The sequence below is a fragment of the Bacteroides sp. OM05-10AA genome (genome assembly GCF_003439055.1).
Lineage (GTDB): Bacteria > Bacteroidota > Bacteroidia > Bacteroidales > Bacteroidaceae > Bacteroides > Bacteroides intestinigallinarum.
In genome coordinates, this window is record NZ_QSUR01000023.1 from 57,672 (window position 1) to 115,342 (window position 57,671).

The 57,671-nt window shown below is 38.6% G+C and carries 38 protein-coding genes (2 of these 38 cut by a window edge); 21 read left to right on the forward strand and 17 right to left on the reverse strand.

What is annotated here, in order from left to right; genetic code table 11:
- Positions 1-589: the 3' portion of an SbcC/MukB-like Walker B domain-containing protein gene (locus tag DXB58_RS17685; RefSeq protein ID WP_122137708.1), read on the forward strand. It extends 2,279 nt beyond the left edge of the window; the window shows 589 of its 2,868 coding nt (coding positions 2,280-2,868); its start codon lies off the left edge, out of view; its stop codon occupies positions 587-589.
- 45 nt (positions 590-634) lie between these two features.
- Here the strand turns inward: DXB58_RS17685 and DXB58_RS17690 are convergent, their stop codons facing one another.
- The 5 genes from DXB58_RS17690 to DXB58_RS17710 all read right to left on the reverse strand — a co-directional run bounded on the left by DXB58_RS17690 (position 635) and on the right by DXB58_RS17710 (position 4,808).
- The gene (locus DXB58_RS17690) at positions 635-1,210 is read right to left on the reverse strand and encodes a hypothetical protein (protein WP_122137709.1); all 576 of its coding nucleotides are present in this window, start codon (positions 1,208-1,210) and stop codon (positions 635-637) included.
- Between the two features lie 5 nt (positions 1,211-1,215).
- Positions 1,216-1,728: an RNA polymerase sigma factor gene (locus DXB58_RS17695; protein ID WP_004297355.1), complete on the reverse strand. Its 513-nt coding sequence runs from the start codon at positions 1,726-1,728 to the stop codon at positions 1,216-1,218.
- Between the two features lie 68 nt (positions 1,729-1,796).
- Positions 1,797-2,705 (reverse strand): vitamin B12 dependent-methionine synthase activation domain-containing protein, encoded by a 909-nt coding sequence (locus DXB58_RS17700; RefSeq protein WP_122137710.1) that lies wholly within the window; start codon positions 2,703-2,705, stop codon positions 1,797-1,799.
- 25 nt (positions 2,706-2,730) lie between these two features.
- A complete protein-coding gene (locus DXB58_RS17705) occupies positions 2,731-4,068 on the reverse strand; it encodes a dihydroorotase (protein WP_122137711.1) in 1,338 nt (445 codons plus the stop codon).
- The gene (locus DXB58_RS17710) at positions 4,065-4,808 is read right to left on the reverse strand and encodes a polyprenol monophosphomannose synthase (RefSeq protein ID WP_122137712.1); all 744 of its coding nucleotides are present in this window, start codon (positions 4,806-4,808) and stop codon (positions 4,065-4,067) included. The genes DXB58_RS17705 and DXB58_RS17710 overlap by 4 nt, the downstream gene beginning before the upstream one ends.
- A 314-nt stretch (positions 4,809-5,122) precedes the next feature.
- Between DXB58_RS17710 and mfd the strand changes: the two genes are divergently transcribed.
- The 3 genes from mfd (at position 5,123) to DXB58_RS17730 (ending at position 9,095) form a co-directional block, all read left to right on the forward strand.
- On the forward strand, positions 5,123-8,485 hold the full coding sequence (gene mfd / locus DXB58_RS17720) for a transcription-repair coupling factor (protein WP_122137714.1): 3,363 nt from the start codon (positions 5,123-5,125) through the stop codon (positions 8,483-8,485).
- A gap of 110 nt (positions 8,486-8,595) precedes the next feature.
- Entirely contained in the window at positions 8,596-8,811 is a 216-nt protein-coding gene (locus tag DXB58_RS17725) for a hypothetical protein (RefSeq protein WP_122137715.1), read from the forward strand.
- The gene (locus DXB58_RS17730) at positions 8,799-9,095 is read left to right on the forward strand and encodes a type II toxin-antitoxin system RelE/ParE family toxin (RefSeq protein ID WP_004297362.1); all 297 of its coding nucleotides are present in this window, start codon (positions 8,799-8,801) and stop codon (positions 9,093-9,095) included. Before DXB58_RS17725 ends, DXB58_RS17730 begins: the two co-directional genes overlap by 13 nt.
- A gap of 4 nt (positions 9,096-9,099) precedes the next feature.
- Here the strand turns inward: DXB58_RS17730 and DXB58_RS17735 are convergent, their stop codons facing one another.
- From DXB58_RS17735 to DXB58_RS17785, 11 genes are all read right to left on the reverse strand, one after another.
- Positions 9,100-10,959 carry a YgiQ family radical SAM protein gene (locus DXB58_RS17735; protein ID WP_122137716.1) on the reverse strand — a complete coding sequence of 620 codons (1,860 nt, stop codon included), beginning with the start codon at positions 10,957-10,959 and terminating at the stop codon, positions 9,100-9,102.
- Between the two features lie 104 nt (positions 10,960-11,063).
- Positions 11,064-11,288, reverse strand: coding sequence for a sulfurtransferase TusA family protein (locus DXB58_RS17740; protein ID WP_122137717.1), 225 nt, complete (start codon positions 11,286-11,288; stop codon positions 11,064-11,066).
- Positions 11,288-11,605, reverse strand: coding sequence for a hypothetical protein (locus DXB58_RS17745; RefSeq protein ID WP_004297365.1), 318 nt, complete (start codon positions 11,603-11,605; stop codon positions 11,288-11,290). The genes DXB58_RS17740 and DXB58_RS17745 overlap by 1 nt, the downstream gene beginning before the upstream one ends.
- Before the next feature lie 80 nt (positions 11,606-11,685).
- Positions 11,686-14,595: a xanthan lyase gene (locus tag DXB58_RS17750; protein ID WP_122137718.1), complete on the reverse strand. Its 2,910-nt coding sequence runs from the start codon at positions 14,593-14,595 to the stop codon at positions 11,686-11,688.
- 194 nt (positions 14,596-14,789) lie between these two features.
- Complete coding sequence (locus DXB58_RS17755; RefSeq protein ID WP_122137719.1) at positions 14,790-16,781, reverse strand: glucosamine-6-phosphate deaminase; 1,992 nt, start codon at positions 16,779-16,781, stop codon at positions 14,790-14,792.
- Positions 16,782-16,929: 148 nt separating this feature from the next.
- The gene (locus DXB58_RS17760) at positions 16,930-17,706 is read right to left on the reverse strand and encodes an amidohydrolase (RefSeq protein ID WP_074637368.1); all 777 of its coding nucleotides are present in this window, start codon (positions 17,704-17,706) and stop codon (positions 16,930-16,932) included.
- Between the two features lie 105 nt (positions 17,707-17,811).
- A complete protein-coding gene (locus tag DXB58_RS17765; protein ID WP_122137720.1) occupies positions 17,812-18,366 on the reverse strand; it encodes a 1-acyl-sn-glycerol-3-phosphate acyltransferase in 555 nt (184 codons plus the stop codon).
- Between the two features lie 8 nt (positions 18,367-18,374).
- Positions 18,375-18,644: a hypothetical protein gene (locus DXB58_RS17770; protein WP_120079222.1), complete on the reverse strand. Its 270-nt coding sequence runs from the start codon at positions 18,642-18,644 to the stop codon at positions 18,375-18,377.
- A 207-nt stretch (positions 18,645-18,851) separates the two neighbouring features.
- Positions 18,852-20,594 carry a family 43 glycosylhydrolase gene (locus DXB58_RS17775; protein WP_122137721.1) on the reverse strand — a complete coding sequence of 581 codons (1,743 nt, stop codon included), beginning with the start codon at positions 20,592-20,594 and terminating at the stop codon, positions 18,852-18,854.
- A gap of 58 nt (positions 20,595-20,652) precedes the next feature.
- A complete protein-coding gene (locus DXB58_RS17780) occupies positions 20,653-22,134 on the reverse strand; it encodes a family 43 glycosylhydrolase (RefSeq protein WP_122137722.1) in 1,482 nt (493 codons plus the stop codon).
- 11 nt (positions 22,135-22,145) lie between these two features.
- Positions 22,146-23,660 carry a carbohydrate binding domain-containing protein gene (locus tag DXB58_RS17785; protein WP_122137748.1) on the reverse strand — a complete coding sequence of 505 codons (1,515 nt, stop codon included), beginning with the start codon at positions 23,658-23,660 and terminating at the stop codon, positions 22,146-22,148.
- 301 nt (positions 23,661-23,961) lie between these two features.
- On the opposite strand from DXB58_RS17785, the gene DXB58_RS17790 reads away from it, so the two are divergent.
- From DXB58_RS17790 to DXB58_RS17855, 14 genes are all read left to right on the forward strand, one after another.
- Positions 23,962-28,044: a two-component regulator propeller domain-containing protein gene (locus tag DXB58_RS17790; protein WP_122137723.1), complete on the forward strand. Its 4,083-nt coding sequence runs from the start codon at positions 23,962-23,964 to the stop codon at positions 28,042-28,044.
- Between the two features lie 286 nt (positions 28,045-28,330).
- A complete protein-coding gene (locus DXB58_RS17795) occupies positions 28,331-29,611 on the forward strand; it encodes a hypothetical protein (RefSeq protein ID WP_122137724.1) in 1,281 nt (426 codons plus the stop codon).
- 13 nt (positions 29,612-29,624) lie between these two features.
- Entirely contained in the window at positions 29,625-32,483 is a 2,859-nt protein-coding gene (locus DXB58_RS17800) for an MG2 domain-containing protein (RefSeq protein ID WP_122137725.1), read from the forward strand.
- Between the two features lie 250 nt (positions 32,484-32,733).
- Entirely contained in the window at positions 32,734-35,718 is a 2,985-nt protein-coding gene (locus DXB58_RS17805) for a SusC/RagA family TonB-linked outer membrane protein (protein ID WP_122137726.1), read from the forward strand.
- A 19-nt stretch (positions 35,719-35,737) separates the two neighbouring features.
- A complete protein-coding gene (locus DXB58_RS17810; protein ID WP_122137727.1) occupies positions 35,738-37,324 on the forward strand; it encodes a RagB/SusD family nutrient uptake outer membrane protein in 1,587 nt (528 codons plus the stop codon).
- Positions 37,325-37,341: 17 nt separating this feature from the next.
- Complete coding sequence (locus tag DXB58_RS17815; protein ID WP_122137749.1) at positions 37,342-38,208, forward strand: hypothetical protein; 867 nt, start codon at positions 37,342-37,344, stop codon at positions 38,206-38,208.
- A complete protein-coding gene (locus DXB58_RS17820) occupies positions 38,198-39,271 on the forward strand; it encodes a DUF5007 domain-containing protein (RefSeq protein ID WP_122137728.1) in 1,074 nt (357 codons plus the stop codon). Before DXB58_RS17815 ends, DXB58_RS17820 begins: the two co-directional genes overlap by 11 nt.
- A gap of 18 nt (positions 39,272-39,289) precedes the next feature.
- Positions 39,290-42,511 (forward strand): SusC/RagA family TonB-linked outer membrane protein, encoded by a 3,222-nt coding sequence (locus DXB58_RS17825; RefSeq protein ID WP_122137729.1) that lies wholly within the window; start codon positions 39,290-39,292, stop codon positions 42,509-42,511.
- Between the two features lie 23 nt (positions 42,512-42,534).
- The gene (locus tag DXB58_RS17830; protein ID WP_122137730.1) at positions 42,535-44,061 is read left to right on the forward strand and encodes a RagB/SusD family nutrient uptake outer membrane protein; all 1,527 of its coding nucleotides are present in this window, start codon (positions 42,535-42,537) and stop codon (positions 44,059-44,061) included.
- A 36-nt stretch (positions 44,062-44,097) separates the two neighbouring features.
- Positions 44,098-44,865, forward strand: coding sequence for a fasciclin domain-containing protein (locus DXB58_RS17835; RefSeq protein WP_122137731.1), 768 nt, complete (start codon positions 44,098-44,100; stop codon positions 44,863-44,865).
- Positions 44,865-46,718: a DUF5008 domain-containing protein gene (locus DXB58_RS17840; protein ID WP_122137732.1), complete on the forward strand. Its 1,854-nt coding sequence runs from the start codon at positions 44,865-44,867 to the stop codon at positions 46,716-46,718. The genes DXB58_RS17835 and DXB58_RS17840 overlap by 1 nt, the downstream gene beginning before the upstream one ends.
- Positions 46,715-48,700 carry a LamG-like jellyroll fold domain-containing protein gene (locus tag DXB58_RS17845; RefSeq protein WP_233527318.1) on the forward strand — a complete coding sequence of 662 codons (1,986 nt, stop codon included), beginning with the start codon at positions 46,715-46,717 and terminating at the stop codon, positions 48,698-48,700. The genes DXB58_RS17840 and DXB58_RS17845 overlap by 4 nt, the downstream gene beginning before the upstream one ends.
- Positions 48,701-48,719: 19 nt before the next feature.
- A complete protein-coding gene (locus tag DXB58_RS17850) occupies positions 48,720-51,212 on the forward strand; it encodes a M60 family peptidase N-terminal accessory domain-containing protein (protein WP_122137733.1) in 2,493 nt (830 codons plus the stop codon).
- Between the two features lie 5 nt (positions 51,213-51,217).
- Positions 51,218-53,389 (forward strand): alkaline phosphatase family protein, encoded by a 2,172-nt coding sequence (locus DXB58_RS17855; protein ID WP_122137751.1) that lies wholly within the window; start codon positions 51,218-51,220, stop codon positions 53,387-53,389.
- A gap of 561 nt (positions 53,390-53,950) precedes the next feature.
- Here DXB58_RS17855 and DXB58_RS17865 read toward each other — a convergent pair.
- Positions 53,951-54,589 (reverse strand): HU family DNA-binding protein, encoded by a 639-nt coding sequence (locus tag DXB58_RS17865; protein ID WP_122137734.1) that lies wholly within the window; start codon positions 54,587-54,589, stop codon positions 53,951-53,953.
- 324 nt (positions 54,590-54,913) lie between these two features.
- Here DXB58_RS17865 and DXB58_RS17870 point away from each other — a divergent pair, with 324 nt between their 5' ends.
- The 3 genes from DXB58_RS17870 to DXB58_RS17885 all read left to right on the forward strand — a co-directional run.
- Positions 54,914-56,212 (forward strand): VapE domain-containing protein, encoded by a 1,299-nt coding sequence (locus DXB58_RS17870; protein WP_122137735.1) that lies wholly within the window; start codon positions 54,914-54,916, stop codon positions 56,210-56,212.
- Positions 56,213-56,440: 228 nt separating this feature from the next.
- Entirely contained in the window at positions 56,441-57,055 is a 615-nt protein-coding gene (locus DXB58_RS17875) for a hypothetical protein (protein WP_122137736.1), read from the forward strand.
- Between the two features lie 555 nt (positions 57,056-57,610).
- Positions 57,611-57,671 carry the start of a hypothetical protein gene (locus DXB58_RS17885; RefSeq protein ID WP_122137738.1) on the forward strand. 566 nt of this gene lie beyond the right edge of the window, so only the first 61 of its 627 coding nucleotides appear in the window; the start codon lies at positions 57,611-57,613; its stop codon lies off the right edge, out of view.

The following is a 57,671-nucleotide window of genomic DNA, read 5'->3' on the forward strand; positions in this document are numbered from 1 at the left end:
TATGGAAGCCCGCCTGCTACAACAAGCAAAGAATAAACTGACTGTGGAACAGATTGCGAAGGAACTGGCAGAGAAACAAACTGTTGCCGAACGTTGGGCAAAATTGAATAAACTGATTGGCAGTGCGGATGGAGCGAAATTTAAAGTGATTGCTCAAAGTTATACTTTGAATTTGTTGTTGCTTCATGCCAATAAACATTTATCCTATCTCTCTAAACGCTATAAGCTGCAACAGGTACCCGATACGTTGGCACTTCAGGTAATAGATTGCGATATGTGTGATGAAATACGGACCGTGTACTCTCTTTCAGGAGGTGAATCGTTCCTGATTTCTTTGGCACTGGCTTTAGGTTTGTCTTCCTTGTCAAGTAATAATCTGAAAGTTGAATCTCTTTTTATTGATGAAGGTTTCGGCTCTTTGGATGCGGAAAGTTTGCGTACAGCGATGGAAGCATTGGAACAATTACAGATGCAGGGGCGGAAAATAGGAGTAATCTCTCATGTGCAGGAGATGAGTGAACGGATTTCTGTTCAGGTGCAGGTACATAAGAAAGTGAATGGAAAAAGTGTGCTTACCGTGGTGGGGTAAGCACACTCCTTACTACTTAGTATGAATTATTCAGGTTGGATTCTTTTACATTAATTCGTTCAGTTCGTTTAAATTCTTTTTGATTTCGTGGATACGATTTAAGAACTTCTTGCGGTAAATCCATAAGATCAATCCCAGTCCTCCGCCCCATAACAGGATGAAGAAAGCAATCATGCCCATTCCATATTGCCACACTTGCCAGTAGATAAATGAAAGTATAGCCAGGACCAGGAGAAAGGCAATAGCAATCAATCGTTCCCTGATGGTCCATCGATGGATACGGTTCACGCGGCTGATTACTTCTACCAAAGGCATCTCGTCTATTTGTGTCCGTTGGAGGAAACGGGTGGTGACGATATCCCAGCAAAGGGCAGGAATCCATGCGAAAATGATAATGATATAGATCGGGTTCAATCTGTTGTGCAACAGTACCTCCGCTAAAAATAAGATCAGTATCGGCAGAGAAATCAGAATAAGCTTGATGTTCAGTCTGGCAATGGCATGGATACCTTTGTCCGCGTGCCTTATCAGCTTTTCAAGCTCTTCTTCTTTGATGAACTCTTTGTCTTTCAAGTGTTCATCCAGGGCATTCCAAGATTTTTTCAGTTCTTCCAGTTCCATATATCTTATTCCTCCTTTTTCATTCTTTTAAGTTTGTCTTTGATGCGACTTAGTTTGGTCGCTACATTGGTAACCGTCAGTCCGGTGATTTCTGCTATTTCCTCGTAACTTTTGTCTTCGAGATAAAGCAGGATAATTGATTTGTCGAGTTGTCCCAGTTGGTTAATCATCTGATAGAGCTGTTTCAGCATTTCGTTGATCGGGTCGTGTGCTTCTATGGCCCAGTCAGTATCTCTGGTGAGGCTGACTATTTCCGGCACATTCTTTTCTTTACGATAGAAGCTGATACAGGTGTTGAGGGCAATACGGTAAATCCAAGTGGAAACCTTACATTCTTTTCTGAATTTGGGATAGGCTTTCCAAAGGTTCAATACCACATCCTGATACAGATCATTGAGAGGAGCATTGGGATTGGCATACAGATAGCATACCTTGTAGATCACCCGTTCATATTCGCGGATCACCGATAAAAACTCTTGCTCAATAGGGGCGCTAACCTCTGCTGTTTGTTCTCTCATGGAATCTATGATTACTTTTCTGGTTAGTTAGTCGTGAGAAAAGGAGAAAAATCACAGGAGAATAAGGGCTATTGGAGATTAGCTGCCAGAAACTTACACATTTCTTCGATACTTTTTCCCCGACGGCGGGCATAATCTTCCAATTGGTCTTCTCCAATCTTTCCGACGGAGAAGTATTCGGAAGCCGGGTGTGAGAACATAAGCCCGCAAACAGAAGCGTGCGGGTACATAGCTCCGTTTTCGGTCAGCGAAATGCCTATCTGCTTCATGTCCAACAGTTCATCCAACAGGAAGTTGACAGATTGATCCGGTAAAGACGGGTAGCCGACAGCAGGGCGAATGCCTTGATAGTTTTCGACCAGTAAGTCCGCTATGCCTAAATTCTCGTCTTTGGCATATCCCCACGCTTCTTTGCGCACATATTCATGCATCTTTTCTGTTGCTGCTTCTGCCAGTCGGTCGGAGAGGGTTTGGACAAGCAGGTGTTTATAAGGGTCCTGTTCGTACAATCCTTCCATGTCTGCATCAATGGAAGAGGCAAAAGCACCGATGGTATCCGGGATGCCGGAAGAGATCGGGCGGATAAAGTCACTTAGACAAAGAAAAGGACTACCGTCTCTTTTCGGCGTTTGCTGGCGCAGTAAAGGAAAAGTGATGAACCGGTCTTTTTCTTTCTCAATAATCAGGTTATCCCCGTCAGAGTTTGCCTTGCAAAGCTTGAAGATGGTCTTTACTTCATAATCCCGGTCGAGCAGATCGAGCATCCGGTTGGCCTCTTTGAATAGCTGCATTGCTTCGGAAGCCTTATTACGCTCTTCTTCCGGGAAAGTTGTCAGCCACGAAGCACGGCAGGCATCACATCCATGAATGTTGGCGATGGCTGCAAAACGTGGCTGGAACCCCCATGCGTGGAAAAAGTAAATCCAGTTGATGTAGGGAGTGACTGTATGTATTTTATAAGACAAAATGGTACTCATAGGCTTGTTGAAGGCGAGCTGCTGTTTATCTGAATCTTAATTCCTGTCCGCAATAAGTCTCGTCTATTTCTCCGTTGTTATATAACAGATGTCCGTTTACAAATGTTTTCTCTACTTTCCAGTCGAATGTGTGTCCCTCTAATGGGCTCCATTTACATTTGCTTAGAATACAATCGGTTGTTACAGTCCATTCGCTTCCGGGACGGACTAATACCAGGTCAGCCTGATAGCCTTTGCGAATGAATCCTCTGTTTTGTATCTCATACATCTGCGCAGGAGCATGAGCCATCTTTTCTACTACTTTTTCGATAGTAAACACTCCTTTTTCTGTCAACTCCAACATGCTGACGAGTGAGAACTGAATCATCGGCATTCCGGACATTGCTTTTAAGGCACCGCCTTCTTTTTCGCTAAGTAAATGTGGGGCATGATCTGTGGCAATAGCATCAATCATACCGCTATTGACAGCCTCTTGCAAAGCTTTCCGGTCTTGCGCTGTCTTAATGGCAGGGTTGCATTTGATGCGGGCACCCAGTGTCTGATAGTCCTCTTCCGTAAAGAGCAGATGAGAAACACAGGCTTCTGCCGTGATCTTTTTTTGTACCAAAGGTACGTTAGAAAACAGGCTCAACTCTTTAGCTGTGGAAATATGCATGATGTGCAGGCGGGCGTTTGTCTCACGTGCCAACTGCACTGCCAGTTCGGATGAACGATAGCAAGCTTCTTCCGAACGAAGGAGCGGATGAAGAGCCAAAGGTACATCGTCTCCGTATTCTTTCTTATATTTATCCGTATTTTCTTTGATAATTCCCTGATCTTCACAATGAGCAGCGATGAGCAGATCGGTTCCACCGAATATATTACGCAGACTGGCCATCCGGTCTACCAGCATATTGCCGGTGCTTGACCCCATAAATAACTTCACTCCACAAACCCGGTGTTTATCCAGTTGTGCAAACTGGGTATAGTTATTATTCGTTGCTCCGAAGTAGCAGGAATAGTTGACTGCTGACTTTTCACCCAACAGAACAAATTTTTCCTCCAAAGCCTCCAATGTAGTAGTTTGCGGATTGGTATTGGGCATATCCATGATAGAGGTGACACCTCCTGCTGCCGCAGCACGACTTTCTGTGGTGATATCTGCCTTATGAGTCAGTCCGGGATCGCGGAAATGCACATGTTCGTCGATGGCACCCGGCAAAAGATAACACCCGGTTGCGTCTATAATCTCGTCGCAGGGGGCAGTTGCGTTTTCTTCACCAACCAATATTTCGGCTATCTTTTCATTCTCGATTACTACTGAACCCAGAACTTTTCTTCCTTCGTTGACAATAACGGCGTTTTGAATCAGTGTACGTTTCATTTCTTTTGTGGGAATTTATGGAACCAACTATTTACTTTTAATTTTATCACACCAAATATGGCTTCTCCAAAGATGCTGCTATTCATTTTAGAAGTCCCTAATTCACGATTAATGAAGATAACGGGAACCTCGATAATTTTGAAACCACACTTGTAAGCAGTGAATTTCATTTCAATCTGAAAGGCATATCCTTTAAAGCGAATATGATCTAAATCGATCGTTTCCAATACCTGACGGCGGTAGCAAACAAATCCGGCAGTGGTGTCATGTACAGGTATTCCGGTGATAAACCGCACATATTTAGAGGCGAAGTATGACATCAATACCCGTCCCATCGGCCAATTCACTACATTCACTCCGCTGACATAACGGGAACCGATAGATACATCTCCTCCTTGTTTCGAACAAGCCTGATACAAACGGGGTAAATCATTCGGATTATGACTGAAGTCTGCATCCATTTCAAAAATATACTCGTATGCGTGTTCCAGTGCCCATTTAAATCCGGTAATGTAGGCAGTACCCAGTCCTAGTTTTCCTTTACGTTCTATCATAAAAAGCTGTTCGGGAAATTCTTGTTGCAGTTTTCTTACGATGGCTGCTGTCCCGTCCGGAGAGCCGTCTTCTATGACCAGAATATGGAATACTTGGGGAAGGCCGAAAACGGCACGGATGATATTTTCTATGTTCTCCCGTTCATTATAGGTGGGGATAATTACAATGCTATCCGATGTCTGCATATAGATACTATAAAATTTAGAAACAAAAGTAGTTCTTTTTCCTTTAGTTATAGCTGAACTAAGGAAAATTTAACGTGTTTCATGCCCCATTCGGAATAAGACGGCATGTTGTCTGAACTAAGCCCGCACCTCGCTTGGGGTTAGCCCACGCCTTAGCAGTGCTCATCCCACGGCTCACGGACGTTTATCCCACGGCTTAACGGCACTCGCCCCACATCTAAGTAATGTCCGGCAGATACCTTATTATAATACTTCTGTTCTTTGGGTGCATACTCCCAATCTTTTTTGTAATTTTGCGGGGAAATTTTATAGGTATGACAATAACTGAGTTGCAACAACAATATGCTGCCCATCCCAATATGGCAGTAATGAAGCGCTTGTTGAAGGACACTTCCGTTCAGACTGTTTTTTGCGGAGGACTGTGTGCATCTGCCGCTTCTCTTTTTTCTTCTGTACTGGTGCAAGAGGGTGGTTGCCCGTTTGTATTTATTTTAGGTGATCTTGAAGAAGCCGGATATTTCTATCACGACTTGACGCAGATATTGGGTACGGAAAGAGTATTGTTCTTTCCATCTTCATTCCGTCGCTCCATCAAGTATGGACAAAAAGATGCGGCCAATGAGATTTTGCGCACAGAAGTACTTAGCCGCTTGCAAAAGGGGGAAGAGGGATTATGTATCGTTACGTACCCGGATGCATTGGCGGAGAAAGTGGTGTCGCGCAAGGAATTGAGTAATAAAACGCTGAAGTTGAATGTAGGAGAGAAAGTGGATACCACTTTCATCACCGATGTGTTGCATAGTTATGGTTTTGAATATGTAGACTACGTATATGAACCGGGACAATATGCTGTTCGCGGTAGTATTATCGACGTTTTCTCTTTTGCTTCGGAATATCCTTATCGCATCGATTTCTTTGGTGATGAAGTGGAAAGTGTTCGTACCTTTGAAGTGGAATCTCAATTATCCCGTGAGAAGAAAGATGGAGTGTCTATTGTTCCCGATTTGGCGGTGACAGGTGATGTAACGACTTCTTTTCTGGATTTCATCCCGAAAGAGACTACTTTGGCAATGCGTGATTTTCTTTGGTTGCGCGAGCGAATCCAGGTGGTACACGATGAGGCGCTGACTCCACAGGCAATAGCCGTTCAGGAGGCCGAAGAGAATGGTGGCATTACATTGGAAGGGAAATTGATAGACGGCAGTGAGTTTACTGTACGGGCACTCGATTTCCGCCGGTTGGAATTTGGTAATAAACCGACCGGAACACCCAATGCCAGCGTTACTTTCAATACATCTGCCCAGCCTATCTTTCATAAGAATTTCGATCTGGTAGCTTCTTCTTTCAAGGATTATCTGGAAAAGGGCTATTCGCTATCTATCTGCAGTGACAGCATGAAGCAAACAGATCGTATCAAAGCTATTTTTGAAGATCGGGGTGATCAGATTAATTTTACTCCTGTAGAACGTACCATTCACGAAGGTTTTGTAGATAACACACTGCGGCTCTGTATCTTCACAGATCATCAGTTGTTTGATCGTTTTCATAAATATAATCTGAAAAGTGATAAAGCCCGTTCGGGAAAAGTGGCACTATCCTTGAAAGAACTGAATCAGTTCACTCCGGGAGACTATGTGGTGCATACGGATCATGGTATCGGACGTTTTTCCGGCTTGGTACGTATTCCGAATGGTGATACTACGCAAGAGGTTTTGAAACTGGTGTTTCAAAATGAAGATGTGGTGTTCGTCTCTATTCATTCCCTGCATAAGGTTTCCAAATATAAAGGTAAAGAAGGAGAGGCTCCCCGGCTTAACAAATTAGGTACAGGTGCATGGGAGAAACTGAAAGAACGTACGAAGAGTAAAATCAAGGACATTGCCCGCGATTTGATAAAATTGTATTCGCAGCGTCGTCAGGAAAAAGGTTTCTCTTACAGTCCCGATAGTTTCTTGCAGCGTGAGCTGGAAGCATCCTTTATTTATGAAGATACACCGGATCAGAGCAAGGCGACGATTGATGTCAAGGCAGATATGGAAAGTGACCGTCCGATGGATCGTCTGGTCTGCGGAGATGTAGGATTTGGAAAAACCGAGATAGCGATACGTGCGGCTTTCAAAGCCGTTGCCGATAATAAACAAGTAGCCGTTCTGGTTCCGACAACAGTACTTGCTTACCAGCATTTTCAGACTTTCCGTGAGCGTTTGAAAGGATTACCGTGCCGGGTGGAATATTTAAGCCGCGCACGTACTGCCGCACAGACCAAAGCTGTATTGAAGGGATTGAAAGATGGAGATGTCGGTATTCTGATAGGTACCCACCGTATCTTGGGAAAAGATGTCCAGTTTAAAGACTTGGGATTGTTGATTGTGGACGAAGAACAGAAATTTGGAGTCTCTGTCAAAGAAAAGCTGCGTCAGTTGAAAGTGAATGTGGATACACTGACTATGACTGCTACTCCAATTCCCCGTACCCTTCAATTTTCATTGATGGGTGCACGCGACTTGAGTGTGATTTCTACTCCGCCACCCAACCGCTATCCGATTCAGACCGAAGTGCATACTTTTAATGACGAGGTGATAACGGATGCCATCAATTTTGAGATGAGCCGCAACGGTCAAGTCTTCTTTGTCAATAACCGGATTGCGAACTTGCCGGAATTGAAAGCGATGATCGAACGTCATATCCCGGATTGTCGTGTAGCAATTGGACATGGACAGATGGAACCGACAGAGTTGGAGAAGATTATTCTGGATTTTGTCAACTACGACTATGATGTACTCTTGGCAACTACAATCATCGAAAGTGGTATTGATATTCCGAATGCCAACACTATCATTATCAATCAGGCGCAAAACTTTGGATTGAGTGATCTCCATCAGATGCGTGGACGGGTAGGACGTAGTAATAAGAAAGCTTTTTGTTATCTGCTGGCTCCTCCGTTAGGTAGTTTGACAGCCGAAGGAAGACGACGTCTTCAAGCAATTGAAAACTTTAGTGATTTGGGAAGTGGTATTCATATCGCCATGCAGGATTTGGATATTCGTGGAGCTGGAAATCTGCTTGGAGCCGAACAAAGCGGATTTGTTGCTGATTTGGGATATGAGACATATCAGAAAATTCTTACTGAAGCTGTCCATGAGTTAAAGACAGACGAGTTTGCTGAACTGTATGCGGATGAAATCAAGGGCGAAGGACAAATTAGTGGAGAAGAGTTTGTAGACGAGTGTCAGGTAGAAAGCGACCTCGAACTATTGTTACCTGCCAACTACGTAACAGGCAGCAGCGAACGTATGTTGCTCTATCGTGAACTGGATGGACTGACATTGGACAAAGATGTGGAAGCTTTCCGTGCTCGTCTGGAAGACCGCTTCGGACCGGTTCCCCGGGAAACGGAAGAACTACTCCGTATTGTGCCTCTACGCCGTCTTGCAGCCCGTTTGGGTGCAGAGAAAATCTTCCTGAAAGGTGGGCGGATGACCTTGTTCTTTGTTTCCAATCCGGATAGTCCGTTCTATCAAAGTAAGGCTTTTGGTAAAGTGATAGACTATATGATGAAATATACCCGTCGTTGTGATTTGCGTGAACAGAACGGCAGACGGAGTATGCTGATTAAGGATGTTACTAATGTGGAAACGGCAGTCAGTGTGTTGCAGGAGATTGTGGCTTTGCAATGATAAGTGGACTCTGATAATTTATGTTTTTTAATGAGATTCAAAAGAATAAGTTTGTTTTATTACATAAGTCTGTTTATCTTTGAACTCATAATAATTTAGGTATTACAGATATGGCTGCAAAATATGAACCACAGGAAAATGAGACGCCGGAACAACAGGTTAATGAACCGATAGCTGCTTATCAAAGGACAACTTCTGATATGAGTCTTTATATCCCTACGGAATATGAAAGAGAGATTATCATGCGTTCGGAAAAGGATTATGAAGAAGGCCGGTTGTATACTCAAGAAGAGGTCGATAAGCAGGTGAAACAATGGCTCGATTAAAGATTGTGTGGACAGAAACTGCTACAATTGTTTTGCGGCGGATTTTGACTTTCTATCGTGTAAGAAACGGAAATTCCAAATATAGTCGTTCTATCTATACAATGATAAACGATGTTCTGAAGTTAGTTGCCAAATATCCATATATATACAAAGCTACTTCTGTGCCTAATATACGTGTTTTTCATTGTGATTACTTTAAGGTATATTATAGAGTGCTTGAAGAATATATTCTTGTGGAAGCTATTTTTGATACTCGTCAAGATCCTGATAAAGCCCCTTTTTAAGAATTTATCTTTTTTTTCCGTATAACTTGTCTATCAAATCTGAACGTCCGATACGTCTCAACTCATTGATGATGTTTTTTCGTTCTTCTGGTTTATACCAAAAAAAGAACTGTCGTTGTGCAAGTTTCTCCCGTTGGGTTTTGGCACTGAATATCGGTTCTAGCGTGTATGGATGGAATCCGCTATACCAAGCTTCGGTAGCCACTGTCATCGGAGTAGGAGTGAAGTCCTGCACTTGTTCCAGGTGGAAGTCCAGACGTTTAGTGATAACGGCAAGTTCCGCCATATCTTCTTCGTTGCATCCGGGATGCGAAGAGATAAAATACGGAATCAGTTGTTGACGCAGATTTTCTTCCCGGTTGATGCGGTCGAATATCTTTTTGAATGTTTCAAATTGCTCAAAAGAAGGTTTGCGCATTACGGATAATACCCGGTCACTGGTATGTTCCGGAGCTACTTTTAACCGGCCACTCACATGATTGACTATCAATTCACGGGTATATTCGGCAGTGCTACGGTTGATAGCTTCATCTTTGCTTTGATGAAGTAACAGGTCATAGCGTACACCGCTACCGATAAACGATTTTTTGATTCCGGGCAAGGTATCCACAGCATGGTAAATATCCAGTAAAGGGCGGTGATCGGTATTCAAATTCGGACAAACTTTCGGGTGAATACATGACGGTCGTTTACATTTTTTGCAAATAGCTTCATCTTTCCCCTTCATCTGATACATATTAGCAGAAGGACCTCCCAAATCACTTAAATATCCCTTGAAATCGGGTAACTGAATAACTTCTTTTACCTCTTTCAGTATAGACTCTTTGCTTCGGCTGACAATAAACTTTCCCTGATGGGCGGAAATGGTACAGAATGCACAGCCACCAAAACATCCCCGGTGAATGTTGATGGAAAATTTAATCATATCGTATGCCGGAATCCGTTTCCCTTTGTATTTTGGATGAGGCAGGCGGGTATATGGTAAATCAAACGAATGATCGAGGTCTTTCTGGCTCATCGGAGGATAGGGAGGATTGACTACAACTATCTTATTTCCTACTGCTTGTGTGATTCGTGAAGCCGAATATTTGTTGGATTCTTCTTCGATATGTCGGAAATTACTAGCCTGTTTCTTTTTATCTGCCAAACATTCTTCGTGTGAATAAAGTTGAAGATCGTCTTCGGCAGATATCCATTCTGTTGCACGACAAAGATAGGCTGTCTGGGGCACAGACCCGATAATCGTTTTGAATTTGCTGCTTGTCAGTACAGGTTCTTCAGTGGTGAGCAGACTTTTCATATTCTTCACCAGATCTGCAAGAGGTTTTTCCCCCATTCCGTAAATGAGTAGATCTGCTCCGCTGTCGCACAAAATACTCTTTTGTACTTTGTCCTGCCAATAATCGTAATGACTCAATCGCCTTAAACTAGCTTCGATTCCTCCAATGACTACTGGAACATCCGGAAAAAGTTTTTTTAGTATTTGGCTATAAACCGTGGAAGGATAGTCCGGACGCATATCCGGTCGGCCGTCCGGAGTATAAGCATCTTCACTGCGTAGGCGTTTGTTGGCGGTATATTTATTAACCATCGAGTCCATGCATCCGCCGGAGATACCAAAGAATAGCCGTGGACGTCCCAACTTCTTGAAGTCACGCAGGTCGTCACGCCAGTTAGGTTGGGGAACGATGGCTATTTTCAAACCTTCCGCTTCGAGAATGCGTCCGATAACGGCAGCACCAAAAGAAGGGTGATCCACATATGCATCAGCACTGAATAGAATGACATCCAATTCATTCCATCCTCGAAGTTCTACTTCTTTCTTAGTAGTGGGTAACCAGTCAGTCAATCGATATTCTTTCATGCTGCAAAGATACAGATAATAAAAAACATCCCAATGATTTTATTCATTGAGATGTTTAACTTCGTTCATTAGAATGTTTTTCTTCCAATCATTGGGATGCTTTCTTAGAACTTCCCATGGATTGTGAACTGTAATGTCATTTGTTCTCCGTCATAGATTTCACGGAAGCCGATACCTTGCTCGGACAGATATTCCTTTAGATCCTGAAACGCATCAGCATGGTTCATGATAATCTCTATCGTTTCACCCGGAGAGGCAGTACACATCGCTTTTATTGCAGGAATCAGCGGACTGTATGCTGTTATTCCGCAGGTATCTACCGTAATCATTATTCCTCCTCTTCTTCCGCTTCCGGACTGGAGAGCCAGGTAAGATAGAGCTTGATGAGCTGTTGCAAGCCGAATGCCTTCATATTATTGTGATAAATCACGTCGATACAAAGGTCCAGCAAGTCTTTACTGTCTTCCTCTTGACTGGCGATAAGGGAGCGGATATTAAGTTTCAACTTATCCAGAACTGCTTCATCTACAATACCGGTACTGTCGATAAGATGACGGAACAGAGCATATTTTTCAATTGTTCTCAAGTTTTCATTAGATACTTCTATGCTGCGTGTACCGCTGGGATTTGCTTGTATAGTATACATTGTTTTTTAGTTTTAAAGGTTATTATAGTAGCAAAGATAGAATTTAAAATGAAAAACGGATTAAAAAAAAAGGATATTTTTTATTTTTGAGTAAAGAATCCCAGGATGCCTGCCATAATGGTTGCCCGGTCTGCTTCAGACTGAATACTTTCAAAAGGAAAGCCCAATACAAAAGTACGGTAGTTTCCTTTGTAGGCAATACCTGCACTCTGATTGCCGGGTGCATACGTAAATACGGGGAAGGCAGTATCTACGGGAACAATACAATCCGCAGCAGGTACAGCATAACTGCTTTCATTAGGCAGACGTGGGATTGTTATAGTACGGCCCAATCCTTTAATCTGATTCGAACTCTTATCCGTCAGGCTACCTTGATAACCATATTTCAGTATTTTCTCCGTAAACTCCCGGTTTCCTTGTGTTCCACTCATATCACTTCCTACATAAGCACCACTGACAAACAGGTTACCTCCCGCTTGGCAATAACTGGTCATAATCCGTTGCATAGCCGAAGAGAATGTCTTGTAATATGCTTTACTTGCAGGATCTTCTTTTTCCAGTCCCAAAATATAATCTACCACCGGATAATCTTCTAATGTAACCAATCCGTTCTCTACCGCTTCGTCGCTGCATGATACGAAGCTATATTTTCCGGCTGCCTGAATCGCTTTTCCGTGAATAAAAGGATAGTCGAACGTGTTTCCTGCAATTTTCATTCCTTCTAATTCGCTTCCACTATGCCCCAGACTTCCTTTTCCTTCTTTACCGGCTTGTGTACGGTCGAAGCCGGTTTGTGCTCCGCAAAATGAAATATTCGATATATACGGAACGCCGGGATCTTGCATTAGATCGAATCCAGCTTTATCAGAAGTGTTAACGACCGCCGGACCGCTGATTCTGTCAAAGCCATTGATGATGATGACTTTTCCCTGTTCACGTTTGGCTTTATAAGCGGAGAGGATTTCAGAAGGAAAACTTTCCCCGCCCCGGTTTACAGCAGTTACTTTGAATGAATAAACAAGTCCCGGTTCTATCTTAACGGTGTGGGACGTTTTGCTGACTAAAGTGCCATTGTCAAAACCTCCATAACCGATGCGGGTATATACAATGTATTCCCGTGGTCGTGCAGTCGGTTCTTGCGGATCGTCTTCGCCTTTCCATGAAAGTTCTAATGTATTCTTTTTCTTTCCGAATTGAATGGCGAAATTGCTCACAGGCAGAGGCTGAACAATGTATTCTTTATCATGCTGGCTGGTAATGAACTGCAAAATACCTTTGTAGATGGCACGTCCCACTGTAAATTTAAAGTTCGGATCATGTCCTAACTGCATATCTGCGAAGTTCTGGTGGGAGAGTAGTTCGATAATCGTAGAAGGCGTAGCCGGAAGACGTGTTTCGCTATAATTCCGGTTCCACATGCTGCGGCGTGTCCACGGCAAGCTGTAGCTTGAATAAATATCTTTCTGAATCTGTGTCAGCAGAATGTCTGCCAGATCACGTGAGGCATACCGGTCTGTTCCTGCATTCAGTTTGCCATTATTGAAATCGGTGGTGTAAATGCCGAGTGATCCGATCAGTTCGTCTGTTTTGCTGCATCCGGCGTCACTGTGCAATGCCATCGTCATTTCCAAAGGTACGCCCAGACCCGACTGTTGTGGGTTATAGACGGAACTACCCGATAAATAATTGATAACGTTAGAGCGTGTGTTAATATCGTCTGTATAGTCGTTTTCACCTTTTCGTCCGGCATATACTTCGTATGGCATTCCCGCCCATTGAGCAGAGTAGCGTGCTCCTTCCAAGTAACGCGGTAGCCCACTGATTCTTCCTCCGCGGGCAATGTTACCCATTCCTCCTCCAAAACGTACTGCATCGGCACATACAACTCCATGTTCGCTGCTCTCGTTGCTAAGAACCACCATGCCGTAGTCATTGTTCCCTTTGTCAAATTCAAAAGTGCCGAGATAAACCCATGTGCCTCCACCTATCTTTTGGTTTACTTTGAATTCGGTAACTCCACCGTTATGAAATACCAGATATTTGGCGTCGCTTACACTGTTGGGTAATGTCTGGTAGGAAACATAAACAGCATACTTGCCTGTTGCCGGCAGAGTAGGCACCCATTCGGCAAATACCTGGTCTTTATTCTTCTTTTTCTTTCTCTCTGTCGGAATAAAACGACAGGTCCCGTCAGTGAAAGGATTTTCTTCCTCTTTATAGATTGTTTTCTTCTGAGCAAATCCTCTTACCGGAGCATTTGCCCAATTAATCTTTTTACCCCCCATTTCCAAATAAAGGGAAGCATTGGGGGTATCATTATCTACAATGATTTCATTCTTTTGTGTATCTCGTTCGCGGGGAGTATAGACAATCGCTCCTGCATTTTCCAGCATTGGAATTACATAAGGAAGGACAAAAGATTGAGTGAACATATCTTCTGTGGTGCAGAATAATCGGGGACGTTGCCATCCCCATTCGTTTTTATCATTTTTGAAATAGTTGCCGTGGCTTTGCCAGATTGCAATGTGGCGGTCTTGTAGTCCGCGTGAGATTTCATTAGGACGTGAGGTGTTTTTCACCCAGGGAGCTCCTTTATAATCTACATTTAAGGATAACCGCTCTTTATCCTTTTTCTTATTCCGGTAGAAATTAGGTACCAAATCTTCAATGGGTTTCCCATCCGCATAAATGGTGAGTTGGTAATAATGAACGGGACCCGGAAGCAACTCTTTTACTTGATTATAAATGTTTTCTACAGTTTCCGGTCGGAAAGGCTGATAGGCGAAGCTCTCCGATGCATAGATTGCAATCGTCTTACGGTCGTAATTAATATCGAAGCTATTCAGTTTAGGGGTGCTGATTTTAGCTGTTGCGGTATATTTGCCGAAATAATCTGTTAACCGTTCTTTTACATTCCTTTCAATATCCTGCGCAAAAAGAAAAGTTGCACTGAATGTAAGGCCTAGAAAAAATACTATTATTTTCTTCATACTTTTTGCTTTTTTGCTAAACGCAGATTATCACGGATTATCGCAGATTGTTTTATTCTATTTTTCTTTGCGAAAATCTGCGTTAATCTGCGTTTAATTCTCCCCGCAAAAATAAACAAAAAAGAGCGAGGAGTATCGAAACTTCCCACTCTTCTTTCATTGTTTTATATTCTCTTAATTAAGAATGATTACTCTTATAATGGAATATATTCTACAAATGCTTCCATTGCTTCGTAAGAAGCCAGTCCCAACTGATCGTACAAAGTAGCTGTACCACGGTTACGATCCTCACTACGTTGCCAGAACAAACGTTCGTCGTTACCCAGGAACGGAGCGCTTTCCATTTGCGACTGATGTTTCAGGATAGAGTTACGTTTTGCACGAAGTTCTTCCGGACTGATAGGCACTGCCATTTCAATATTCTCGATTTCCCATTCAGCCCATGCACCACGGTACATCCAGATACGACAGTCTTTCAGCCATTTGGCACCTTCTTCTTTTTCAAGATCGACAGCAGCAAATACAGCATCTGTACATACACGGTGAGTTCCATGTGGGTCGGCTAAGTCACCAGCAACAAAAATCTGATGAGGTTTTATTTCACGGAGCAAGTTGCGTACAATTTCTACGTCTGCTTCACTGATCGGGTTTTTCTGAATCTTACCTGTTTCATAGAATGGCAGATCGAGGAAGTGGCAACGTTCCAGCGGTATATTATTATAAGTACAAGCTGTACGGGCTTCACCGCGACGAATCAGACCTTTGATAGTCAGAATATCACGGCTGTCCATATCACCGTCTTTCTTCTCCTTCAGGAAATTACGTATTTCTATATATTTTTCATTGATAACCAAATCTTCGCTGTTATTGAAGAGCTGATTGAATCCATTGATGAAATGCATGAAACGAACAACTTCTTCGTCACCTACGGCGATATTACCGGAAGTTTCGTAAGCTACGTGTACTTCGTGCTTTTGCTCTACCAAGCGGCGAAGCGTACCACCCATTGAAATAACATCATCATCCGGATGCGGAGAGAAGATGACCACACGTTTCGGATACGGTTTTGCGCGTTCCGGACGATAGGTATCATCAGCATTAGGCTTACCACCCGGCCATCCGGTAATGGTGTGCTGTAAATCATTGAAGATTTTGATATTTACATTGTATGCAGAACCATAAAGCGCCAAAAGCTCACTCAAACCGTTTTCATTATAGTCTTTATTCGTCAACTTCAGAATCGGTTTGCCGGTCAGCTGACACAACCAAACAATAGCGCTACGAATTAACTTATCGTTCCATTCGCAAGAAGTGACTAACCACGGACGTTGGATACGTGTTAAGTTCATGGCTGCTGAAAGATCGAGAGCCACATGTGCATTGTTGTGAGTTTGCAGGTAAGAAGCAGGAATTGTGTCAGTGATTGCACCTTCCACACATTCTTTAATCATAGCTGCTTTATTCTCGCCCCAGGCAAGCAGATACACTTTCTTTGCACCAAGAATAGTGGCTACTCCCATTGTAATAGAACTGATCGGAGTATTATCCAACGTTCCGAAAATCTTGGATGCCTCATTGCGTGATGCGTTATCCAACAAAATCAGACGAGTGGTAGAGTTCAGTCGGGAACCCGGTTCGTTGAATGCAATGTTACCTACACGACCGATACCTAACAAAGCAATATCAATGCCTCCGAAGCTTTCAATGCGTTGTTCGTACAGGCGGCAATATTCAAAGATAGTATCTTTGGCAATGCTTCCATCGGGAGTGAATATATTCTGCTTGTCAATGTCTATGTGATCCAGCAACATATTCTTCAAAGCATTGAAGTTGCTGTTGATAGCATCGGGAGACAACGGATAATACTCATACATATTAAATACGATCACATTGCGGAAGCTAAGACCCTCTTCCCTATGCATACGGATAAGCTCGGTATATACGTGGCTGGGTGAATCACCTCCGGGGAGAGCCAATACACAGAAACGTCCTGCCTTTTGTTTTTCGTGGATGGTTTGTGCTATTTCGCGCGCAATATAGTTAGCACCTTCTTCTACGGATTCGTAGATGTCCGTAGGAATTTTCTCGAGTCTTGTCAAGACTGATTTTTCAAATGCATTCTCCGGTCTGTAGTATCTGGGGGAGACCCGGTGGAGACTGATTTGAGAACTAAGATTTGTTTTCATAAAGTTGTTAATTAAGTTATGTAAGATTAGCGTCCTTACGACTGTATTTTCACGACAAAGATACAAAAGAAGTCTATATAATTAACTACCGAGTTCTAGGTATTGTTGCTGCAAGATTCTGTTTTTAACATTTGTTATTTTGCCAATGTTACAGATGGAATTCGTCTGCATCTTTCCATACCGGGAACTTCTCTCTGAATTGGTTGAGAGTGTTCAGATTAAGACTCACAGTAGCTATTCCTTCCTTTTCATCTGGAAATGAGCCGATTTCTTCTCCGAAAGCAGAATAAACTTTGCTTCCTCCATTATATGTAAGCTGATATCCGTCTATGCCCACCCTGTTGACACCGCATACATAGCATTGATTTTCCAAAGCACGAGCCCGGAGCAGAGTATCCCAGACCAGACGGCGGGGGATAGGCCAGTTGGCTACATATATTAAAAGGTCGTACTCGTTGTTTACGTTCCGGCTCCATACGGGAAAACGGAGATCATAGCAAACTAACAGGCAGATATTCCATCCACGATAGGGGATGATAAGTCGTTTATCACCGGCCGAAAAATGTTCTGCTTCCCTTCCCATACGAAACAGGTGACGTTTGTCATAATAGAATTCTTCTCCTTCCGGTGTCAGGAAGAAGGCCCGATTATAGAACTGGTCGTTTTCAGTTGCTATATAACTTCCACAAATGGCTAGCTGAAATTGGGCAGCCCATTGTTTGAGTGTTGTAATGGTTGCTCCGGAGTTCGGTTCTGCCAGCATTTTACTCTGCATGCTGAATCCGGTGGAAAACATCTCCGGTAAAACAACAATCTCCGTTATTCCGCGAAGACTTTGCAGCTTTTCGTGGAGTAAACGGAGATTTTCTTGTTTATTTTCCCAAACAATATCGGTTTGTATGATGGAAATACGGATAGACTCCATACTAACTAAGTATTAGGTTTTAAGTATTAAGTATTATACCATGCGCTCAAATTGTATGTTGTAAGCTACGATTAATACTTAATACTGGATACTTAATAATTGAATTTAAAGCTCTCCAAGAGCAAAATTCTCCGGATGTTTTCCTTTGAAATCCTTGAAATAAAGTTTGATTTCTTTCATGTCCTTATTAATATCTCCTGACGGCATGATGGCTTTCGTTGCAGAGATTGTTTTCTTGCTGTAATCAATACCAATCAGGACGATAGGAACCTGGGCTTTCAAGGCTATAAAATAAAAGCCTTTTTTCCAGTTTGGATTCGCTTTGCGGGTTCCTTCGGGAGTGATAGCCAAATTAAACTTTTTATATTCAGCAAAATTATGAACCATCTGATCTACTAGCGAAGTTTTTCGACTGCGATCAACGGGAATTCCGCCAACTGCTCTGAAAAAAACGCCAAGCGGAAAGAAAAACCATTCTTTTTTCATCATGAAACTTGTCTTACGGCCTATAGCACCATAAAATAGTTTTCCAATAAATAAATCAAGGTTGGTTGTGTGTGGAGCGGCACATATCACGCATTTATCATAATTAGGCACCGTAACGTTTGTCTTCCATCCTAACAGGCGGTAATAGATAAAGCTATAAATTGCTTTTTTCATTTCTGCTTTTAGTTCAATTTTCCGATAGCTTCAATAATCTCGTTAATCTTTGCATTAAAGTCTGCACGGAATTTCTTATAAAAACCTTTCACGTTGCCCGGTTCTGTATGGCTGATACGAGTAACAAACTCATCCTGCATTTTCAGTACCTCTGCCATCAGTTCATCAGCTTTCGCTTTGTTCGTACCGGGGATGAACATGCTGTTGATTAAACACTCGGTGAATAATTCTCCTGCGATATAGTTTACGTTCTTTTTGAGTTCTCTTCTACTTGCCATAATCTTTATATTTAATGGTGAATAATAAAAAAATACTTGCGGTAAAGATAGGCACTTTCTTTGATTTGGGCGAATAATGGCGGGAAAAAATGAAAAGTAAGAGGCTTTTAATATCTTTTATATGTATATAAACAAAAGCCGGTTCACTGCTTAAAACAGCTGACCGGCTTTGACTACTAAATTACTTTCCTAACAAAGTTATCTAACTTACTGTGGAGTCCCAAAAGCTGCAAATTCGTAAATACCATCTGCCCACATGGCAGAATTGCCTTTATGTACATTCACAACACCGTATACTCTCAAACGCAAATATCTGTAAGATGCAGGATCTTCAATGTTTAAGATCAGAAATCCTACTTGCCAGTTTTGTCTACCATCCACAAGCATTTTATAACTCTTTCCATTTGTACTTCCTTCAATCGTATATTTGTAGGCAGCTTCAGAACCATTGACTAGTCTTGTAGAAAGGTTAATCTCTGAAATATTTGCTTCTTTTTGCATGTCTATAATAAACATGTAAGGTACGCCTGTAGGTGCATTCGAACTTTTCTGGAAATAAGCTGAAGAATCCAGATTGGCTCCGTCAATGATACAATCAGCTTTGATTCCTTTCACACCTGGAACCATAGCTTTCACAGTGGTGTTTAATGTCAGATTTTTGCCATTCTGTATAGGTATGAGTCCATATTGCTCATTAAATTCCACATATCTGTAATAATCCATCGAAGCATATCCTTTATTGAATGCAGCGATAGAAATTCTCGGGAAATTACCATCTGGAGTTTTATATTTCCGTTGTGCTCCCCAGTGGTAACTCCATACCCCACAGGTGTTTTTTACCATACTGATTCTGTTGAACTGGGCGTCGAAAGTTGTATTATTGCCGATTTCTCTTACTGGCGTCCATTCACCTGCTAAATCTGATGAAGCTGTATATACAGTTTGACTGGGGTACCATCCGGAAGCTTTTGAACTGAAAAAATAATATTCTCCGTCTCTTTTAATAATAGCGGGAGTTTCTCTGTGCAGCCCTTTGCATATTGTATTGACTAATGCAACAGGCTTAGTCCAAGACTCATCTAATTTATAGATGTTTATGTCCTTATTTGTATTGGTGGCAGATAGAAGGTATGCTGTATTATCGTCATCTATGAAAAGTGACTGGTCTCTTGAGTCATGTCCCAATGGCCGTTCCATTGTACCCACTTCCAGTTTGCCTTTTGGAGTGATTTGTGCCAGATAAATCTTGGCTGCAACATAACCACTTTGATCCTCATAATGTGAAGATAATACCACCTTTCCTGTTTTTGGATTATATCGGAAAGCATTGCCCTCAAATTTCACATTAGGATAAAAAGCTAATTCCCGGGGAGTACTCCAGCTTCCGTTGAGTCCGGTCTTTGAATAGCTTTCGGTAACTAACCAGCCTTTTACTTTTTGTCCGTCTACCTCTTTTTCTACATTTTCTATTTTGTAGGAGAAATACAGATCGCCGATTTGCATACCCTGTGGTTTGTCGGAAGTAGCTTTAGTTATATATTTGCCATTCAGATTATCATATACTCTTCCTTCACCAATAGGGGTAAATGTGCTGGCTTGTTGTGAGATGGATGTGGCTACTTTCTGTCCGTTTTTGAATGCCTCTACATAATAAGTAAACGTTTTTCCGTTTGCCAAACCATAGTCATCATAGGTATCTCCTTTGGCTTCTCCGATTAGAGTACCATCTCGGTATATCTTATAGAGATCGGCATCTTCCAACTGCATCCAATTTAGCTTTATATTTCTGACATCTTTCTCACCAACAAGTTTAAATGCAGTAGCGGTGACCGCCCAAACATCAGTAGATTCTGTTGTTATATCTTTAGTATGAGCAGCGAAAGAAGAAAGTGTCGATAGAACACAAACCCATATAAAAGAGAATAAAAAAAGAATTTTAACTTTATTCATAATACAATTGATTGAATTGATTCTTGAGTGTTTTTATTTGATTTTACACACGAGAAAATTATTTGATTTTCATTTGTTGCAGATTATTAGCCCTGTATGTAGCGGAGAATATGTCCGCTTCTTTATACTTGTATTTCTCAGAATCGAAATATACGGCAAACTCCTGCATTAGTTTTTTTGAATAATCGGTAAGATACAGATTGGTCCCGTTAAATGTATTTGAACCGGAAACAGTGATGCATTTCTTATCTTTAGCATTTTGTATTTGGTAATATCCGTCCTCCTGTAGATTGAATATCCAATTTTGAGTATCGTCTTTCTTTTCAGGGTTCAAACGCATAGTTCCAAATAATGATTCTAAAAACTTCCCAGTTTTGATGTCTTTCAGTTTGTATACATTTGGAGCACTTGTTTTAATAAATTCAAAACTCAAATTTATGTCATCATTATCGTCGGTTATGCTGAAACCATTAGCTGGCTTAGATATAAGGCGGTCTGATTCTTTTTCTAATAATGAATAAATATTATTAGGAATGATGCTCTCTGCTCGTTTGTAACGGTACATGCGATTGAATACATTTAGATTCCATTGGTCATACCATTTTACTACAGGATATCCTGAACGCATACTGATAGGTAGCCATACATGATGTGATTTTTCTACATTTTTAGAATTCCAACGGTCGCCCATGTAAACATAAGCCTTTTCTTTACCGTTCACTTTAAAAACATAGCAACTTTGTGAGTTATAGGTTACTTGTTTGAGCTTATCTACTGCGAAATTGGGACCTGTATTCCATTTTCCTAATATTTCAGTACTATAAGCTGTCTTTCCAGGATTAGGTGCCCATCCTGTACAACCGGAAAAGAGTCCGTAGTAAATATCACCAACTTTGAAAATAGCGGGAGCTTCGTATTTAAGCCCCTTTAATATTTTTATTTCTGTCGGAGTGGGTTCCAGATAGTTATCTCTAAGAAGTGATATATTCATGTTGGTATTCATGTCTGTTGAACAGAAATGATATGCTTTTCCATCGGAATCAACGAACACGGTTTGATCACGTGATTCATTTTTATTGGGACGAAAGGTCTTATGTAGTATATAAGGCCCCTCTACTTTATCACTGGTTGCTACGCAAACTCGTGCAGCTCCGTAACCCTTACCGCTTTCCCAATGAGTCCACATAACCCATTTGTTTGTTTTAGGATTATAAATAACTTTGGGACGTTCAAATAAACGTCCTTGAGATATGTCATTCATGTCTTCTCTGGCTTCTCCTTTTGTCTTTAATGAGAGTCCCAGTCTTTTCCAATTATATAAGTCTTTGGATTGATAGCAACTGACTCCGTTGGAGACTGCGCCGGTACGATCTTCTCCAAACCAATAATAATAGCCATTGTTAAAAACGACACACCCGCCATGCGCATTAATTTGTTCACCATTTATATCATTCCACAAAACACCCGGACTAATCTGGGCGTTTTGTGAAAAGATAGTATTGAATGAGAAAACAAAACAGATAAGTAGAATAATCTTCATGTTTTCGTTATTTATTCTGTAATATTAATAGTTATTTCAGGTTGTTCCGGAGCATAAGCACCACTTAAATCATAAGTGAAATATTCTATTTCGGCATTATTATTTTCGAAGCCGATTTTAGGAGAATAGGTTCTAGATGTTCCGGTAAGTTTTACATTATCTACATCTAGAGGAGAGATATTGGCTCCCCATGTTCCTGCCTGAATCTGAAATATTACACGTATTTGCTTACAGGTAGGAGAGGTTGTGAAATCCAAAGAATAAGTTTCCCAAGTATCACTGGCTATTTCTGTCTCTACTTTCTTTTCACGGTCTTCTACTTCTTGGATGAACATTTTCGCTGTTAATGTTCCCTTTTTCTTATCAAGTCCTCCTCTAGCTAGTGCAGATAAAGTGTATGTTTCATTAGGGGCAACATCAATTGTTTGGTTAATGTTGCCGTTTCCCCAGCCACCTGCCCATTTATAAGGCTTGATACGAAAAATATGGTTATTAAAATCTTGTTCATTGTCTATTTCTTGAGGAAGGATGAATTGTTCATTATTCCAACGATCGAGGATTGCAATATTCCATCCTTCTACTGCTTTTACTAATTTTCCTCCATCCATATAATCATATTCTCCCTCAAATCCTGGATTTTTTAAAAGATTCTCTTTGGGTTCACCGTTTGCAACAGCAAAGTCCGACTGATTTCCGTAATCTGCTAGACGTATGGTATCAATAGGGAATCCATCGCGATAAACAAAAGCTCTTTTGTCTGGGGTGATTGCATAACGGTAAGTATGCATGCGATTGTCATTATTGTAGAATTTGCCTAATCCTCCTTCTTGTTTAGTTAGAGGATTACTAAATCCTTTCTGACTATTGGAATTATAAACGCCTATTGAAGTTGAGGCCACGAAACCTTTTATGCCATACCCATCATTATCTACCATATAGGGGTGGAACTCATCTCCCTCTTCATTTATTTTCACTCTGAACTCAACGGTATATCCTTTTTCAGTCGGTTTAAACTTGGTGTTTTCAAAGGTTTCATTCTTTCCTCCTTTATAAATGGGAGATTCCGCTATTGTTTTAGTAGGGAGAGGAGTGCCTATTCCTTGTATTCTGATGTAGGATCTGCTGTCTCCGCTACGCAGAACAATTATGCCTTTAGTCTCTTTTTTAGTGCTATTCAGTGTGACTGTAATTTTGGCATTCTTAGTGTTTGCAGGTATATTGGTTGGACTAACACTGAAACCATGTGGAACGGTAATTTGTATAGGTTGGTCATGTTGTAGGTTTCCAGTATTAATTGTAAATGTAGCTGATTTTCCAGTTCCGTTTACAGTTAATATTGGAGCATTGTTCTTTTCATCAGTAATGCCATTGTCATCATCAGATTCTTTTTCCTTGTCTTTTTCATCTTTAGTTTGATTTATTTCCTGTACGCAGGAAAATGCAGATGAGTACATTGCCCAAATATTATTTGTGATAACACTCATTGACAATGTTAGAAAAATAGATTTGAAATAGTTTGTTTTCATGATCAAAAAATTATAAGTGATTATTTTATTTCTAAATAATAAATTCATGTTTCCACTCTGTTTATTTCTCGTTTGCAAAGTTGCAGAAACTATTTATGATAAGAGTCCTTGAATTAATCAAATACGTATAATTTTGAATTAATAGTTTTTATGGAGGAAAAAGTAGGTCTAAAAATCATTCATGAGGTTTGAAAATCATTCATAAACATCATTTCATATCATTTTAGTTCTATTTTATAGTTAAATGACTTGCTTGAAAATATATTTTGCTTTAATATTGTGCTAAAATAATAAAAGTACTATGGAAATAAAGAAATGGATTACCATATTTCTGCCATTTATCTTTAATATATGGAGTTTCATTGCTGCGCAACAATTGTCTGTTGACATACTTCCTTTAGGTGGGCAATTACCTTCTAATTCTGTACAAAGAATTTTTCAGGATCGCGAAGGTTTTATGTGGTTTGGTACTCGTGAAGGGTTATCACGTTACGATGGCTATCGAGTATTGACTTTCCGATCTGGAAAAACGACCCCGAATCTTTTGACAGATAATCAAATAACAAGTATCACTGATTCATGGGAACGTGTATTGATTGGTACAAAGAAAGGGTTGAATATATTAAATAAGAAAACTTATGAAATTTATCATGTGGATAATGAAGAATTAAAAGATCAGGAAATACGTTCAATTCTTTTTGATTCTAAAGGATATATTTGGGTAGGTACTTACATTGCTCTATACAGATGTTCCAGTGATTTTTCTTCTTGCAAAAGATATGACAATTCTTTACCAATCACTAGTGTGAACTCTATTTATGAAGATGTTGATAATAATATTTGGGTAACTTTTTGGAGAAAGGGGATATTCCGCTATGACCGGGTGAAAGATACTTTTGTTAAATACCCAGCGGTTGGTAAAGAGAACAATCCGTTTTGTGTTTTTCAGGATGATAAAAAACAGCATTGGATAGGTACTTGGGGAGAGGGACTTTATAAATTTTATCCGGAAGAAAAAAAAGAGCAAATTTATATACCAGTTAAAAGTGCTAGGGATGGTGAATTACCGGAAAATGGGACATTTTTCAGCATTCAGCAGGATGATAGATATGGATATCTTTGGTTAGTTAGTGCTCGGGGACTTTATGCCATTCGGAAAAGAGTAGATAATCTGGTAGAGACTGTTGATATTAGTGATATTTCTTCAAAATTGAATAATATATTTAGTGAAATATGTAAGGATAAAGCAGGTAATTTGTGGATTGCTTCCTTTAATGAGGGAGTATCTTATATTAATATGGATAAACCTGTTATTTTAAATTATCCGATGCCCTCTATTAAGAAGACAATAGGCTTAACTACCAATATCCAAGCTATTTATAAGGATAAGGATGGAGACATCTGGATAAATCAAAATCGCTTAGGATTAGGAATTTATAATAAAAATAGTGATAAGATTATCTGGTATAAGGATATACCGGACTTGAATGGTTTGCCAGGTATGGAGACTATTAATTTCATAGGATATTCTTCTGCAAATGATGAAATCTGGGTCGGTCCATCTTATCAACCGTGTATTTATACAATGAGAAAGGAGAATGGAAAAGTACGACTTATTTCTTGTATAAATTTGCAGCAATATACAAAAGGGACAGGCAATAACCCACAATTCTTTTATGAAGATAAAAAACAGAATGTATGGATTGTAACCTCATTGGGATTATTGGTAAAACCTGCTAATAGTCATGATGTATTAAAGGAAACAGGTTTTCTTCAAAGAGAAATAACAGGCTTAGCTGAAGATAATTTGGGACATATATGGGTTAGTACTAGACGCAATGGCGTTTTTTGTTTGACTGTATCTGAAAATTTCCAGATTAAAAAAGAAAATATAGTGAGGTTTGATATGGAGTCAGGACGTTTGATAAGTAATAATATCGAAGACTTATGTACTGATCAAGAAGGACGAGTATGGATGGGAAGTCAAGAAGGCTATGTTTTTCTATATAACCAAAAGACAAAAACGGTTGAGGATTATTCGGATATATTTCCTACCTTAACAGAGGGGGTACAGGATATGAAGATGGATGATACAGGTCATCTTTGGATTTCTACGAACAAGAAGATTATAGAATATGATCCTAAAACTGGAGGGCAAATTAGTTATCAGGCTGGACAGGATATTGTTGTAAACTCTTTCCCTAAACATTCTTGTTTCAAAAGCCCAACCGGAGAGATGTTTTATGGAGGGAACAGGGGGATTGCTGTGTTTGTACCTTATAAACAGTTGGCTGATAAACCAAAGAAAATCCGGACACATATTGTAGATGTGAAAATGGATGACGAGTCATTATTGACAGGAAAGACTAATGAACGTTTTAATTTGCTTAAACGGACATTAAAACTACATGCTGAAGATCAGAATATTGAAATTGATTTTTCTTCCTTAAATTATAGCTTCCCAACCAAAATACAGTATGCTTATAAAATGGAAGGAGTAGATAAAGACTGGGTATATATTAAAGATGGACGTCGTTTTGCTTATTATAATCGGCTTCCAAAAGGGAAACGTTCTTTTTGTGTGAAGGCGACAGATGTAAACGGGCTATGGAGTAGTCTTGTGACAAAGATACAAGTAGACAAAGCTCCAGCATTTTACGAAACCTGGTGGGCTTATACAGCTTATATTATGTTTGTTTTATTGGCTGGTTATTCATTTTATTATAGAACAAAGCGAAGGATGCAATTGCGTCACGAGTTGAGAATAGTTCAGATTGAAAAGGAAAAATCGGAAGAGCTCGTTCAAGCAAAATTGCGCTATTTTACAAATATTTCGCATGATCTTCTCACTCCGTTGACTATTGTTACTTGTTTGATTGATGATGCAGAAATCACTTATAAAAATAAGATTCCGCAGTTTGAAATGATTCGTGCTAATGTAAATCGTTTGAAAAGGTTGTTACAACAGATACTTGACTTCCGTAAAGTTGAGAGTGGGAATATGAGATTGAAAGTGACTTCCGGAGATATTGTATCTTTCATTCGTGATGTTTGTAAATCTAATTTTATGCCTTTAATTCAAAAGAAAAAGTTGACTTTCACTTTTGAATCATCAGAGGAAACGATACAGGCATATTTTGATGCAGACAAAATAGATAAAGTCGTTTTTAACCTTTTGTCTAATGCTTGTAAATATACGGAAGAAGGAGGAGAAATAAAGACCATATTATCGACTTATTTGCAGAATGGTCATATTTATTTATCTATTATTATCAGTGATACAGGTAAGGGAATTGCTTCGGAAGATTTAGATAAGATATTTACGCGGTTTTATACTAATCAACATTGGGTGTCTAGTGAAACCAATGGCATTGGACTTTCACTTACAAAAGATTTATTAGAATTACACCACGGAACAATTAGTGTAGAGAGTGAAATAGAAAAGGGAACTTCATTTACTGTAATAATTCCTATTGATAAAGAGAGTTATGTAGAGGACGAGATAAATGTTGGGGCATTTCAGGGGCTAATCAAGGAGAGTAGAACAGATATCATAGATGTTGATATGGAGAATTGGGAGCAGTTTGAAGGAGGGAATACAGATGCTATGGTTAGTGACATTCGTCTGTTATTGGTAGAGGATAATGAAGAATTATTATATCTGATGGAGCGTATTTTATCTAGACGTTATCATATTATAATGGCAAAAAATGGAATAGAAGCTTTTGAACTGATGAAAGATAATGAAGTCGATATTATAGTAAGTGATGTTATGATGCCCGAAATGGATGGTCTGGAATTATGTCGTGCCATTAAGGGAAATTTAGAAACGAGTCATATACCTATTATTCTATTAACAGCGAAAAATACGGCAGAAGATCGTATTGAATGTTATAATGCCGGAGCTAATGCTTATATATCCAAACCTTTTGAACTGAAGGTGCTTGAAGCGCGTCTTGATAATTTTTTAATGGATAAAAAGACTAAGCAGGAAGAATTTCGTACTGATATAGAAGATATAAATTTTAATTTGTTGGATGCAACGGATATTGATAAAGAATTCTTGAAGAAGGTAATAGAGGTTATACAAGAAAACTTATCTTCTTCTACATTTGACGTAATTCAGTTGGCAGATGCTTTGGCTATGTCTAAATCTTCTCTTTATCGTAAGACAAAGGCGATAATAGGTTTGTCTCCGGTTGAATTTATCCGGAATGTCCGTTTGAAACAGGGGGTAAAGATGCTGAAAAACAAATCAATTTCTGTATCAGAGGTTGCGTATACTTGTGGATTCTCTAATCCAAAATATTTTTCAACTTGTTTTAAGGAAGAATTTGGGGTAACTCCTAAAGAGTTTCAAAAAGCAGATACTAAAAATAAATGAGTAAATTATAAACATATTAATTTTTGTGTGATCTATCATGAATATCGACAGTGAATTTATAGTTGATATTCATGATATTTCTTAGGTGTATTAATTCTTATTACTTAAAAAATAATTGATTTTCGAACTTCATGAATCATTTTTGGATTAGCTATGATAACATAAATAAGTTATTTTATGATTGCTCCAATTTTAAACCCATTTGATTGATTTCTGTACTTTAACTTCCGGGGAAAGTCTCAATTTTGTCATTTGATAAATGAGTACTAATTTTAATTCTATGTAAATGAAAAAACGATTTTTTATATTGAGCATGTATTTGACTTTTATTTCTATAATACATGCGGCACAGCATGTGGAGAGTCCATTAATAATTTCTACTGCTGAAGGGCTAAGAGCTTTTTCAGAGTCTGTGAATAATGGAAATTCTTATGAAGGAAAAGTGGTCAAATTATCAGCTGACATTTGGTTAAATGATACAATCGGATGGCAAAGGTGGAGTCGACAAACAAAAATAAAGTCATGGACTCCCATTGGAACATCCAAGAGCCCTTTTGAAGGTACTTTTGATGGGAATGGACACTATATCGCAGGTCTATTTACGAAAGCTGGTTCTGAAACCTTTTTTCAAGGACTCTTTGGCTTTTTGAAGAAAGCAACAGTGAAAAATACTCATATTCGCTATTCTCATATCATTGCATACAATTATGTTGGCGCTATTGCTGGTTATATATCTTATAATACGCAGATATTGAATTGCTCAAATGAAGGTATTGTAGAAAATGAACGTAATTTTATCGGTGGACTTATAGGTTTTTCTTCCGGACAAAATCGTATTGTCGGCTGTAGTAATTATGGCAAGGTTTATGGTCACCGTTGTGTTGGAGGAATTATTGGCTATTTTGAAGGTGGGGCTATTTATAATTCTTTTAATAGGGGAGAGATTATCGGACGTTATGAACATGTAGGAGGTATTATAGGTGAATTTACGGAACCTTATCAAAAGTCAATAAAAGATACTGGATTAAAAGAACTTCCCAATGATACTGTGGCTAATTGTTATAATACAGGAATTATCATGGCGAGAGATGTGGCAGGTGGTATTGCGGGGCATATAAATCTGCATCCAATACAGGTCTCTACATGGAAAGTTGTGTTTGCTAATAATTATAGTTCTGGAAAAATTCGTACAGGATATCCTGTTGTCACTGACGGGTTGGTAGGTGTATATGCTTATTTTGCCGATTCTGATAATTTGGTAATACCAACTATTGACCGTATCAATCGTGATGGAGCCGCATGTTACTGGAGTGAAGAATCTTGTAAGCTGACCACTATCAAGAAGCCTCGTTTCGAAGGAAATAAAATTCGTTCTGACGTTTGGAATGGAATTATGTATGGATCGATGAAAATACCCGATTCTTTTAGATATTTCAGTGATAGTGAGATGAAACAGGATTCATTTGTCGATTTATTGAACAAATGGGTGGACAAAAAAAAGATGTTTAACCAGTGGAGAATGGATGAAAAAGGCATAAATGATGGATTCCCCATTTTTATAAATTAAATAAATACATATTATGAGGAAAATTTGTATTCTATTAATATTATTCCTGTTTGTAACAGGAACAATGAAGGGGTATGGACAAACTGAAAAGTTTAATAAAGATTCATTGACTAATCGTTTCGTAACTCAATTAAGTATATTTCCACAAGAGAAAGTTTATTTACATACTGATAAAGGCATCTATATGGCAGGGGATACTTTGTGGTTTCGGTCTTATATTGTAGATGCTACATTACATAGACCTTTATATGACAAGTATATATATGTAGAATTAGTAAGTCCTTTGGATTCTATTGTTTCTCGGGCATTGATACGTCCTGACAATGGGGTTTATCATGGTTATCTATCCTTGGCTCGTGAATTGCCTGATGGAGATTATACGTTGCGTGCTTATTCCCGTTATATGTTGAAAAATGGAAGTGAATGTATTTTTAGACGTCCTATTCGGATAGTGACTGTTTCATGGAATAAAGTGAAGATGAAGTCTCTTGTGCAGAATAATAGTAAGTCTTCAGATTTGACTTTTAAGTTTACTGTCAGTGATACCCTTATGTCTCTTAGTCAGGCAACTATGTCGGTTAATAGACAGTCGAACATTTCATTGAAACTGTTGGAAATGAAAAATGGATTTATGGTAGAATGGGGTAAAAAAGATTGGAAAGGCAATACATCATGGCTTTTGTCAATGAAGGATAAAGATGATAATGTCTATCGCCGGTATCTGCCGATTTCTACCCGAAATGAAGATTATGATATGACATTTTATCCTGAAGGCGGATACTTATTGGCCGGACAAGCCTGTCGTATTGCTTTTAAAGTGATGGGCTGTACAGGAAATGCAGCAGATGTACAATTAGATATTGTGGATGAGTCTGGAGAGGTCGTTACTTCTACTCGTACATTTCATGAAGGAATGGGATCGTTTATTCTAACTCCGGAAACAGGTAAGTCTTATATAGCAAAATGTGTGGATGAATTTGGGCGGAGAAAAGAGTTTAAGTTACCTTCTGTTGATATGAGAGCATTGTATGGATTGAGAGTTGACGTACAACGGGAGAATTTCAGAGTTTCTTTATTATCTGTGGATGAAGTACCTTTGGAACCTCTTTATTTAGTGGCTCATGTTCGTGGAATTGTTGTTGCATCAGAGGAATGGAAAGAACCTCAAAAAAAATATTTGTTTCCCAAGCAACATTTTCCAGCTGGTGTTGTACAGTTTTTGCTGTTAAACAAAGATGGAAAGGTGTTAAGTGAACGTCTTGCATTTTCAGATTCTTATCTTCCTACTATTTGTAATCTGACAATTAATGGTACTCTTACACAGAAGCGGGAAGCAGTTTCAATAAATACCAATCTTTTAGATGCCGATCAACGACCTTTGAGAGGAATCTATTCAGTATCAGTAGTCGATAGCAAATTTGCACCAGTAGATTCATGCTATAATATTCTTTCTCATCTGTTATTGACTTCTGAATTAAAGGGGTCTATACAGTCCCCCGGATTTTATTTTAAACAAGGAAGTGCAATAGCTCGAAATAGTTTAGATCTGCTAATGTTGACACAAGGCTGGAGACGATATAAGTTACCGGAAATTATTCAAGGAAAATATGAAACACCAATTTTGGAAAAACATAGTGAAATGGCAGTACAGGGACGTACAGTGAGTGCTGGAGGGGTTTTGATAAAATCAAGTAATGAACATCTTGTTTCAATTTCTGGTACGGGTAGTTTGAAAGGTTTCCAGCGAATTACTTCAACTGATAAGAATGGCTACTTTTGTTTCGATAGTATAGCCTATGTCGATGGCAGTGGATTTCATATTAACGCAGTGCAAGTGAAAGCGAAGGAGACTGGAAAAATCGAACTTTTTGATAGAGAGTATCCTCAAAATATTCCTCTTTATCCCCAAAGTCCGTTAGAAGATGATTCTATATGCAATGTACAGAAAGAGGATATGGAGATGATTACTCGTTTGGATAATTTGCATTTTATGTTGCAGGATGTCATTGTCAGGGCACCGATATGGGGGAGTCGTGATTATAGTAAGTTTACGGATAGAGAAATAGTACGTTATAAAGATATGCGTACATTATTGAAATCTCAAGGTCTGACTATTTCTACATTGGCTGAAGATGCAGATGTTATGCAGACTCGGTTGAAGGCAGACGAAACATTAGCGGTGCGTGATACATCGTTGCTTAATGGATATGAGTCAGATGCAGTAGAAAGTAATTCTTCCCGATCCTCTCAATTGGTTGAAGATATGGTTTATTATGGAGACCAACAGATATTGTTGTTTGTTGATGATAATTTCTGTAAGCCGGATATATTGGTCAATTGGATCACTCCAGGTGATGTGGAGAATATGGTGTTAGTCAAAGATGTTGATCGGAATCGGGCGAACGCTTTGTTGCAGGGGACATTGAAGTGGAGCGAAAAATTTTATTTAAATACAGGTCGTGATTTGTGTCAGGCTTATTGTCGTATACCCCTTAACCAGAAAAAGATTGCAGTTTTAAATGTAACTACAAAGGATAACTTTGATTCACGTTGTTTGGGGTGGTGGTCGAAATATTATGATGGTATCCAGCAACGGAACATGCGGAATACTACATTCTATCCTTTGGGCTATCAACAGCCAGTAGAGTTTTATTCACCTAAATATGATACGACTGCTGAAAAAAACGGTGAAATACCTGATTTGCGTACTACTCTTTATTGGAGTCCGAGATTAGTGACAGATGAGCAAGGTAATGCAACTTTCTCTTTTTATACTTCTGACCAACCTGGTAATTATTTCCTAAATATAGAAGGTATAGCGGAAAATGGAGAACTGGTTCATATCATAAAAGCATTAATGCCATCAGATTAGAAGAAAGAAAAAGGTATGAGTGTAATTCTTGCAGTAATGGCTTGAACTATATTTATACCTTTCTGAATGATTTTTGGTAATATGCCATTCTGGAGGTATCTGAACCGTAATTAGGTCTGAATTTAGACCTTTTTGAACCAAATGTGGGACATAGTTTGATGGGATTTTACTTTCCTTTGTGGCATCGAGCTTTCATTATATAATGTTTGGGTAATTGAATTTATAATATCTTTTAAAATCTAATCAACAGATGAGAAATGCAATAATTCGTTTTTGTGCTATTGTAGCTTTGTTGGGATTTGGAAATGAAATAAGGGCAGTCCGAAGTGGTGGACACCTTTTTCTTCTGAATGATAGTATTTCCCCGGATGAAAATAACGGGAAAGTAATAGAGGAGTATGATTCTATTCGTGCAGCACATGCCTTGAAGGAAAATGCTGTAGTTTACGCTTCTAAAGACACGCTTGATTTATGGCGGTTGTCATGTTCTCCTTATATCTCTGTACAACAATACCTAAAAGGTACATTGCCTGGAGTATATGTACAGGAAACAACAGGTGAGCCGGGAAGTATTCAGAATATGTTGATTCGTGGATTGTCTTCTCCTGTTTTTTCTAAAGGAGATATGTCTTCTGCACAACCTGTTGTTTATCTTAACGGCATCCCACTATTAACAAATGACGCCTTTGTATATGGTATTAAATCGACAGAAGTAAATCCCATTGGTACGGCCACTAATATATTGTCCGGTTTGAATCTGGATAATGTGGAGTCTATTGAAGTAATAAAAGATGCGGCTCGCTTAGCGAAGTTAGGACCACTTGCTGCTAATGGGGCGATTCTAGTTAACATGAAAGATGGTTATTATGGTGGTAGTAATATGTTTGTTCGTGCTAATGGAGGTATCGCCATCCCTCCGTCAGATGTGAAAATGACAAATGCAGCCAACGATTATGCTTTTCGTATGCGTTTTACTGATTATTGTACCACTAAGGAGCAACGTGCTGCTTATTTGAACAAAATGCCAGCATGGATACAAGATGTCCGTGATATGAATTTTTTTGGAGAGCCGGGATGGGCAGATGATTATTATAGTATGTCACCTCTTTATAATTTTAGTGCTTCCATGGGAAGCGGTGGTAGCTTTTCAAATTATATATTCATGCTGGGTTATACAGGTAATAATGGGGTAGCTGATGAAACGAAGTTTAATAAGTTGACTGCTAATTTTGCCTTGAACATGAAGCTTATGGAGCAATTGGGAGTTTCCTGTCTGATTAATCTTTCACGTATCTCTCGTGATGGTAATCGTAATTTGCGTGATCGCTATGCAGAGATCGAGTATTTACCGGATTTGACAACTCCTCTTTCTCCTGTTACTTCTATCTATCGCTCTTATCTTGATGTTTATGAGGAATATAAGAAGAATGACAACTTAAACAATTTATTGAATGGTTATTTGGGAGTGAATTATAATTGGCGTGGATTATATGTAGATACTCGTTTGATGTTAGACTATAATACCAATGTACGTCATGTCTTCTGGCCTATGGATTTGATGGAATCAGTGAATTATGTATCCAATTATTCCGGATATAACCGTCGGTTGATCTGGCAGTCATCTGCTGATTATAAGTTTGATTTTTGGAAAAGCCATTTTTTTAAAGTGGGCTTGCAAGAAATTATAATGAAAAGTGTACAGCATTATAACTATACGCAAGGTTATGATGGAGATGATGATACTAAACCGACTACCAGTGGCGGTGGTTTCAAGCAGACGAAGCGATATGTCGATAAAATGCAAAATAATATGGTAAGTACATTGTTTTCGATTGACTATCGGTATAGAAATCTGCTTGATGCCCAGCTTGTGCTTCGTGCTGATGGTTCATCTAATGTACAGAAAGATAGTCGTTGGTTATTTACTCCGGCAGCTAGTGTAAGTTTAAATTTGAAAGATCTGTTATTGAAAGATATTAAACAGCTATCTGATTTGGCGATACGTGGTTCATGGGCCAGGATAGGACGTTATCAGGATAATAACAGATTTGCTGCAGGACCGCAATATACGGGAGAAGAGTTAACCGGTATCGGGCAACCAGTTATGTCTTCCTATTATGGATATGCTACGATAGCGCGCCCTTATAATACAGCTTGGGTTGGTTATGGGTTGGGATGGCCTTATTCGGATAAATGGAACATAGGTTTGAATACCTCTTTTTTCAACAAACGTCTTTCTCTGGACATAGAATATTATAATAATACAGATTGTGATTTGATTACAACTATTCCTGTAAATGAAGAATTTGGATATAAATATAGGTATGCCAATGGAATGAAAGTTCGTAATTCAGGAGTGGAAATGACTCTATCCGGTAAACCTTTTGAAAATACTAAAGGTTTCTCATGGGATGCTTCATTCTCCTTGGCTTACAATAAGAATGAATTATTGCAATTGCCAGAAAATTTGAAAGAATTAGTTATAGGTAATCGTAAGCTAAAAGTGGGACATGCCATTGATCAATTCTGGCTCTATCAAAATGAAGGAATTTATGCTTCTGATGCCGAGGTTCCGGTACATAATGGCAAGAAACTTGCTATGGGGGCTATTGCATTTACAAAGAATGATCCAAAATGGAAAGATCAGAACAATGATAACCAAATCAATGAAAATGATAAAATATTAAAAGGGCATAGTCTACCGCCCGTAACTGGAAGTTTGGTTAATAATTTCAGACTAGGTCAGTTTGACTTGGGTATTAATCTTTTCTTTGCATTAGGACATGATGCTATTAATTATCGTTCCTCGCAACGTTATAATTTCCTTGCATTGGAGAACACACCATCACTTGAAGGTCTGCGTGAAATATTTTTCTGGCAAAGTACGTATGACAAGGATGATTATCCTTTATACAATCAAATGAGCGGTTTGACTCCTTATCGTGCAGAGCAAGACTTGTTTTTGGAGAAACTTTCTTATTTGAAATTACGCTCAGTAACATTAGGATATACATTGCCTATCAGAAAAAAGGCTTATAAAGGAGGTGGAAAGAAAAAAGTCGTATCCAAAAATAAGTTGGAAAATATCTATTTCTATGTGACTGGCAATAATTTACTCACCCTTACCAGTTTTAGCGGTGATGATCCGGAGTTGATAGATATGGATGGTTATTACAGAGGATATGGTCAGCCACTTTCTCGTTCGGTTATCGTAGGAATGAAGTTTAATTTCTAATCTAATACATTAATTATATATGAATCAGATATTGTGGATCAGAAAAAAGATAAAACCATTAGCGCTTGTTGCTGTTCTGTTCTTCTCGTCATGTAGTGATTTGTTGGAGAATGATGATGCATTTTTCCATGTAGCTACTCAAGAGCAACAATGGAATTCGCTGACGGATACTCGTGCTGCTTTGTTCGGTGTTTATGGGTTGATGCGCACAGCGTTAGGAGAAAACAATACTTTTTGGGCAGCCGGTGATTTACGTTTAGGTGATTTTTCTGTACGGATGCGTGATGATTTGCAAGCTATTCGCGACAATCGTTTAGATGCTCCTTATGAGAATATTCGCCAGATATCCAATTGGAATCGGTTTTATAGAGTGATTAATGCTTCCTGTGTTTTCATAGAGAATGCTGGTAAAGTGATGGATAAGGATGATGCTTATTCTGAAACCAACTATATATATGATGTAGCGCAGGTGCGTGCTCTTAGGGCATTAGCCTATTTTTATATGATACAGATGTGGGGAGATGTTCCGTTGATTACCCAGTCTTATGACAATGGTTCGTTTCCAGAAATGAAACGAACAGATGCACAAATTGTATTGAATTATGTGGAGGGTGAGTTGCTGGCAGTGGCTAAGTTACTACCCTTGCAGTTAGGATCTTCATCAGATAAGTATTATGATGGTGATACTAGTGCATGGCGAGGATTACTTATTAATCGTCTTTCTGTGTATGCTATGCTAGCTTATGTGGAAGCTTGGAAAGCCAATTATGTAGATGCAGAAGCATATACTGCATATGTGATCAAGAATATAGATACTTATATTAAAGGCTCTCCTGATTATGTCACTATTGCCAATTTAGTTAGTCCGACAGGAATTTTCAGTCAGGAGTATAGTAATGATTATAAGGCTGCCCGTTTGGTTACTTTTGGTTATAGATATGGTACGGATAATGCAAACGAAACAGGAACGGATGGTCATTTGGAGTCATGGACGTTAGCAGAACCAATTATAAGAAAGCAGTTACCGGAGATTTACGTGCCGATAGATACCTTAAAGAATCTGTTTATGAGCCAATTCACGACAGACAATCGTTTCGGATATGACGAGTTGTCGAAGCCGATGAAGTATTACTCTAACTATGTAACAGGACTTTCCAGAGAATATCCTATATTTTCAAAAATAAATGTTGTACGTGAAGGGAAAGATAATACAGGTGATTTGGGCGTTTTTACTTCGTTTATCATTTGGTCTCGTTTAGAAGATATTTTGCTATTGCGTGCCGAAGCTTTAGTGATGTTAAATCGTTCGGAGGATGCAATAAATTGTCTGAATGAGCTTCGTGGAGTTCGTAACTTGCGAAATTTGTCTTATTTGAAAGATTTGAAAGGAGATGCGAAAGCATTGTTAAAAGAAATCTTTCGTGAGCGTCGTAGAGAACTAATGGGGGAGGGACATCGTTGGTTTGACCGCATTCGTGAAGCGCGGACTGTTGGAGATGATGATGCGATGATAAAGTTGATTAATGAAGGAGGTATTTATTGGCCTATAGCAGAAGAGGTGATTAGAGAGAATCCTTCCATTACACAAAATGAATATTGGAAATGATGAAAATACAAAATACTATGAACAGGTTATTAACTATTGTATGTGGATGGGGGGTAATGTTACTTTCTTCGTGTATGGATACTTCTGTGGTAGATGCTGATATTTCAGGATTACAGCCGCAAGGCCTGACTAGATTTGATGGTACTATTTATGAATATTTACAGCATGGCGACCTTAATTTGGGAGTGACTTATGATTCATTGATGCTTTTAATGAATTATGAAGAACCGGACTGCCCGGTGGTATTGAAATTTTCCGAGTTAAAACGATGTTTGCAAGATGAGGCTGGACAGTATACTTTCATGGCGATTCCGGATTCTTGTTTTCGGTATGCTTTGCAAGAATTGAATCGTTATCGTCGGTTGAACGAATTGATGATAGATTCCGATGATTTCTCTGAAGAAACTCCGGAGTTGGAAAAATATGCTGCCGGAGAGCTAACATTAAATAAGTTGCTAAACTATCGTAAAGATATAGAGAGAAGAGATGAAAAGAATCCGGAGAAAAAATGGACAGATAGTTATATCTATAAGGATGGGTTAGATTCGTTGGTTTGCCGTTATATGACACCAGGCATTTACGATACAGAAACACTTTCCGGATTTTCTTATGTGGAGGGAAAGATTATACAAGGTTTACATAATTACCGGATGAATCTTGCTTGTCAGCGGTTGCCTGCTAGCGGGTTTGTTGGCGGAGGTCTGAAAGATCTTACTATTTATGATATGCGTAATACACTAGAGAAAGAAAAATGGGAGTCCGCTAAAATGTTGTGGACTGACATATATGCAAAGAATGGTATTATCCATGTTTTGCTTCCGCAACACGAATTCGGATTTGGACGATTTATTCAGTATTTTAGAAATGTAGGTCATGAAAAATAGAAGAAAGATATATAAATTAGGGTGGAACGGTTTACTGTGTTCATTATTGATAATAAATGCAAGCTGTATTGACAAGTATTTACCAGAGGAGAAAGATGCTTTTGATCGGGATGTCAATTTTACACGAACATCTTTCGATCCTGTAATGGGGCATACTGTATATTATACAGACATCTGCAATACAGGCAACTCTACATTACCTTTGACTTTTTCCATTACGGATATAAAGCATAATGATGGAACACCGGCTCCTGAACTGGAGGAATATTACCCGGTGCGGGTATGGAAAAAGCCATATCTGGGGACGGAGAAAACTATAGAGGAAATCAATGCTAAACGTGGAACAGAATATCGTCGGTTATTCGATGTAATTAAGCATAGTGGAGAAATAGTAATGTGGGGAGAAGCGAATTCTGGTATTCTACGTTGTCAACCCGATTCAGGGTATATTTTTAATATGGAGATTGCCAACTCGGGCGGCTTTAAAACGATAAAAAGAATGCGGCTTATGCCTAAACGGGAAGTAGACTTCGAACCTTCTATTTACGATTCTGAAACAGGTTTACCTGTTTCAGAGTTTGTGTCACCTTCTACTTCGTTAATGACTTATGAGAATAAGAACAGTTCTTCTTCCATATCCTATATAATTAAACCTGCTGATATCCATATTTATTTCAGAGAAAATAAGGATGCAGGAGAGGGGACTTCGCTTTCCATTTCTTTCTATGACCCATCTTGGAATGTTATTGACCCGCGCTGTTTTAATGAGACTTCATGGAATAATCTGTTTCAGGCAGGTTTTTTGAAGGATATAAATGAAAAAGAAGTTGTATATGATATGGCCTATCCGCTTCCATTGTTTACAGGAAAGAGTAATTACACGGATGATAAAGGAGAAAAGGCACGAGTTACGTTTACAACGAGTTACATGTCTAAATATGGTACTCGCCGTAGAGGGTACTTTATTTTTGAGTTTGCCATTTATAAAGAGGCACATTGGGACATGTTTATTCATTTTTCCAAAGGGATGCCTATGTTGGGAGACGCTAAGATCAACAATTAATCTTAAATGCGAATAATAATGAAAAATAGATATACTTTACTTTTGTTTTTTCTGTTTTCCATAGTTGCGGATTCTGTAGCGCAGCAGCCGGAAAAGGTTACTATCAGCGGAACGGTATATGACAAAGCTATAGGAGAGACAGAAACATTTCCGGGTGTAAATATAATATGTCAGGACGCTAAGACTAAAAAAAGAATTGCCGGTACAGCTTCTGATTTGGAAGGAGCTTTCTCTATTAAGGTTCCAGTCGGTTCCGATTTAGTATTCAGCTATGTGTCATATAAACCTACTGTATATAAGGTGCGGAAAGCTGCTTCTGGCATTAGTATTTTTTTGGAAGAAAATGTCAATGAAATTGAGGAAACTGTTATTATAGGTAATCGTAAGGTAAGTAAGGCTAATGCAACTTCAGCTCATACGGTAATCAAGGCGGATGAATTAGCACAAACACCAGTTTCCAATGTGATGAGTTTATTACAAGGACGTGTAGCTGGTATGGAGGTCCAGTTGAATAACGGATTACCAGGAGCACAGGGGACATTCAATATTCGTGGTATTTCGGATATTTCGGTTGTGGGTGATAAGGAAACCGGATGGGACTTGGCTTCTTCTGCTCCTTTATTCGTGGTTGATGATATTCCGCAGGATGATGTAAGTGATTACAACTCCGAAGGATTGATTAGTGGTTCAGGCGTGAGTCCGCTTTCTACTATTGCATTGGAAGATATCGATAATATACAGATATTGAAAGATGCGGCTGCTACATCACTTTATGGCTCAAAAGGGGCTTATGGAGTAATTTTGATAACAACTAAAAAAGGAAATTCATCCAAACCCAAAGTAACCTATTCCGGTAACTTTACGGTTTCTACACCACCCAGTTTACGTGAAGTGGCTATTGGTAATGCAGAACGGAATATTCTGCGATGGCAGATATTGAATAATGATACGTCGCAAATATATCACGGTTATCAGGATATTATGTTCATGCCGTCTGTCTCTGATAGTTTAAACCCTTATTTTAATAATAATACCGATTGGCAGGAACAGTTCTATCGGGTTACTTATAATCACTCTCATAACTTGAGTTTTATGGGAGGAAGCGATTTGTTCAATTATAAAATCAATGGTAACTATTATACAGAAAAAGGTATCGTAAAAAATACAGATTTCGATCGCTATGCTCTGACTGGAAACATGAACTATAGATCACCTAACTCTAAGTTTACTATTGGTGTGGACATGAAGGTCAGTTTCACCGACAATAGTACCGGTAGTGGGAATGCTGTGTCACAATCTGGAGTTGCTAGTGCAGCAAACGCTTCTTCATTGCTTCCTCCACCTTCACTTTATTCGGCCTCTATGGATGCTTTACAGGTCTTCGGCATTACGAATTCAACAGTGAAATCCGGATATTCGGCTACTGTGAATCTGGGATATAAACTTCCGTTTAAGATACAATGGAAAGGTATTTTTAATTATTCATATGATGCGAGTGAACAGGAGAAGTTTACGCCTGCTATTCTAGCCAATAATGGTTATCAGGCCATTGCCTATAATTATAGCAGCAATACTTCAAAGATTTATGTAAGTACCCATGCTAGTCGCTCTTTTGATTTGAAGTATATCGGTTTAGATTTGACTGCGGGTATCCGTTATGATTCAAGAACAGCTACAGGTAATTCGATAACTTTTACCGGATTGCCCAATGATTATATTGTTGGTCCTGTCGGACATGGTAAATCAAGTGGAAAAGCTACAGTTAGTGAGAATCAGAGTACTTTCTCGTTGATTTTTAATCCGAGTATCAAGATTAAAACTAAACAAAGCTTTAAGGCAGGTGGAGATAAATACATTGTCGAGCCTTCTATTAGCCCGGAACTTAGTTCGGTATATGGTACTAAAACGAAATGGAATTTTAATCCCGGAATCGGACTTCGCTGGAATATTGGTTATGAAGATTTTATGCGTCCCTTTGAAAGTTGGTTGGATAATATGAATATTCGTCTAACTTGGGGGCAGGTAGTGAAATATAAAGCCACTCGTTATGATGTATGGGGTACATACGATATCAAGGCTGAAAATACTTATAATGGACAGTCTTATATCCCCATTGATTTTGCAAAGCTTCCCAATGCACAATTGGATCCTATTACAACTACTACATGGAATTTGGGTTATGGATTTTCATTATTCAATGGACGATTGGGGGCAACTCTTGATGCCTACTATAAACAAGTAGACAATCAATTGAGTGATATTTATTTACCCGATCATTCAGGATTTGATAAGATGCGAAGTACGGAAGTAAGTTTGGTCAACTATGGCTTGGAAGTAGCATTGACCGGAAGGCCTCTTCCTCTACGTAGTAAATGGAATCTCACTTGCGGACTAAATTTCGCAATCAATAGAGATGTTATCACTAAGTTGCCAAATGAAGCCCGCCAGATTTTAAATAATGATGCATGGGTTGCTAACCGGTTAGGAGCTAACACAACTTCCATGTTGCTTTATATAAATAAGGGAGTATATGCTACAGATGAGGATGTACCAGTCAATCCGGTGACAGGTAAGCGACTTAAAATCGGTCGAAATAATACAGAAGAAGCTTATTTCAAAGCGGGTGACCCCATTTGGGTAGATGTCAACGGTGACTACGTTATTGATGAGAAAGATCGTGTAGTAGCTGCCAATGCCCGTCCTAAAGTAACTGGAGGATTTTATTTTAATTTGAGTTATAAAGAATTCAGTATGCACGTAAATACTTCGTTTGTGTTTGGACGTGATATTATCAATACTGTGTTAGCAAGAACTTTTGAATCATATAGTAGCCCTGTAAAGAAAAATATAAGTGATTTGCGCAGTAATGCGGCACTTGCTCCTATAGAACGATATAATTTTTGGACAGAAGATAACCGTTATAATGCCCAATATCCTAATCCATATAATTATATCCATAATAAGATTATTGATCCTTTTAGAGAGGAGCAAACTCTTTTCGTAGAAGACGGATCTTATTTCAAACTGAATACGGTATCTTTTTCATATCGTTTCCCTAAAGAGTGGTTAAGCTTTTTCCGGGTAAGTGGTGTTACGTTGAAGGCATCTGTCAATAACATTTGGACTTTCTCCAAATACTCGGGCATTAGCCCTGAGAATGTGACAGGTTTAGGACGGGACAACTCCGGAGGATATCCTAATCCTCGTACATGGACAGTCGGTGTGACATTGAATTTATAATTAGTAATATAAAAAAGAAGGTTATGTTAAAATATATATCAATAGGTTTGCTTTTGATTTTTACATCCACGTTTTGCGGATGCAAATTGGATACGGATGATGAAGATAAGATGCCGGGAGATAAATTTTGGAGTGGATCGCCGGCTAATGCTGAAGCTTTTATGCTTAGTATATATCAAAGTTTGCGTACGGCTACTACATCATGCGGTTTTTTCCTTTATTCTGGAGATGTACGTTGTGCTCCTATTACAGGGCAGAGTACAAAAAATTATCTGTATTTGATTCAGAACAATATGAAAGATTATAAGGGAGTAAAGGATAGTAAAGAAGAGGGTAGTTCGAAGGACTGTGGAGCTATTTATAACTGGAAGAACATGTATAGAGTTGTGCAAGGTGCCAATATCATGATGGAAGAAATTACCAATATTCAGGGACTATCAGGAGAAGAGGTGGAACTGTATCGGGCGGAATGTTGTTTTTTACGCAGTTTGGCTTATTTTTTTATGGTGCGTATGTTTGGTGATGTTCCCTATTATACGGAAGCCTATTTTGCCAATCCATTACCTCGTACTGATAAGTCTGTGGTACTTAAGAACTGTCTGGTAGATTTGCAAACATTTCTAGATAATGATCCGGAAGGAAAAATTCTGCGTTGGCGAAATGGAAATGGGAGTTGGCGTGCTAATCGTGGTTCTGTATTGGCATTAATGATGCACATCAATATGTGGCTGGCTTTTTTCGATGCAGACAATGCTCATACATATTATAGTGAAGTGAAGCGCTTGGCTGAAATCGATTCGTGGATTGATGGTACATATTATTCCTTGCAGCCAATGGAACAGATGTCCAATGTGTTTAGGGGAGACTCTAATGAGGGATTGTTTGAAATAGCACAGAATATTACAATGGGCGAAATATTTAATACAGATAATATGTGGTGTACGAAGGTTGTGTATGAAGTCCGAAACCAGACGAAACCAGAATTTGCATACAGCGAGGCCTTTCTAACCCAACTTTATCCGAAAGAGACAAAGGATTTGAGAAAGGAATATTGGTTCAATTATTTATATCGTGAAGAGGAAACAGGTGGAAGTTCAAGTATTCGTCCGATAGAAATTATTAAGTTGTTAAATGCAGATGAATATAAATCCAGCACTATCCCGAATGCGGGTAATTATATTGTTTTTCGTCTTGCTGATGTAATCTTACTATATGCAGAAGCACTCAATAATTTGGGAGAAGTGGAGAAAGCATTACAAGAGGTTAACCGTATCAGACAACGGGCAGGAGCTCCTGATTTTACAATGGAAGATGATTTGGATGCCTCTATTTACTGGGAACGTGTACGCGAATTGTTAGGAGAAGGGCAGTATTTTTATGATCTGGTACGAACAATGAAAATAGCAGATGCTTCTTTTGCAGTGTTCTCTGATGATAGCGGACATCGTGAGACGATGGCAAATTTGCGACAAGGTTCTTGGACATGGCCAATCTATAAAGGTGCACTGGATAATAATCCTTATATGTCTAAGAATATTTATTGGGAATAATGACTATGATAAAAGAGCAAATATAATACGAAGGTCATGAAAAATATAAGAAAAACGGTTTATGGAATATGCATATTACTACTTACTCTTTTGATGAGTAGTTGTAATAATGATGATTACTTGGTAGACGGAGGAATTAGTAACCCTTATTTCGATGGAAATGTAATGCAGTATCTGGAGTCTCGCCCCGACTTGTTTGAGGATTTGGTAAAAGTAATCAAATTGACGAAATGGAACGATATCTTGAGTAATGAAGAGGTTACTTTTTTTGCTCCTACAGATTTCTCCATTGATAAGAGCGTTAATCGTCTAAACTATTATTTGTATAATTATGAAGGGAAAGATCAGATCACGGACCTTTCACAAGTAAAATCCGAGGTTTGGGAAGATCTTATCGGTATGTATGTGATGGAGGGTAAATACCGATTGAATGATATTGCACAGATAGATACTACAGCAATAAGCATGCATCCGGGACAGACTAATCTTACTTATGATAAAAGTTATAAGATGACGATGGGAGTTTGCTATGGTGATGCGAATGGAATTAAATATGCAGGCTATAGACAGATTATGTACGCCTATCAAGATTTTGGGTATCCGGAATATGCTTATGTGTCATCTTGTAATATAGAACCTCATAACGGTATCGTTCATGTTATCAGGCTTGATCATTACCTTGGATTTAGTATCTCAGCCTTGTACAGAAAAGCACTTGAGGCTGGTATTGATTATCCAGACAAGAACCGGATGACTGTTGGTAAAGAAGAAGATGAAGAACACTTACTAAAAGATGAAGAATAATGAATAAAAGATATTGCGATAATAACAGAGAGCAGCTGCGCAAAGCAATAGGGATACTGTGTATGATTGCTTTGTCATTGGCCGTAGCCAGTTGTAATGCTGACGAAGAAGATTCTATCAAAGAAAATCCTTATTCGGGCGGGCGTGAACCACTAACTGTGAAGTTGCTCTCGGAAACGCCTGATCCAGAGACTGCTGGACCAGGTGCGGAGGTTACCTTTAAAGCTGCTGGATTGGCTAAATACTCTCATAAAGCTGAAAATAAATTCGATTTTGAGTTTTATATATCCGATGAGCAGTGTGAAATTGCGGCTGCTACTGATTCTACCTTGACCATTATTATACCGGAAAATGTAAGTTCGGGAACAACTTATTTAGTTTTGGAAAATCAGATCTTTTACGGACCTTATTTTAATGTATCAGGTAGTGTATCTGTCGATCAGGGTTTTGAGTTTTATAAGACTGGTCCGAGTCACGGTTCTATTTTTGCTTGTGTACCTTGGTCGGGTAATACCCAACAAACTACAGAATTTTATTTGTGTGGTGATTTCGAGCAAAGTAAAAATAGCTCGTATGCAGGACTTTTGATGGTTAATAATGAGAAGGGCCTGATAAATTTTGGTACAGCTAATAAGTTTGCGCTTAAATATGGGATATATTGGCGTATATATGTTGATGATGGAAATACGATTTCTTCTTATTCTGCTAAGTTAAGTGGTATGGATTCTTGGAAAGCAGATAAGGAATCACCTAAAGCATTGTTATATGGTTGGTTCAATGATTATGAAAGGTGGTCTTCAGTAACGTTGGATGGGTTTAGTTTTAGGAATGTGCTTTTAGTGAATAATGATATGACGGTTATGACGGAGAAAAGAAAATTCCCGGATCCTGATGGTAATATGAAAGAGATAAATATTCCGGTTTTCAATGGAGGTACAGATATGTTAAATGGAATTATACGTGCTTTCAGTACAACAGATGGAAAAATAATAGCTGTTACTAATTCCAGATGGCATGTACATATAGACTATGAAAATACGACTTGTAGCACAGACGGTAAAGCCATTATACCTGCAGAGATATATACAGCGATTAAATCAGTGATGAGGATGGATGAATACGGAACTTTGGATTTGGGGTATCGCCGAAGTATTGTCACTCCGGAGGAAGCATTGCCAGGAGCGAATGGAGAAATAAAGGATGCATGTATGACAAATGATGAGTCAATCATTATTGTTGGTGATTTGACTGCATTTGATGGTAAAACTGCAAATAATATTGTAAAGTTAGATAAGAATGGAGTAGTGGATGATGTTTTTAGTGCAAATGTTGGCGCTGGTGCTGATGGAGAGATAACTAAGATAACTTACACGTCTTACACTGATGAAGAAGGAATACCGCAAGAACGTATTGTTATTGTAGGTGGTTTTACTACTTTCAATGGAAAATCGGTTCCTGGATTAGCTGTATTAAATGTAGATGGTACTTTTGATATGGAATTTGAATTGAAAAAAATGGAAGGTGGAAGACCTAATTTTGCAAAAATAGTCGATTTGACTCCTTATTCCGACATACATAAACCACATCTTGTTATTTCCGGGACATTTAATAAATATGCAGGAATTACTCGTCAGGGATTTTTGATTTTGGATATGAAAGGTAATGCCATTCAAGAATTTAATGTGCCTGGCAGATTCTATGGTGAATTGTATGATGCACAATATTCCTTGACATCAGATTATGCCAACGGGCTATTGTTGACTGGTGACTTTACTTCTTTTGATGGTAAACGAATGAATAATATTGTGATGTTGAAAGTGGATGTGAAGAATGTGGTAAATACGTATGAATGAGTAACCTTAAAACGAAGAGAAACAAGATGGAAACAATGAACTACAAAACAATAAGAAAAGTGGTATGTAGGTGTATGACGGGAATGTTGTTATTGGCTGCCGTGAGTTGTGACGGCACGATGGAAGATTCGTTGCGCTACAATTACCCGGCATCAGGTTCCAATTATGACTCGGGACATGTACTGCTTATAGTGATGGATGGTGCCGCCGGACGCTCGGTGCAGTCTGCTAGAAATGCTGATAAAACTCCCAATCTGAAAACAATGATTGCTCATGCGATGTATACTGATTATGGATTGGCGGATGGAACCAATAAATTGGTCAATGATGAACAAATGACAGGAGCACGTGGATGGGCTAATTTAATGACAGGCAATACAGCACATGGCATAAAGACAGAAACGCAATTAGAACAGGCCGGAACAGTAGATAACTTTTTGTCAAAACTGGTAGATGCTGGTGCTTCTGTTAGTATGTACGCAGCCAGTAATCGGTTTCATGCGGCTTTTAGTTCGGATGATATGAACGCTCCTGAATTAGTAGGAGGGGATGAGGCTGTTAAAGAACATGTTTTGGAAGAACTGCAATTACCGCAAACATCCGATTTGGTTGTTGCACAATTCAAAGGGGTAGTCGATGCGGCTGATGGAATTTTTTATAAGGATAATGGAGATCCGACAGAGGATGTTTCGAATGCTATTGGAAAATTGGATAGCTATATCGGAGAATTTTGGAATGCGTTGAAAGAGCGTCCCGGCTATACCCGAGAAAGATGGCTGATTATAGTAACCTCTAATTATGGAGGGAGTTGTTCATCTATGGAATCCCCTGCTACCCATTACGACGACAGAACAAGAAATACGTTCACATTGATGTATAATCCTAATCTGGAATCCACAGTACAGGTCACTCCGGGTAATTCTGCGTTAGCTTATACTTTCTATACTCCTGCTTATTCATATGATAACCGATATCCGAATCCTACAACGTATGCGGAATCAGCACGATTGGGAAATTTGGAAATGGGAGAGTTTGTCTTTGACCCAACGACAAAAGAAATAGCCCCTATTACAATTCAGTTTTTCTTGAGAGCTAGTACATTGGGATCCCAGAAATATGTTATTATGTCTAAGAGTACTGATATGAATGAAGATAACAAGGAAGCTAATGGATGGTTTTTTCATTTTAATCAAGATAATAGTAATAGACGTATTTGTTTTGGCTTTGGGGATAAAAGAGCAATATTCCAGACTCAAAACGAAAACGTTCTTGATCTTGATTGGAGAGAGTGGCATGTGGTTACACTGACGCTGGAACCAGATCCCAAGAAAAAGGTGAATACATTGTTGACCATATATTTAGATGGAAAATTAAATAATTCTAGTAGCCAGACAAATGCTAATATGGTAAAATGGTATGCTGCGACTCCTAGTTTGGCAACATCCAAACAAGCGCCATTACGTATCGGAGGAACAGAAAACAGGGATTCTCAAAATACTCAAAGGAATACAAAAGGGCAGCAATCAAAGAATTATATGTATGTATCGAATCTCCAGATTTACAATAAAGCTTTGACTGCAGAAGAGGTGGAATTATATGCCGGAAAGAATCAACTTCATAAATTGGCGGATGCGTATCCTCTTTGGGATAACTTGGTAGGATATTGGCCCTGTGATTTAGAGGAAGATCAGTTAGAACCGATTATGAAGAATTATGCCAAAGATAATAAGGAAAATGATGATTCTGATGATTTTGTTATAGACCGTGGTGTAGCTAATGCATGGACATCGGGTAGTGAGGTATCTTCAGGTATGCATCCTATTCCCGAGTCAGATATAACATATTATAGTAAAACATTTAATACGGTAGACGTTTCTCGTCAGATATTTTCTTGGCTTGGAAAGACAGTGCGATGGGATTGGAATATGGAAGGAAAGGCCTGGAAGTTAACTTATACTCAACTTTCGGATGAAAACAATTAATGCTTAAATTTTACAGAAAATGAAAGATAAGATAGTTTATATGCTTCTGACCATAGGACTTGTGTGGGGAGCGATAGCGTGCGAAGATAAAGACTTTGAGGGAATTGTCTCTAATACGGATGATTACGTGTCTGAAACGGGAGGTGATTATTACGAAGGAGGAGGTATTGATGTCAGCCATTATGATCGTGCACGTGCTTTTCCAGGATTAGTGGATACATTGAAGGAGAAACGACTTGATGAGGCTATTGTGAATATAGATTTGTCCCGCAATTCGGTTGCGTCGGATAAGGTAAACCTGAAAGCAGTGGCACCAGCTATTTATAGTACCGGATTGTATGCAGGAGCAGGTGAAAAAATAACATTGACGTTGGATGATGATGTGAAAGGGCTGATTGTGCAGATAGGGGTTCATACACGTGATCTTTCTTCTTTAGTAGGAACAGCTTATTTGGAACGTGATGCAAAAATAACATCAGCTATGCCATTGTTTCAGGGGACCAATGAGATTCGTAATCCTTACGGTGGATATATTTGGATCAAGCGTACAGGAGCTAACAATTCTGATGCTCCTACGATTTCCGTGAAAGTAAAAGGTGCATATGCAGCTCCTGATTATATACAGGGAGAAACTGATGCGGACGAATGGATACAGAAAATAAATGAGACAACAGTACCATGGATTGAATTGCGGGGAGAGCAGATGGCTTTTTCTGTCCCCGTGAAGTACATGAAGCAGAAATTACAGCAGGGTAAGACCTTTGTAGCTCAAATGGATGAGGCTCTTCGATTGTGGAACGATTGGATGCTTTGTTACAACGAGTTTTATGGGCTTGACGGAGAAGATATAGAGAACTATCCTGACTTCCCTGTATTAGGATTTCCGTTCAGGGAGGTGATGGATGTGCACTTATTGACTGAACGTTTCTCATATTACAGTACAACAAATGTGGAATTACTCTCTTCTGAAGAGGTGATTGACGCTATTACTGATCCCGAACTGATTAAGCAGAATGCTATAAATATTTGTCACATTATGGGATGGATACAGACAGATATGTATATCCCAACTTATTTTCCTTCAACTACTTTGTCAGATTTCAAGAATATGTATTTACTGATGCCTAATTATTATTTTCTATATAAAAATGGTTGGTGGGGAGAGACAAATACCTCTAATTTGTTTTCAGGTAAGAAACAAGGAACCAATGTTATGGCTAGTACTTCTTATCAATTGCTTTCATCAGCCTTTACAAATTTAGCGGCTTTTGCAAATGCTGATAGTTGTAAAATATTTAATAAGAATGTGGGGGGATCTGTGGAATCTGATTATGGAAGTGCACAGACTTGGCCTGCTGTACTCTCTTTTTTTTCTGCCATATTGAGTTATGAGCAAGTTGATGCAGATAAAGATGGTTGGAAGTACTTCGGTTATCTCAATCGCTTTTTAAAAAAACAAAGTGAACTATTGCCTGCCTCTCGAAGATTGAATATGCAGGATGCTATGCTAACTTGTTTGACTACTTATTTTGAACGCGACTTTTCTCAATTATTCGATCGTTGGGGAATTATGGTAGGAGATGCACAGCGTGTAGAAGCTGCCAAGTATAAGCATGTGGAAAAACGTATATGGGATTATAATCCGTTAAAGAAGAATGAAACTGCAGTATTTGATGGAAAGGCATTTCAAACATTGTCTGGGAAATATCCGTACCTGCATTTACGTTCTGACTGGGCCGTAGTTGCTTATTCGGGTGAAGAAGACAATTTGAAGGCAAAAAATTACAGCTATAATTTCTTTGGAAACAAGCATTTGACTAATTTGGAGGATAATCCTGATAAATATAATGAAGCGTATTGTTCACCTTATAATCTTTTTGATAATGATCCTAGTACACTCTGGTCCTCTTATCACGATCCTTATACAGATGTAAAGTGGTTTGATGGAGAGCAGAAATATGCTTTTAAAGTAGACAAGTTATATTATGGAGCAAAGACTCCTGATTACCCTTATTCTCTAGTGGTTCAGCCAGGAAATGTGGGAATAGATATAGATGGAGTTTATGTGGCGTTTGGTGATTATAATTCCGAAGCATCTATTTATAATGGTGATGTGAAGGATTATCAGAAATATGATTTTCACCCTCAACATATTATGGTAGAGGTAACGAATGATCAGTTGAGTTATGATGATATAGATACGTTGTATACCAATATTAAAGATATTCAGTGGAGACGCGTCTATGATTCAAAAGATGATCCGAAAGGAGGTAAAGTTAATGGGCAGCAGTTTTGGCCGGATCGGCGTAATACATTCTATGTAGAGTTTGCAAGACAGAGCGGGGTGACAGGAATCCGTCTAATTATGGATACAGATAGTCACGTGGCAAAAGACCGTCCCGCAAATTTTCCGGTTGATGAAAAACCTAACCGTCCGGAATTTGCTAACAAATACCTGAACCGTATACAGAAGATTGCAGAGTTTGGAACGTTTTATTTTAAGGAGGATTGATAAATATGAAAACACAACAGATATGGAAATGTGGCTTCTTGGTAGTAATGGTATTGGGAAGTATACTGACTGCATGTACCAAATATGATACGCCTATGGAAGTGGAAGAGGAAGGCAAAACAGCAAGCCGTGCCTCTATTGAAAAGTATGTGCTTTGGATTAATCTCGATGGTGCTGGAGGAGGAGATTTGGCAAAAAATGCTTTTCCCGAGAATGGAACAATAAAGGGGATGCTTCCTCACAGTCGTTATTCTTGGAATGGGATGGAAGCGGAGCATGTGGAAGGAGAGAACTATACATCTACAGCGGAAAATGCAATTGCATCTGCTTCAATGTTGACCGGCAATATACCATTGAGACACGGAATGTCGGATAATACTTATCAGTCGGAACAAGTGTTTGATCCGGATTTTGATGAATCATTGAAGGCTTATCCTGGCTTTTTTCAGTATATTACTGATTATAACAAATCAATGAAAACATTAGCTATTACGCCATGGAAAACGCTGAATGATAAATTATTGGATGAAGCAAGCGTTACAATCACCTCTACTTCGGATGAGGAAACATTGAGTAAAGCTTTGCAAAATATTGATGAAGAAAATAACCGGGTAATTTATCTTTCTTTTCGAAGTGTTTTAGATGCTGCAGTGAGTGGAGGAGGATGGAATACAGGAAATACCGCTTATGTGGAAGCTATGTCGAAGATGGATGATTATATAGGTCAGTTGCTGGATGCTGTTAGAGCACGTCCGAATTATTATTACGAAGATTGGTTGGTAGTTGTCACTTCTAATCATGGCGGAACAGCTAATGGTACTTATGGAGGGATGTCTTTGGAAGAACGAAATATGTTTGGTGTTTTTTATTATGATCACTTTACACAGTCGAAAGAGATGAATCCAGGAGTAATAGAAGATGTCTTGTGTTTTGACCAGTCATTTTATGGAACAGTTATTGATTCCATAACTCGTACTCCAGACTTGAAAGATATTGCGACTATGCGCCAGATTTATTCACCTGATTCATTAGATGGTGGAATGACTGTTGAATTCATAATGGCGGCAAGACCTTCTAATAGCCATAGTTATGTTCCCTGGAATCAGGATGGGATAAATATTCTTAAGAAAGGAAATTGGTATGTAAAGTTAGACCATACTTATACATCTGGAGCAGCTTCCTTTTTTGGACAAAGTGATGGAACCATGTCACAAAACGGAGCAGCTAATTTTCTGAATCCTATGGTTCATACGTTGACTTCTACTATTAGACTTTATAATTCAGAGGCATATATCGAGAAGAAGGAAGAGGCTGGTAATGAATATGACCAAAATGGTAATTATGTGGGTGGTGATCAATGGGGGAATATAACTCCTCCATATACAAAGTCTATTTTCAAGCGGAGAGGAAAACTTGCTTTGTATAATTATTATGACGGGATAAAGAAAACGCCATCTGGTACCATTATAGAGAAAGAGGTCGACTGGGAAAAGCAATATTTTACAGATAATACAAATTTGGAGATTAATGGTGGAATGAGAAACTCATGCCGTTATATTCTTGAAATTCGTATTTGGAATAAAGAGTTTGCACCAGAGGAGGTTGTAAATTATAGCAATAAATTGAAGTTGACTTCTTCTGATCCTAATTACCAGCATCTTATTGGCTATTGGCAATTCTATAAGGGAGATAATGGTTTATACATACAGGATGACTCAATCGTAGTCAATCAGATAAAGACTGTGAAGAAACGTTTTGTGAAGAATCGATCAATAGGAGAAGATGGTAAGGAAGTGGTTGAATATGAATATAGAGATATACCGACGGAGGGTATTCGCTTGCGGAAGAAAATAGTAGGTGCCGATGGTAAGAGTTATTATACCAATATTAAAAAAGAGGAAGGTGATATATTACGGTATATGACTATGCCTAATACGCTATATCAGACGATGTTGACTGATGGAAGAATGATGGAAAGTGTGTTACCAGTGCCTGCTGTTTTGGAATGGATGGGAGTTTCTTTTCCAACCGAAACTACACGAGATCAGAAATTTAAAACCTCTAAATTGGATGGTGTAGCTAGCTCGTATGAGGCCGAAAGTAAAAAAGTCGTATGGCGCGGAATGTTCTTAGGTGATTATACGAAAGATTTGGAATGGCGCGATTATGACAAATAAGTATTTTTTTTAATAGGATAAGTTTGATAAGGGTGTCTTGCGAGATACCCTTTGTTTTATACATATATTACTTCTTGAATCTAGAAATAATTGAAAGTGTATAGGGCAGGAAATGTATATGCGAATAATTAGGGTAATATAAGATAGATAGTATTAATACGTAAATTGGAGTTACAAATGAAAAGTGCCTTTTAGTACCTCCTTCACCTTTTTACTGGAATCCTTATCCAGAAAGGGAAAGCGGGTGAAGGAGGAGAGGTTTCATCACTCTTTCATTTAAATAACTTAACAGGGTTGATACTTAGAAAATCTTCTACTTTCATACCTCCCTCTCCAACAACCATTGTTGCGTATGGATGATACATTTTTCTGATTTCTTCGAGTCCTGCATTGTAGGTTTCGCTATTGCTTTTTACTTCAATCGTTACTATACGACTTTTCTTTTTCAGTATATAATCTACCTCTTTGTATTTTTCTCGCCAGTAAAAAACATTAATTGGTTTTTACTCAATGGCATCTACAAATATAAATAATTTATTGTTTTGCATTACCTTTATATTCTTATTCTTTGTATTTCACAGCTACCGAAACCCTGTAATTGCCCGGAACGGGTGTATAAATGGGTTGGTGGGTAGTCCCTTTGTTTTGCAACTTCTTTTCTGAGATTAGTCTTTTAATATGGCGGTATGCAGTAATTTGTGTCATTCCGCAGAGGTACTGGAAGTCTTTTCGGGTGATAAGTTGGTTTTCCGAAAAATACTTTGTCAATTCCATATCTATCTCCACTTCGGAAAGTCCGGCAGAATGCGGCCTATATTTCGAACGGTGAAATTCCATATCAGAAAGTTCGGCTTTCAGTTCTTTATCTGCTTTGAATTTGATTGCTTTCAGCTTTACTTTATGTACTCGCTTGTCTTTAGGATCCCGTATTTCTTCTTCGCAGGAAAGAGTTACTTGTAGATATCCCAATCCGTCGATATGTACCTTTTTTCCTTCTTTAAGACACTGTGCCACTTCGTATTTCAGTTCTTCCAAAGTTGCTATCACATCAGACGGGCTTAAAGAACAGCGCTCGTGAATGCGGTAAACCAATTTCTCTGTATTTACTGTTTCATAACTAATCGGACGTGCATGATACCTTACCTTGTTTTTCTTCTCCTTCGGCATCGGAGTCTTATATAGTTCAAATTGTACTGCCATAGTCTTTCTTTTTTCTTTAGATGTTTGTAGATTATCTTCCTGATATTCCTTAATTTTCTTCTTGATATTTGTTACTTATCATTGCTGTGATAAGTTCTTATCATTAATGTGATATGTATATGTCATTACTGTGATAAGATATTATCATTATTGTGATAAATAATAAATGTCCGCATCAAAGATAAGGTTTAATTAGGAGATAAACAAGAAACAATAAGGTAAAACGCCAAGTTCATTTTTATAAAAATGAAGGGATTAAAAAGTTGTAAATCCCATATTCCGGATATTATATTCGCATCCATTAAATACTAAAAACGAAATTTTATGGACAAGAAAAGTGTGCTGCTTTCATTATGGCAGAAGTTTGTAAACCGCTTTTGTAAAAGCGGAGAGTGTGAAGGATTACTGGAAGAAATATCAAAGTCTTCGGTTAGTTGTTATGAGGTGTCTAAAGATAGGAAGGAAATAAAAGAGAAGGGCTCACTTTCTAAAGCGAAAAATTTGACTGCAAGTGTAGACCTTTTTTTGAAATCTCATTATGATTTCCGTTATAATGTTCTGACGGAAGAAACTGAATTTCGTTTGTTGGAACGGATGAACGAGGGACTTCAGCCTGTAAATCAACGTGTGTTGAACACTTTCTGCCTTGAAGCGCATGAGGCCGGTATTGGATGCTGGGATCGTGATCTGTCACGTTGTATTTATTCTACCCGCATAGCTGAATATCATCCTTTCAGGCTTTATCTGGATGAATTACCTGAGTGGGATGGGATAGACCGTGTGTCCGCATTGGCACGACGGGTTTCGGAAAATCCGTTATGGGAAAAAGGATTCCGCATTTGGATGCTGGGGATGACGGCACAATGGATGGGGGTAATGGGAGATCATGCGAATAGTGTTGCTCCCTTGCTCATCAGTACGGAACAGGGATATTTTAAATCTACTTTTTGTAAATCTTTGCTTCCTCCTGTGCTTCGGTGTTATTATATGGATAAGGTGGATTTAACAAGTCAGGGAAATGTGGAGCGTAGACTGGCGGAGATGGGACTTCTCAATTTGGATGAATTTGATAAGTTTTCTCCTGCGAAAATGCCATTGTTGAAGAATCTGATGCAGATGTCTTCATTGAGGCTATGCAAAGCATATCAGAAAAATTACCGCTCCTTGCCTCGTATTGCTTCTTTTATTGGTACGTCTAACAGGAAAGATTTGCTTACTGACCCGACTGGTAGCCGCAGGTTTATTTGCGTGGAAGTAGAGCGCCCTATTGATTGTGAAGCGATTGAATATGAACAACTTTATTCACAATTGAAAGTGGCAATCTTGTCAGGTCAACGTTATTGGTTTACGAAAGAAGAAGAACAGGAATTGCAAAGGAACAATATGGCGTTTTACCGTCAAGGACCAGTGGAAGATGTACTGCGTGCTTGTTATCGACCGGCAGAAAGAGAAGAGGAGTGTGATCTTCTTTCTGCGGCTGATATATTTCAATGTTTAAAAAAGAGGAATCCTGCAGCTATGCGTGGTGCCAATCCGGCAAGTTTGGCGCAAATATTGGTAGCGGTAGGGATAGAACGTAAACATACTAAGTTTGGAAATGTATATCGGGTAATATCGGTTTGAGGAGTGTGAACTTGGTGGTGAAGGAGGTCCCTTCACCCGCTATTGCCCTATAGGAAGGTGCTGTGAAGGGTGAAGAGATTTTATTTATTTTGTTTAAATTGAATGTCAGATTGAAAAATGAACCTTTTTGAATGATATGGGTACTTATTGGAGTAATATTTTCAGGATATTTGCACGATAATTCTAATAAATAACAATATTGTATATTTATAAAATTTTTAGGAACAAATGACATTTGATGATTGGAATAATGTTGTTACATCTAATGCGTATTGGATAAACTTGGTATTGGTAATGATTATATTAGTTGTTTTTTATAGACAATATAGAGAAATACATATAAGAAAAGAATGTGAGTTATTGGCAAGAATGGAGATCGAAAAAATAAAAAAGGAGCTTGTAAAAGAAATAAAAGCTAAAAATGACCTGGAAATGGATGTGAAGCGTTTTCGGTTGATTTTTAAAGGACTTCCTTTAGTTGTGAATAATGTAATTACAGAGTCTGATATTGAGGCGTTTCATTTTTATATATTATTGAAGAAGAATACTTCTACTATAATATTAAATTGCTCAGTAGAAGAATGGAAAAAACTTTTTTATTTTTCGGATATGATCTCGGACCGATTTTATTCGCGTTTATTGTATGCATATCCACAACTTGGACAGAGGGAGTTATGTTTATGCTGTTTGATTCGTTTGAGGTTCTCCAATCGGGAGATTGTAACCTTACTGGGGATTAAGGAGGAATCTGTATTAAGGAGTAGGAATAGATTAAAAAAACTATTAAATGTAAATAGATATCAGACACTGTCTAATTTTGATGAATATATAATAAAATATTGACATGAATGAATACGTGGTAATTGGGAAGTGGTTTTACTAAGTTCTTATAAGGAGGTGATACAATTTCTGTTGAAGAACATATTTTTTTGTCCAACTTTTAGGACGTATTTGAACTTAAATTGTTGAATGATAGTATTTTTGATTGTCCGGTATATTCTTCTCTTTTTATGATTTTACGAAAGAAATGGCTTATTTTTGTATATTCGAAATTCATAATGCGATTGCTTATTTATAAAAGATACTATATATGGAACAAACTTATTTTTTTGATAACGAGATTAAAGAGGTTCTTATTCCATTTTGCTATCCAATCTGATTAATTATGATAAACTGAAATATGCTGTTCCTGCATTTGTGTATAATTATGATACAGCAAAGTTATGTGGAGGGCATGATGTGGATATGAGTGGTAAAATCTTTAAATACGGAGTGGAAAGGAGAGATTGTTCTGAAGATGAATATGATTCCTATTATGATTGGGAGTAATTCCAATAACTGTTATTGCAAATATCTAGATATTACTATAAATTTATTAATAACTTAAACAACAGGAATATGAAAGAGATGATCTTTATCTTTAGTTTATTGGTTTTGCTCTCATGGGGCACTAACGGTG

Bases quoted from the DNA above. Each gene is read 5' to 3' on its own strand.
- DXB58_RS17690 (WP_122137709.1), bottom strand. From the start codon at position 1,210: ATGGAACTGGAAGAACTGAAAAAATCTTGGAATGCCCTGGATGAACAC.
- DXB58_RS17695 (WP_004297355.1), bottom strand. From the start codon at position 1,728: ATGAGAGAACAAACAGCAGAGGTTAGCGCCCCTATTGAGCAAGAGTTT.
- DXB58_RS17700 (WP_122137710.1), bottom strand. From the start codon at position 2,705: ATGAGTACCATTTTGTCTTATAAAATACATACAGTCACTCCCTACATC.
- DXB58_RS17705 (WP_122137711.1), bottom strand. From the start codon at position 4,068: ATGAAACGTACACTGATTCAAAACGCCGTTATTGTCAACGAAGGAAGA.
- DXB58_RS17710 (WP_122137712.1), bottom strand. From the start codon at position 4,808: ATGCAGACATCGGATAGCATTGTAATTATCCCCACCTATAATGAACGG.
- mfd (WP_122137714.1), top strand. From the start codon at position 5,123: ATGACAATAACTGAGTTGCAACAACAATATGCTGCCCATCCCAATATG.
- DXB58_RS17725 (WP_122137715.1), top strand. From the start codon at position 8,596: ATGGCTGCAAAATATGAACCACAGGAAAATGAGACGCCGGAACAACAG.
- DXB58_RS17730 (WP_004297362.1), top strand. From the start codon at position 8,799: ATGGCTCGATTAAAGATTGTGTGGACAGAAACTGCTACAATTGTTTTG.
- DXB58_RS17735 (WP_122137716.1), bottom strand. From the start codon at position 10,959: ATGAAAGAATATCGATTGACTGACTGGTTACCCACTACTAAGAAAGAA.
- DXB58_RS17740 (WP_122137717.1), bottom strand. From the start codon at position 11,288: ATGATTACGGTAGATACCTGCGGAATAACAGCATACAGTCCGCTGATT.
- DXB58_RS17745 (WP_004297365.1), bottom strand. From the start codon at position 11,605: ATGTATACTATACAAGCAAATCCCAGCGGTACACGCAGCATAGAAGTA.
- DXB58_RS17750 (WP_122137718.1), bottom strand. From the start codon at position 14,595: ATGAAGAAAATAATAGTATTTTTTCTAGGCCTTACATTCAGTGCAACT.
- DXB58_RS17755 (WP_122137719.1), bottom strand. From the start codon at position 16,781: ATGAAAACAAATCTTAGTTCTCAAATCAGTCTCCACCGGGTCTCCCCC.
- DXB58_RS17760 (WP_074637368.1), bottom strand. From the start codon at position 17,706: ATGGAGTCTATCCGTATTTCCATCATACAAACCGATATTGTTTGGGAA.
- DXB58_RS17765 (WP_122137720.1), bottom strand. From the start codon at position 18,366: ATGAAAAAAGCAATTTATAGCTTTATCTATTACCGCCTGTTAGGATGG.
- DXB58_RS17770 (WP_120079222.1), bottom strand. From the start codon at position 18,644: ATGGCAAGTAGAAGAGAACTCAAAAAGAACGTAAACTATATCGCAGGA.
- DXB58_RS17775 (WP_122137721.1), bottom strand. From the start codon at position 20,594: ATGAATAAAGTTAAAATTCTTTTTTTATTCTCTTTTATATGGGTTTGT.
- DXB58_RS17780 (WP_122137722.1), bottom strand. From the start codon at position 22,134: ATGAAGATTATTCTACTTATCTGTTTTGTTTTCTCATTCAATACTATC.
- DXB58_RS17785 (WP_122137748.1), bottom strand. From the start codon at position 23,660: ATGAAAACAAACTATTTCAAATCTATTTTTCTAACATTGTCAATGAGT.
- DXB58_RS17790 (WP_122137723.1), top strand. From the start codon at position 23,962: ATGGAAATAAAGAAATGGATTACCATATTTCTGCCATTTATCTTTAAT.
- DXB58_RS17795 (WP_122137724.1), top strand. From the start codon at position 28,331: ATGAAAAAACGATTTTTTATATTGAGCATGTATTTGACTTTTATTTCT.
- DXB58_RS17800 (WP_122137725.1), top strand. From the start codon at position 29,625: ATGAGGAAAATTTGTATTCTATTAATATTATTCCTGTTTGTAACAGGA.
- DXB58_RS17805 (WP_122137726.1), top strand. From the start codon at position 32,734: ATGAGAAATGCAATAATTCGTTTTTGTGCTATTGTAGCTTTGTTGGGA.
- DXB58_RS17810 (WP_122137727.1), top strand. From the start codon at position 35,738: ATGAATCAGATATTGTGGATCAGAAAAAAGATAAAACCATTAGCGCTT.
- DXB58_RS17815 (WP_122137749.1), top strand. From the start codon at position 37,342: ATGAACAGGTTATTAACTATTGTATGTGGATGGGGGGTAATGTTACTT.
- DXB58_RS17820 (WP_122137728.1), top strand. From the start codon at position 38,198: ATGAAAAATAGAAGAAAGATATATAAATTAGGGTGGAACGGTTTACTG.
- DXB58_RS17825 (WP_122137729.1), top strand. From the start codon at position 39,290: ATGAAAAATAGATATACTTTACTTTTGTTTTTTCTGTTTTCCATAGTT.
- DXB58_RS17830 (WP_122137730.1), top strand. From the start codon at position 42,535: ATGTTAAAATATATATCAATAGGTTTGCTTTTGATTTTTACATCCACG.
- DXB58_RS17835 (WP_122137731.1), top strand. From the start codon at position 44,098: ATGAAAAATATAAGAAAAACGGTTTATGGAATATGCATATTACTACTT.
- DXB58_RS17840 (WP_122137732.1), top strand. From the start codon at position 44,865: ATGAATAAAAGATATTGCGATAATAACAGAGAGCAGCTGCGCAAAGCA.
- DXB58_RS17845 (WP_233527318.1), top strand. From the start codon at position 46,715: ATGAGTAACCTTAAAACGAAGAGAAACAAGATGGAAACAATGAACTAC.
- DXB58_RS17850 (WP_122137733.1), top strand. From the start codon at position 48,720: ATGAAAGATAAGATAGTTTATATGCTTCTGACCATAGGACTTGTGTGG.
- DXB58_RS17855 (WP_122137751.1), top strand. From the start codon at position 51,218: ATGAAAACACAACAGATATGGAAATGTGGCTTCTTGGTAGTAATGGTA.
- DXB58_RS17865 (WP_122137734.1), bottom strand. From the start codon at position 54,589: ATGGCAGTACAATTTGAACTATATAAGACTCCGATGCCGAAGGAGAAG.
- DXB58_RS17870 (WP_122137735.1), top strand. From the start codon at position 54,914: ATGGACAAGAAAAGTGTGCTGCTTTCATTATGGCAGAAGTTTGTAAAC.
- DXB58_RS17875 (WP_122137736.1), top strand. From the start codon at position 56,441: ATGACATTTGATGATTGGAATAATGTTGTTACATCTAATGCGTATTGG.